Source organism: uncultured Parabacteroides sp. (assembly GCF_905196875.1).
In the GTDB taxonomy this organism is placed as follows: domain Bacteria; phylum Bacteroidota; class Bacteroidia; order Bacteroidales; family Tannerellaceae; genus Parabacteroides.
Map to the genome: position 1 here is coordinate 1 of NZ_CAJJWO010000037.1, position 48,177 is coordinate 48,177.

Here is a 48,177-nt window from a genome sequence, read left to right on the forward strand (position 1 = left end):
AAGCGGCCTGTGAGAAAATTTGGAAAGAGAGTTTAGAATGGCTTTAATATAAAAATAAATGAGCTTTATGGAATTAAACGATAAAGTGCAAGTCATATTGACAGAAGAAGGTGCAAAAGTACTGAATGAAAATAATACGTTTCTGAAAATGAAATTCAAAAGTATCTATTTCAAAACAGATTATAAGTCAGGTGATACATATACCTGTCTCTTATGGCAATTATTTGAGCATTTCGGATGCTGCAATAATGCTGGCAGTGAACATGCATTCACGGGGCTTATTCCCTTTGTTGAAGATGAAAAATTAGAGTTTGATATTTCCAAGCCGGAGGGATGCCCTTATGAAACATCAACAGCATGTATACTTGCTGTTGGAGGCAGTTGTAGATATTGCAGTTACAATTTATAATTTAAAAATATAAGAAATGGACGACAAGAAAATCTATGAAGTAACCGTACATCGATGTATAGGTGTATTTGTTAAAGCAAACAGCAAGGAAGAAGCAAAAGCATTGGCCATCGAAGCGGGCGATAGTGATATCTACGAAGAGGACTGGGAGAATACCAATACGGAGGTGTATTATCAGCCAGAAGAGAAAGATATTGAGGAGATGGACGATGAAGATGTAGATAAAATTTTCGAAGAATAGATTAATCGGAAATCCCGATCAATCTTGATAGTAGTTGTTCGGAAATTCCGAACAACTGGAAATAGCTCAAATCACGAAAGATATGAACCATTCCGTTGACGCTAACGAAATGGTATAAAAGCAGCAAAGCCGAACGGCGGCTACCGAACGGCTCTGTAAACTCTCTCCTGCTTACGCAGATAGGCTATTAACACTACAAATGTAGTGCTTATTTTCTGATAAATAAAACAAAATATCATGGGTGCACTTCAGTTAGAATTTTCAAGTTATAATGTATCACAATTACAAAGCGAATATTTCCGCAATCTTCCGTCCTGCAATTTCATCCAGTTCGGTGTACTTTTTATCAACTTAAAAAAGAAAGGTAAACACTTTTCTCTCTATAGGAATTTGTTGGAGCATTTCTTGAACTATCAAGATACCATAGGTCATGCTTATAAAACGAATCAAATAGGACGGGAGGAAATAGACGGCTTTGTAGACTACCTGCATGTAGATAAAGGGCTGAAAATATCTACAATCAAAAGCATGATAACGAAACTTAAATATCTCTTGGGGAAAGCCTACTTGAACGGATGGGCTGTGGATGACTCTTATTCCGATGCCAAAGTACGCGAAAATGACTCCACTTTCATTTACTTGTCCGAAAAAGAGATAGCCCGTATCTATTATTATGATAATCTGACACCCAAGCAGGAGGAGATACGAGATATGTTTATAGTTGGATGTATGACTGGGCAACGATATTCTGATTATTCACGACTTTCTGCTGATAACATTAAAGGAGAAAATATCCATATCCTTCAGCAAAAGACCAAAAATAAAGCGGTCGTTCCCATGACCGAATATGTGCGTGAAATATTTGTCAAATATGGTGGACAAATGCCTAAAACCCGCTGTATCCAATATTTCAACAAAGCTATTAAGTATATATGCAAAAAAGTAGGACTCACAGAACAGATTGTATACGAGGAAGAGCAAGCGGATCAGATTGTAATGGTCCGTAAGCCTAAATACGAAATGATCAGTTCGCACACTGCTCGTAGAACTTTTGCGACAAATATGATCAAAAACAATATACCAAGCAATAAAATAATGAAATGCACAGGTCATAAAACATCAGCTTGTTTTGATCGATACGATCGTATGACACTGGAAGACAATGCGAGGGCACTGGCTGGTAATGGATATTTATCATAAAAAACAATTATAATATGTACGTAGAAAAAGACAAAAACGGTCAAATCATCATCCAGGACATATCGCCTGAAGATGCCAGTTATCTGGATGATTGCATCTGTTCCTATCTATCCGGTAAACCTTTAAATAGTCGTACGGATGCCGAACGGAGATTAGTATTCCTAAAGGTTGAACTTGAAAAGCTGTATTGATTATGGACTTAAAACAATATCGGCTAAATAGCTGGGAATGGTACAATCAATATAAAGAAAAATATGGCTCTGAGGCTTTCCATCAATATAAGGATAAAATATTCAAAATGTTGACAGATTTAAAACCTGGACGCTTATATGATCTTGACAACGTGGAATCCAAAGGTTCAAAAATATTTGTCATAACATATAACGTTGATGGCATTGAAAAGCAAGAGTCTAATCCGGATCTGTTCGTTAAGTTTTGCTGCATGTTTATCCTGTCATTCAAAGATTATGAATTTAGTGAGAACTTTGATAAAATAATGAGAAAATGAGTTGGAGAAAAGAAGAAATTCAATATTTGAAAGATAATGCCGGGAAGCAGTCTTTCAAAAATATCGCGACCCATTTAGGGAAAAGCGAAATGGCTGTCCAGTTATATGTCCATCGATATCGTATACCGGTTGCTGAACAGAAGGGACGAAACCTGGTACAGGAAATACTGACAATCAAGTTCGTTAATCCCGAATATTTCACCCCTACGAAAGCCTTCTATAAGGCAATTGGAATGAATCAAAAGCGCTGGTGGAATTTATATTTTGGAAAGGAACGAATGACTGAAGATGAATATTTCCGATTGATAGAACATTTCCAGGTAACTCTTAGAGAAGCATTCGACGCAAGGCAATTAAAACTATTTGAAGATAATGATTGAACAAAAGATAATAGATCAAATACTCGATGCCGTCAATATAGTTGATGTGATCAGCGAGTATGTGACGTTGAGCAAAAGAGGTGTCAATTATTGGGGCATCTGTCCGTTCCACACGGATCGTAGCCCCAGCATGTGTGTTAGTCCTGCCAAACAGATTTATAAATGTTTTGCCTGTGGAGAAGCAGGGAATGTCATTACTTTTCTGCAAAAGCATGAAAACATGTCTTACCCGGAAGCTATCAGGAGTCTGGGAAAGCGTTGTCACATAGAGGTCCCTGATCGGGAGCTTACTCCGGAAGAACAACAGAAAGTATCAGTAAAAGAATCGCTACTGATCGCACTGTCGGCTGCATCGGAAAAATTCACCGGTTATCTGACCGCCAACGACGAAGCAAAATCTTATCTCCTTTCCCGCGGATGGAATGCCGGAGAAGATCAAACACTCGAACTCTTCCATGTAGGCTTTGCTCCAGACACTTGGCGTACACTGATCGACGACATGAAACGCTCCGCTTTCAGCTCCGACACCCTGGTACAAGCCGGCTTGGCCACAAAAGGAGAAAAGAGCGTCTACGACTCTTTCCGCGGACGGATTCTGTTCCCCTATTACGACCTAAAAGGTAATGTGATAGGTTTCACCGGACGCTCCATCAAGCCTTCAGACAACGTAAAGTATTATAACACCGGAGAGACTCCCGTATTTCATAAAGGCAATGCCCTGTTCGGACTATTCCAAGCGAGACAAGCCATTGGACAACAAGATCGAGTGTATTTTGTGGAAGGGCAATTCGATGTGCTATCATTCGTTCGTGCCGGTGTACGCAATACGGTCTGCGGATCCGGAACCGCCCTTACACCTGAACAGATAAAAACAATCATAAGGTTCACCCGAAATATTACACTCATTTACGATTGTGACGAAGCAGGAATAAATGCTTCCGTTAAAAACATCAAAGCACTACTGGAAGCAGGCGCCAACGTCCGAGCTGTATCACTTCCGGACGGCGATGATCCGGACAGTTTTGCCCGGAAGATGCCGGAAAAAGAGTTGGCCATCTATCTGCATAACCACGAAACAGACTGGGTAACCTACTTGGCCGGCATTTACGAAAAGGATTTTGAAGATCCTATCCTGAAAAACGAGCACCTGACTTTCATAGCTGAATGTATTGCACTTGTTAAAGACAAGTCATTAAGCATATCTTATACTACGAAATTATCGGAAAAACTTAAAATACAATCCGATACGATAAAAAACAAGATAAAGGAGTTCACGGTTTCGCTCCCGAAAGACGAAGACATAAAGAAACCGGGATTTTATGGTATCGAGGAACTGGTGAGTACTCTTCCCGATATCAGCGAAAACTGTATCCTTACGGACAGTTTTACCGAATTCAAAGAAAATTACGGCGAAGAGCCGATCATATACGTTTGTGGACTCCCTTCGGCCGACCAGATACAGGAGTTCCGCCGACATGCAGCCTACTTGCATTTTACATATAGTTCAAACATAACCTTCGACGAACGACGGGAGTCCGACCTGCTTGTTACACTCTGCAATCTGTTCAAAGCAGGCTTCACCCTATATATAGAAAAAGACGATATCGATTTTGAATTCGTAGACTTCTACACTCGGCTATATGCTGCGGCAATGGAAGAGAAGACAGGTGATGTGCGGACGATCTATTATGGCCGGTGTGCCGACATTATGGCTTCTGCTTCTGAAGCCGCCCAGTCCGTCATGGAAAAGGAATGGTGTTCTGTCCTTAAGTTGACCAGTAAGTCATTCAAGGAACTGATGAAGCCCTACCGGGATAAGAAAAAGTCGAAAAACGCCATGCTACATCAGCAAAGTTTCGATGACTCCCTAATCTGGGAAGATCCGGACATCGTACCTGACTACGTAGAAGAAAATGAGGAATACAAAACAAACTACCGTAGACACGGATTCTACCCGCTACTTAACAAAGAAAAAGAACCGGTAAGCTATATGTTTAAGAATCCTTCCGGAGGTGGTCACTTACAGGTGGCTGACTTTTACATGATCCCCCTGCTACATATTTACAGCAGTGATTCCGAAGGTAACAAAAAGATTATTAAGATAAACCGACGGTACTATAAGAAACCGCTCTACATGGAACTCCGAAGCAAGATATTCGCCTCACTCAATTCATTCGAGGAAGCTTTGGTTAATGAGGAAGGTCTGAATTTTGAAAACGGGACAGTTGCCCAATTCAAAAAAATAAGACAATCCATGAGCTACGAATATACCCTGTGTGACGAATTGAAAACGTATGGCCAACAACCGGAAAACTTCTATGCTTTCAGTAACGCCATATTTCACGAGGTAGACGGAATATACCGGATCGACATGGCCTCAGACATTGGTGTGGTAACACATAACGGTAAGAACTATTATGCTCCGGCATTCAGCAACATACATGCCGGACTCCGGAAAGATGATGACATGTACGAGAACCTGAGAGCGTTCGTATATAAAAACATTCCGTTGGAACAGCAATGTTCGTTCGAACGTTGGACATCACTGATGAACCAGGTGTACAAGATAAACGACAACGGGAAGTGGGCTATTATATATGCTGTCATGTGTGCTTTCCGATCAGACATCCATCCGATCGACCGCTTATTTACGGCGCTGTTTTTTATGGGACCTACAATGTCAGGAAAAACACAGGTTGCCGTGTCTATCAGATCGTTGTTTATTGATCCGGATTTACCATGCTTCAATCTTAATACTGGTACTCCTGCTGCATTCTTTACGCTTATGGAAGGTTTCAGGGACGTACCGCAAGTATTGGAAGAATATAATAACAAAGACATAGACGACAGGGTATTCCAAGGATTGAAATCAGTCTGTTACGATGGTGATGGAAAACAAAAACGAAAAGGGACCGGAAGCAAAGATTTGGAAACAAGTAAAGTCTACTCCCCCGTTATCCTGGCAGGTCAGGAAACTCCCCAACGGGATGACAACGCCCTGATGAACCGTGTCGTAATATGCGAAGTTCCAAAACGAACAACCCCCTACGAAGAGAATGAAAAAAACGTCTTTCAGGAACTAAAAGGCTACGAAAAAACAGGGCTATCGAACATCCTTTTTGAAATACTAAAGCTCAGACCTCTTGTTCGCAAACATTTCAAGTCGTATATGCGTACTATCAATAAAGACCTGACCAAGTCCGTACTGGCCGGTTCCGGAGGATCTGGTGATATGACTCGTATCATTAACACCATATCTTTATTCCTTTCCATGTGCCGGCTGCTTGAAGAGCATGCGCCACACCTGAAGCTCCCTTTCACGTATGAAGAGTTCTACGAGATTGCCCGAAAGAAAGTAATTGCCCAGGTCGAAATGATCTCCCGCACAGACAAGCTGGCCGGATTCTTTAAGGCGATGGAAGTAATGATTAATACCCGGTCCATTATCGAAGGAAGAGATTACGATATTGACCAGCCAGAAAAATTAACGGTTAAACTATCAGGAAATGAGCGTAAAGAAATACCGATACCGGCAGGAACAAAAGTACTATATCTTCGCCTGTCGTCTATCCATACGCTCTATGCCAAATCTTCCTACAATACGGAAGATGCGACACAATCCACCATTGAAGCAAACATTCGCTCCAACCCGGCCTATATTGGAGTTGTAAACGCTCGCAGGTTCAAGTGGAAAGAAGTTAAAGAAGTCCCGAAAGGTGATATCCGTGAAGGTGGTAAAGTCGATAACGAGATGATCCGTATCATGGATCCTAAATCAACAACAACGAGTTGCCTCGCTCTCAATTATGATGTATTCCGGCAATACTTCGACATTGACCTGGAACGTAGCGAATGGGATGAGCCGGAGGTTGAAGAAAAGAAACAACAGGATCTTCCGTTTTAGTGTCGGGAGTATTCTTGAAAAGTGCGACAAAGAGTATTCTTTTTTTGTTTGTTCAATTCGTGTGGTGGGAGTTCCGGTATCCGGTTCTCCCATCTTCATTTTCCCCCCGTACCCCCCCAGATTAAAAAGAAAAAGATGATAGTGTGTTTTTCTGAAAAAAATATTCGCAAAACAGCGACCTACAGACCTACAGACCTACAAGCCTCATAATTTTTCAAAACAAGTAATAAGTAATAGTATGTATATTAAGTATTTAAGTATATATGTATATATAGATGTAGGTTGTAGGTCGCTTGTAGGTCTGTAGGTTGTTGTAGGTCGTGTAGGTCAGAGGGTATTTTTCTTGTTTTGGGCACCGACCTACAAAAAATAGGCAAAAAAGGGCAAAAAGTACCCTTGTAGGTCGTGTAGGTCGGTCACCTACACGTTCTTTTAAGACTTTAAATTTTTCTAATTGGCTAAAAATCATTACATTTGAGTATTGCAAATCTCGTTTGTAGGTCTGTAGGTCGGTAGGTCGCAGAATATAAGGAAAAACTTTTTTAAAAATACATTTTCATCATGGTTACAACAAAAATAGAGGTGAAACAACATTTGGCAGAATATATTCAGGGCAAGTTCAACAACTGCATGCCCGGACCAGTATTTCTTCCGGACAGAGAGGATTTATATCATGTGATATACGATTTACTCGAAAAACGCCCGGTTTGTTGCCAGCCGGATAACGGCAACCTTGAATTAGGTATCCCGGACAGGCGTATAGGTAAATCCCCTGATACATATAATTATCTGGGAACGCGTTCTTCCCGGATCATCTCACTAAAGATCGAAGTTCTGTTTTGGGCAGAACTGCATAGCCTGATAGACGAAAACAAACATCTATACGGCATCCAGTATATCGAAACAGTCGCCTATTTCATGCGCAAATATGGCATCCAGGCAATTACTGAAGATGCTCTCCTAAAGAACTATTACCGGTGGCGGGATAAGGTACGCAAGAAATCGAAGCGCCGTGGATACGCTAAACAGCAAAATGATGTTAAATATAGCTGATTATTTCACCGACCAAGTGTATCGATTTGTCCGATTTTTGGGGTGAAAACGTCTGAAAATGGCGAAGTGTTTGAATAACAAATAAATACAAATAGAACATGAAAGAATTTTGTAACAAAGTCCAACTATTCCTCCTACAGGACATCCAATCTTTCCGGGAAAATGTGATCACCCTGAAACCGGGACGCTCTGCCGTAACTCTGTCGACCGATGATTTCACCATGACACCAAAAGAAGAAACAGACAACGCCGGTACATTATATAATGTAGAAGAGGACATCACAACAGAGAAAGTAACAACGTCCACTGCCTCCGCCTATAAGATACGCCGGTCTGCTATCTTAAAACTCGAAACACTCCCTGAGCACTCACCTATATTTATAGGTTCACTTGAATGGCCGGCACAAGTATCGATAACTACACATTTAAATAAAGATACGCTGCACATTCACAGTAAAATGAGACAAAGCCCGCTTTAAAAGTCCTTTCCCATACCTGTTTATAGTTCTTACTTCGTAGGAAAATAAGCAGGTATGAACAAAAAAACATATGTAATACAACTTCTAACTTCCCCACAAGCCCGACTACTCATTACACATGATGAGTATATCGCCGCCTTACTTGCCTATTTCCCTCTAGGGAATCAATCGGTATCATCCTCATTTGACGATGCAAAAACATATAAAGAATATATCACGGACGAACTTATTCCGGTACAGGCTAAAACTACCGTTCCGCTTACCATTGATTTTTCTTCCAATGATATAGAACCCGGAACACTGGCCTATCATCGCATCAAAGGATTGATAACAGCCGATAGTTGCTGGTATTTCTCCAGCAAACAATTCGAACAGGATTTATTACAAGCCGAAGATAACCCGAACATCACATGCCATTTTCTTCATATAAGTTCTGGAGGGGGCGAAGCCTGGTATCTCGACCGTTTGTCGGAGACCATGCGTGCCCTCTCCAAACCTATCTACTGCTTCGTCGAAAAATTATGCGGATCAGCAGCTTATTATATAGGTAGTCACGGAGCAATACTAAAAGCACTCACTCAAAACGATATTATAGGTTGTATCGGTTCTATGATCGGCTTTTGGGATATTGATCCTTATTTCGAATCGCTCGGTTTCAAGAAGATAGAGGAATATGCCCGTATCTCCGACCTAAAGAATAAGAAGTACAACAACCTGAAGGCCGGGAAACCACAGCAATACATAGACGAAGAGTTGGAACCTTTGGCAGAACAATTCCGCACAGAAGTTCGAGCTTCCCGTCCGACACTTGCAAGTTTGGAACTGGATCATCCTGCCTTGCGTGGAGAAACATTTGATGCAACACATGCCATAGATGCCGGACTTATCGACGGCATAGTTACATTCAATGAAGCCCTGACCGAAGCCCACGAACTTGGCCAGAAATGGAGCGAATCCCGCAAACAACAACGAAACAGAGTTCTTTCATTAATTTAATAAATACAAGTATGAATTTCAAAGACAAACTTTTAGCAGTCCTTACCGGCCTTGGATTAATCGACAAAGCGAAATCCAACACGTTGGTAGATGATGACTGGAAAAATATCGAGGCTTCTTTCAAAGAGAAGTACGGTATGTCCATCACCGATGCCATGCAGGAAGCTCAGGCTGCGGATACATTGAATGCAGAACGCAATGCCGCTCTGGCAATTATCAATACATCCGAAGTCCGCCAGTCGGAGGCAGAAAATAGTACAGCAACTACAACGGACGGAACCGCAACGGTAGATATCCAACCCGGTAATGACAACCAGCCACAGTCGCTTGTGACCAGCGTACAGTCGTTAGTGACCGCTTTGAATACCTCCAACAAAGAAAACGCCGAACTCCGCCGTTCATTAACAACGATGGCTGCCAAGGCGGTAGATGACAATCCGCAAACAGTAATCAAAAAACAACTCACCGTGTTTGGACCAGGTACAACGGCAACCCATCTGTTCGGTATCGAACATCCATTGTTCGATATGCAAAAACGTTGGAACATCATTGCCAACAATACGGCTTATGCCACACTGCATACAGCCGATGAAGATACGGACGGTATATCTTTCCGTACCGAAGTACGCAACTATGGTAAATCACTGGCTGCTCGCTACGCTTTCTTGAAAAACAACAACCTGTTGATTCCGGAAAAACTGAATTCCGGTTTCACCAACGATTTTTCAGAATTGAAAGATGCCGGATTAGGTGACCAATATGTGATTATGCGCCAGGATGCCTTGATCGCCCGGATCATCGTCTTACAGAACGTGTACGACCTCTATCCCCGCCGCTATGGTGTTCAGGACCGAGAGTTAATGACCAATGCCTTCTTTACCGAAATTTCTCAGGCTTACCAAGTTGGTGAAGTTTGGAAAGGCAGTATGGATCTGCAACCTGAAATGGGCTATGTGGATGATGCAATGGCAAAAGTCAAATTCGGTCCGCTCAAAGAGATAGAACGTAAATATATCGGTTATTTGAATACCGATGGTTCCGATCCAATCAAATGGGGCATGATTGAGTGGCAATTATTGCAAATCTACACCCAGATGGTAAGCGAACAGAACCGCCGCCGTATCCGCGGTTGTTATGTAAAACCGGAAGCCGGCAAACCAGGCAGCTACCTGAACTCATCCACTGGTCTGATCTACACCTTAGTTCGCTACATGCACGAAAACACCCTGCTGCCCCACTCCGACGAAACGTATAACGACTACTCGGAAACAACCTTCCTGGAAGCCGTTATCGAATTTGTGAAAGATGTGAAAGCTACCCTGGACGAAGATATTGACCTCGAAGGTTTTGCCATCTACTTGAATAAGAATCACCGCGACTGGTGGATCGCCAACTGCCGCACCAAATACGGTAAGGACCTCGACTTCACCGGCCCGATGAGCTACGTTAATGTGGTTCCGGATATGGGTATCCCCATCAAATGGGTTCCAAACATGGGACAAAGCAAGCTGATCCACCTCCAGGAACCGGGCAACCTCCAATGTCTGGAATTCGTTCCGGGCGAAATGCTGGCATTCAAATTGCAGGAATTTATGGAAATGGTCATGGCATGGTCTACCTGGAAGGAAGGCTTCACCGCCAGCTTCATCGGTCGCCATTTCTCTACTCCGGCAGAATTGACAGCCAACAATTACAGCCTGCAACGCCTGTTCTGTAACAAACCGTCTACAACAGTAGATGCCGACGCTACAACGATTGCTTGCGGCAATCAGTTCTGGTTTGTGACTTCTGCCAACACAGCAGCCAAGGCATTGACCGACATTACAGGAGCTAAGAAAGGAGTTGTCTACCTGATCGAGTGTGGATCTGTAACAAACTCAACCAGCATTACCAAGAGCGGAAAGTTTGCCGGCATCACAGCCGCCTATACCCCTACAAAGGTAGGCGATTACATCATGGTAACACTCAACAGCGAGGGCAACTTTATCGAACTGGAGCGCCGAGTAAACGGTGTTCGGTCTATCAATAAAGACTTACAACCGAACATTCCGGGTGCACGCTGATCTTTTTGTTCATAGTTTCTTTATAAGGAGTCCGGGAGCAATCCCGGCTCCCTATTTTCCAAATCATTAAAAAATTACAGTTATGCAAAAAAAGAAAGTTCTTTCCTATATAGCAGACCAAAAACGAGCATTCAAGGCACGTCGTGCTTTGCAACTCAAATTTTTCCTGTGTCTGATGCTATTGTTCGCATCCGTATCAACGATATCCGCTATCACCTCTCCGGACGATGCCAAAGTATCAACCGAAATCGTAGTAGGCACAACAATGGCCAGTATGATGGCAATCGGCAGTATTGACGATGTAGCCGATAAAGAAGTAGCCGGTGAATCCATCGCCTACAAAGTATGGTTGATAGAAACCAAACAGTTAGACGGTTCACGTTCATTCCCTATCCCAAACGCGTCCAGGGAGGTTTCGTCGCTCCCTATGCTCGACGGCGAGTATATGCATTACTTCGAGGCCCACGATATCCCGACATACACCAGTTCAGGGGAAAAAGGCGACCTTACTATTTCGAGCACGAACACCTTGACTATTATCATGGGCGGTGTACGAGATCAGCTTCTAAAATTCATTGAAGAAAAGGCCGGTTGTAAATTTCTCATTATTTTTCAGGAATGCGAGTCTAACAATCGGTTTATTCTGGGTAATCCCTGCAAACCGATGGTACTTAAATCCTTCAACCTAAAGAATGACAAAGAAAACCGTTCCGTTACCTTTACCTTCGAGAACAAATCTATCAAGCAATATCATAAGTATGTAGGCGATATCATTGTGAAAGATGCCGTCACCATCACCGCCGGAGCAACAGCCTTGGCTACCCAACCGGGAGTCAACACGTATAAAATACCGAACGGATCATCAGCTACCTACGCTCTCGCTACCGTATCAGGTCTGACCGCTTCCGACAAAGGCCGTACCATCACTTTGGTAGGAACCGGATCTGATAAAGCCGCCACAGTAGCCGACAATACATCTTTCGTCCTGGAAGACGGAGCCACCTGGACGGCAAAAGCCGGATCGCAAATATCCTTCCGGGTGTTGGACTCTACGACATTAGTAGAAATTCAAGGTTCACGCGTACAAACAGCATAGCCCATGTATAGCATAAAACAAAAAATGAAGCTCCTTCGGGAGCTTCTTAATTCGGAACATGCCGAGGCCGACCTTCGTCTGCTTCGTGAGGTATCACCCCAGAACGATCTGCTCCGTTCTCCCATCGTCAATGCCGCCCGCTCTGCAGAAAAGATCCTGTACACCCTCTTAGACCAGACAACAGCCGAAAAGATCCGTCTGAACCGTCGTGCCGCAGAAAATAAACAGCAACCGGAAAACGAACAGCAAAATGAAAACGATAAAGAAAAACAACCGGCCGACACCGATACCGGACAACCGGCAGTTTCGGAGCAACCCCAAGGAGATACTCCGGATCATTCCGGAGAAGATAATCCGGACGGAGATGCCGACAAAGCTGATGTAACCCAGCAATTAGAGGATACTAAGGAAGAATTGGAGAATACCCAGTCTGAACTGGAAGAGACTCAGGAAACGTTAGAAGATACCCAAGCCGAACTGGAAGCTGCAAAAGAAGCATTGGACGCTGAAAAAAAAAGCGAACCCGCCACGGCATCAGCTCCATCAAACACCAGAAAGAAGACGAGTACCCGCAAATCGACTGGAAAAACATCTTCGACAAAAACGTCCAAATCGCGACGCTGATCTATAACGACCGCGTCAATACATGGCGTGAAATGAAGGTTTTGGATATCGAACTCGACGATAAACCTACCGAAGTCAAGGTAGCAAAGATGGCCGAGACGCGTATCCGGAACCTTCAATGTTTCGAAGAACTTCAATCGTTCAACGATACCGGTAAATGGGTTAATAAACACCCATTACTCATCCATTATTCCGAACGTTTCCAATTAGAAGAACTCCGACGAAAAGATCCGGAAACCTTCCTTCAAAAATACGCAGCCTGCAACCAGAATGTCAAACGATATAAGTCGTATCTGAATAATCCTAACCGTTCGGGCAATCACGAAAACGACAAAAAAAACCTGGCAAAACACCAGGAACGCAGAGTAATTTTTGAAAGTATACTACAACAAACATAAAGTCATGACAACATTAGACATTATAGACAAACTGCATCCCGATATCATCCACACTTTCCTTTCCACCGGAAAGTGTAGCGGTATCCCTGAGGACGTACAGCTCTTCCTGCATCAAATGCAATGGGCCGCCGAAGTATACGAACAGGAACGAAATATATCCAAAGCCGCCAAAACGCTGCAAACCCGTATCTTTTCCACGCAAGGCATTCGGCTGGATGTCCGTACCTGCCAGGCACGTATCTATTCCGCTATCTCCTATTTCTCAATGGACTGCAACGTAGCCACCAAAGTATGGGAAACCGACTTCGCCAACAAATACGAAGACCTGGCCTTGGAAGCAACGAAATACGAAGACTTCCGTACCGCCAAAGCCTGTTACGATGCCGCTCGCGAATGTCGCCTGCGTGCCTCTGAAGCAGCCGACAAAGAAAGCGCCTGGGCACCGGTCTTCCTGATCTCCAACGAGGTCACGGCCGAACTGCTGGGCTTTAGCAAACGCAACCTGAAAGAAATAGCCCAAAAGAACAATAACGGTTTCTACATCAACCTGATAGACAACCTTCCTGTAGAAAAAGAAGAAAAACAACGGCTCTTGCGCGATGCTAATATCATGGATGCCGAAATCATAGAGGAGATACCAGAAGATGGAGAATAACACATTTCAAACCGACCGCTTCGAAGACTATTATATGAACCTGATGCAAATCCGGGCCAATGTAGTAGACGCCAATACACAGATAACCGAGGTAGCCCGTGCCGGTGGAAAGACGGAAGGCGTATTCGGCCCGCGTATTATTAAGGTAGCCAACGAGATGCCCGGAGAACTGGCCTTCCTGGTTCACAAAACCTATACCGCCTTGTTTACCAACATCTGGCCGAATATACAAGCCTACTTCAGCCGCCCAATCATGGGAGGCCGGCGCACCATGCTGGAATACGGTATAGATTACATTGTCGGCGAAAGTAAAATCCCTACCCATTTTTGCCGTCCACGTTACCCGATCGCTTTCCCGAAGCACAGCATCCTGTTCCGTAACGGCTTCCACCTGCAACTCGTATCGAGCGACCAGCCAGAATCCGTGGCCGGACGTTCCGGTGTGCATGCCTTCATCGAAGAGATGAAACACCAGAAAGGCGAAAAACTGAAAAGCCGCCTGTTTCCGTCCCTACGTGGATCGAGCGCCGAAATACGTGCCAGCCAATACTATCAGGGAATTACCGGCGTATCCGATACCGCCCGTGTGGACCTGGGTGAAGACAACTGGTTTGAAGAATATGAACACAATGTCAATACAGACCTGATAGAAGAGATTGTCACCGTCTCCCTGCACATCAACCAAGCACTGGCGACCATGTATCGTGCCGATGCGCTTGCACGTGAAGAAAAGAACCCAATACTGCTGGAAAAGTTACGCCTGGATATCGAAAAACAAAAGCGAATTATCGCCCTTTGGAAACCTCGTCTGGCCGACATGCGCCGGTACGCTACCTACTACATCCGCGCCAGCTCTTTTGTGAACAAAGACATATTAGGTCCGAAGTTTTTCAAAACCCAGTTGGAAAGTCTCGACATCGACGAATTCTTGACCGCCATATGCGCCATCCGCAAAAAAGAGGTAATGGACCGTTTCTTTGCCAACTACTCACCCAAACAACATCAATTTACCGATAGTTACAAATATGCCAGCATCATGCGCCTGGATCTGAAAGAGCATTTCCGCCTGACCGCCTTTTACCTGAAGTATTACGATCCGCGCGAAGAAATCCTCCTAGGCTACGACCCTGGTCATTTCTCCAGTGTGGTAGCTGCTCAGGAACGTAAGCAAGGTACAGAACTCCGCGTCTTAAAAGAGTTCACTTGCTACTACCCACAGCAACAGCCGGAACTGGCCACCGCCATTCATGAGTTCTTCGGCTCCGATGCCAAGAACAAACACATCCGCCTGTACTACGACCGTGCCGGTAACAAAAAGAAAGAAGACTTCGAGCAAATAACCACAGATGCCAAGATATTAAAAAGGGAATTAGAGAGTTACGGTTTTTCAGTTGAACTGATGAATGAAGGACAAAGCACGATCTACTACTGGATGCAGTTCAAACTGTTGCTGCTTATTTTCGGAGAACAATCCAATTCATTCCCACGCGTATTAGTAGATGAAAACGAATGCCCGAACTTATGCAGTTCCATCATGTTGTCTCCCCGAAAGAAAACCGACGGCCGTATCGAGTTAGACAAGACAAGTGAAAAGAAAGTCCCCATCAAGTATCAGGCCGGGTTGACAACACAGCTTCCGTCCGCGCTCATTTACCTGCTACATGGCCTATACTACGAACGTATGCCTAGCGAATATAGCGCAATACCGGATGATTTACCCGACAATATGATGCTATAAACCTTCTCCCGGGATATAATAATAGTTGTTTCACCCTATAATAATAGCCTGTTTTGGAAATGAAAATGCACCTATATAACTGAAAGACAGTGATGGTATTCCCCTAAAATTAAAAAAGACTTTTCGCAAAAAGCTTCTGTTTTACGCCACCGCTGAGTTTTCGACTTGTGTTGCACTCTCCCGGTCGGTCCGGAAAATATGACAGAGGGACCCGTGTCCTTTCCCTCTCCCGCTCGCCCGCGTACATTTGGGCATGGAAACGATTACAGGCCTGCACGCATTGCAATGGGCACGGGAGCTATCGAAGCTACCCGATGGATGCTTCACTATTGCCTTCTATCCTTACTCTAAGGCAAGGGGAAAGGCATCAGCCAAGCTGGTAACCAAGGCAGGATGCAAGTATAGGGCACAGCTACCACAGGAGCGCTTTCGGGTGGATAGCGACAACCTGTTCCTGTTCTCCGATGCAGATGGCAACCCAAAGTCATGCTACCGCATACTGATCCGGTACATGGGGTTTCCGCAAGATGGATTTAAACTACATAAGATAGATTGGCTATGAGTCAGATAGACATGTGGGGTAACCTTGGCTGTTACCTGGATGACAACAATGTAATAACCTTTCAGGTGGGTACGAATCCCGGTACCAGCCTGATGCGGGAAATGGATCAGGACGAAAGACCTGTATCCGGATATAATCGGAATATATCATTCCGTTGGTTGAATGTGGATGGCTATAACGTGTATTCCCGTGGAGCGGATAACCGCAAATGCGAACATATAGAGGCCGATATCAAGAACAACCGGTTATTACCCCGCTTAATCAGTAAACAGATCAATATGCTATACGGTAAAGGCCCCCGTATATACAAAGAGAAACTGCAAGACAACAAGGTGATCCGGGAGTGGACCGATGTGCCAACTATACAAGAATGGCTGGACAGCTGGCCTAAAAATGGTATGGAAATGTCCTACAAGGATTTCGGACTTGCCATCATCAAACGATATTACTTCTTCCGGGACTTTTTCGTAAAGTGGCGCATGTCGCAAGGAAAAGCCATTGGCCGCATGCCCGTGGCCGGGTTGGATTTAGTAGAAAACAAATATTGCCGCTTGGCAACGCTCAAACAAGATGTCGCCGAGGATATCGTATTATATAACGATCTGCGTTTCGTCGTTACCGGAAACTGGAACTATGGAGCGGCCAAATACAAGGTGTACCCGCTATTTCGCATCAACGAAGTTGACAACTATCGTTTTGCCGCCATATCCCATCACCGGGAAAGCTCCGTGGGCAATCATTACGGAGAGAACGAAACCCACGAAGGTGTTAAGACTCATATCAAAACATCAAACGAATTACCCGAATTTATCGATAGCTTTTTAAATAATAGCTTGGCAGCCAAAATACATGTTATCATACCGAATGCCTGGGTAGAAGCCAAGCGTAAACAAATAAAAGCCTTATGCGAAGAAAATAAGCTCCGCAAGAAGGATAACAAACAACTGATAAAATACAATGATATCGAGATCGGCACCGAATACCGGGAGTCATTGATCGTACTTTACACCCAGGAGGAACTACGCCGTCTATCGCTATATTTATCCGGTAAAAAGAACCAGGGGAAGGCCTTTTCTACCTATTCGTTCAAAACCGGCCAGGGAAACGAAGAAGAACGATGGAAGATCGAAACGATCGACCTGAAGTACAAAGAATACATTTCATCCTTGATCGAATACGACAAACGGGTAGACGAAGTGCTACTGGGTGCCGTAGGCCTGGACTCGTCCATCTCCAGCGTTAGCAAGGATGGGGTTATATCCAAGTCAGGCGCCGATGTATATTATAACTACTTGCTTTATCTGCAAACACTCACTCCAGACGATGAGAAGTGCTGCGAACCGTTCAATCTGGTCCTGCAGGTCAACTTTCCGGATCTCTATAAACAAGGCTACCGGATCGGTTTTTACCGGGAGGTACCGGCACGTCAGGAAGAAGTTTCACCTAATGATCGTTTAAACCGTCAACAATCATGAGCTACAACGTATTAATAGAACTATTTGACAATATCGCCGACTTTCGGGATTATGTACCTTATGTCGCTAGCGATATAGAGATCGAAGAACTCAATTCGTCTGCCATAGGCGCACGAAAACAGATCCTGGGCATCATAACCATTCCCCTTTGGAAATCGATCATACAAGACAAAGATTCCGACGCCTGGCATCACTTGAAACTGGCTTTCGGCAATCTGACCATGCACAAGGCTGTTATCTTTGCTACCATCGCCAAACGTATGTCCGGAGGGGCGGATGTGTACAAATACGAACTGGAGAGTATGCGCCGCCAGTATATCGACAATTATTTTAACGCAATGGATTCGCTTATCCACGAACTGGAGACCAATGAATCCTACCAGGAAGTCTGGCGTAAGACAACCGACTTCCAGTATATGGACAGCCTCCGGATCAAAACAACCGCCGAACTCAACAGCCTGTACAGTATAGATATGTCATACCTGTTCTTCTTCCGGACCATCGCTATTCAACGCGAAGTGCTGGACGATACGATCGGAGGATACTTCGTCAGTATAGAAGGCCGCGAAGCCGACTTCGAAACGAAGCTGAAACGGGCACTGGCGATGCTGATTATTTCGGTTGCCTTGACGCGTTTCGATATTATCGAGTTACCAATGACCATCCGTAACCTATTCGACGATTCTAAAGGCTTCCGTCATGGTTCTTCCGAGAAATCCGCTTTAGACGCATTGGCCGCCTCCCTGCAATCCCAGGCAATGGAAACCATCAAAGCCATAGACCTGGCTCTCAGTGAACCTGTGTCCGGGAATATTGATCCTACCACCTCCTATAACCGCGAAAGCGATAAAATCTTCCTGATGTCATGAATGCTCCTGCTATTGTTTTTGAAACTCATTTCGGAGAATATAGTATACCCAATCGATGGGAACAACTTACTCCGGAACTGTATCTGTCTGTCTGCAAGTTGCTCCAGCAATACGCTACCGGTCAAATCTCTTACCGGCAATTACATATCGCTTACATCTGCAAAGCTCTAAAATTGAATCCAAAGAAGATAAAAGGGGATGATGCGAATCAAAATCTGTATCTGCTTTCCGAACAGATAGACTTTATATGTAAAGACATGCAACATATCAATAACTGCTTTCTGGCACAATTGGTGCCGGAAATATCCGTAAACGACCAAATATATAAGGCATACAAAATACAGACCGGATTTGACACGCTAACCTGTTCGCTCTCCGCCATCCAGTTCATAGAGGCTTACGAACTGATTGGTTGCCAAGCGGACAAACTGCCTGTGATGGCAGCTATTCTATACTGTCCAGGCACCTACACGTCCGAAGCTGCCCATCGGTTAGCTGAGAGTTTTGCATCGCTGGATTCGATATTACTCCAGGCCATTTGCCTGAACTTCCAAGCATTTGCCAACTACCTGTTCACCCAGACTCCGTTCAGTATCTTATACATGCGAAAACCTAAAGAACATAAACCGGCTATCTCCATCGGCATGGCCGAAAGCCTGTATAATCTTTCGGCCGACGGATTAGGAAATGTAGACGTTATTGAACAAATGCCGGTCATCAAGTACCTGGCCATCCTCCGGAAAAAGCTCATTGAAAGCGTCACCGCCATGAACGAAGCCGGTATCGACCTGGTAGAAATCTCTGACAAGACAGGATTATCCATAAAAACAATAAAACAAATCATATGAACACATCCCTATTAATTGAACTGTTTCTTTACTTCGCCCGCTTCCCGAATCACGATGCTTTCAGCGCTCTGTTCAACAAAGGGCGAAGCAATATAGATGGGTACGAAGACTTGTCTGCAGCCCTTCTTGCTCTGCCTAACGAACCTTTAGTACCCGAAATAGGCAACTATGTCTTTGGCCCCAACTTCGATGCAGTCAGTAGCCGTGTCAACAATATAAACGGTTACTATTTGTTTGTCGATTATGGAGAAATAGAATGCGGAACCGACAATAGTAACCGGATGACTGATTCCGCCCGACTAGCTATAACCGTAGCCTACCGACTGAAAGAGTTCTCCGGGGACCTGATGGAACAACTGCTCGTATCAGATCAATCCCTTTCATATTTGGTCGCGATCCGTAACCGAATGATTGCTGAACAACGGGAACGATGTTGGCTGAAGGATGTATCCCGAAGTCATACCCTGACTCCGTTTATTGCCCGCGAACTCTCAAGTGTCGGTTGGACCATGCTCTTTAACCGGGATGGTTATGATACGTTTGGAGCAAAGCGCAAATGAATGTCCTTTATGCCTGGATTAGAATTGAACAACTTTATACCCATAAATTAATAACAAAGAATGGATTGGATGACAATAGGTTTAGCTTTTCTGACCTTTATCAGCGGAGGAGGCATTGCTGCCATTGTATTGCTTCCACAGAAACGCCGGTCGGCTGAAATAGAAAACGAGGCTAAGGTCAGTGAACAATGGAAAGAGCTTTACATACAATTCCGTGAAGAGAAATCCCGGCAGAGTGATTTGATTGATAAGCTATACGATGATTTGACGGCGGCCCGGAATCAAAATAATACACTGACTACGAACAATGCCATATTGAAACTATGGAAATGCGAAAAACTGGAATGTGGATATCGTAAGCCACCCATCAGCGCCGACCCATTCAAAAAATTAGAGGAGGAACATCAATGAGTACAGAAAAATTACCCCGCGGTCTCCGGAACAACAATCCCGGAAACATCCGTAACAGCAACAGTGTGAAATGGCAGAGTGAAGTAGATGCCGCCAACAAAAAAGACTTTACATTTGAAGAGTTCAAAGACAGGGCATCCGGCTACCGGGCATTGCTGAAATTACTGCGTAATTACCACAAGTTGCATGGTTGCCGCACCATCGCCGACTATATCCACCGATGGGCTCCGGAGCACGAAAACAACACATCCGGCTACATCATCCGTGTAAGCCGGGAAATGCAAGTCCCTACAACTTTCGTTCCGGATCCGGACGAAAAGTCCATCATGTGTGCGATGGCAGCAGCTATCAGCTTAGTTGAGAATGGAGTCCCCGCAATCATGTCAGAAGTGGAAGCCGGATGGGACGCCTTGTGACTGGAACGATATTATATCTGTGTATTACCTTTTGCATGGTAGCTTGCACAAAGACGGTATATGTACCAGTGAAAAGTATGGAGGTTACGACTGTCCGGCTCCGTGATACTATCATTAAAACCGTACTTGTTCCTTACAGAGATTCCATAAGTACCCCGGATACAACGTCATATTTGCATAACCCCTATGGCGAAAGTTGGGCTGTATGGTCTGGTGGTAAATTAAACCATAGTCTGAATATTTACCCGGACACATTGGGCATCCCTATACAGATCGAAGAGATCGAAATAATACAAACCGTTGAAATCCCTATTGAAGTTGAAAAGAAACTGACACGTTGGCAACAATTCAAAATGGATATGGGCGGTTGGGCCATCGGTGCACTATCAGGCATTATTCTATTAGGTGTTGGATATGGCATTTTTAAGTTCATAAAACGAAAAATTAATATTAAGTAAGTGTTTTTCATGGTATTAGATTTTTAGATTAGTAATTGAGTTAGCCGCTCTGCCTGTGATAGGTAGGGCGGCTTTGTTAAAAAGGAACAAATATGTTCTTTTTATTACTTTTCCTCTTGCAGGATTGGAACATATATGTTACCTTTGTAGTGTTCAATTAAACAAAGTTCTTTTACATCATGAAATTTTCCGAGTTTTACAAATTGATTGAAGCCGCAGGCTGGACAATCAAAAAGGGTAAGAAACATCATAAGTATGTTCACCCGGACTTTGACTATTTCATCCCCGTCGGCCGCCATCCGAGCAAGGAAATACCGAAAGGAACTCTGGAATCGATGATGAAAGATGCCGGGTTGAAAAAGTAAAAGCAACTACCACTCCCTCCGGGGAGTGGTTTTAATTGGACCAAACAATAAAAGAATGTTATGAAAACAGTTACAGCAATTATCGAAAAGTCAGCCGATGGTGGCTACTCCATTTACACAAAAGATGTAAAGGGTGCGGTTGGCTATGGTCTTTCTGAAGCCGAAGCGAAAAACGACTTTACGGAAGTGCTCACAGAGCAGTTTGAATACTTTCAGGAACGAACAGGTATGGTATCAGAATGGGTACAAGAGGGATATACGATTGAATATCGTTACGACTTCTCCGGCTTTTTCCTGGCATTTCCATTTATCAGTGCCACAGAATTTGCCCGTGCAGTCGGTATCAATCCTTCTCTGATGCGTAAGTATAAAAACGGATTAGCCTTTGCATCCGAAAAACAAAGAGCAATCATACAAGCTAAATTTAAAGAAATAGTCAGCAATATGGCCACAGTTCAATTCTGAAAAGAACTTTTTTAATTGAACACTAAAAAACGAACTGTAGCCAATAGATTCAGCCTCTGTCGAAAAATGACAGAGGCTTTTCTTTTCCCTCCAAATTTCAAATCTGGAAAAATGTGAGCTATTTCAATGTTTAATTCATTAGAAAATGTTAAATATGCAAATATAGGAGTTTATTTTTGCATTTTTGTTGCATATGCAAAAATAAGGCCTTATATTTGCATCATAATAATAAAACAAACAAAGTTATGAAAACAAGTGTTGACAGTAGGGAATTTGATATTGCGAAAGTTAGTTTTAATGGAGAACTCCAGCAGGTTAAAGATCTTAATTGGAATGAGCTTACCTCATTCACTAAGGCTAGATTGCTGAAATTTATGTCTGACCTATTGATACTGAAACAAGATTATATACTAACAGAGAATCAAGAAATGACTGTTGCCAGTGCAGAAACAAGACTTATTGAGTATATAAGCAGATCAAATAAATAATGGTTTAATACATTAATATGACAAAAACTTTTGTACTATTATTCAAACAGCCGATAAAGATATATACTTATACAACTCTATCGGCTGTATTTGAGGAGTTCACAAAAGAAGAACTTGGAGTATCATTGTCTACGCTTCAGAAGAGGGACTTTTCAATCGACTTTTACGAAAATGCAAATATCCGTATTGAGTTGTCAAAAACAAAGACTAGAGGAGATATCCTACGGGAAAAAGAGCAATCTGAATAATAATAATTGAACCTATTGGTATAATAATCAACGATACAATCATGAAACATAACATTGAACAATTACTATCAGCTTATATCTGTGATAACAAAGACTTTATAAAAGATAGTGGATATACAACCGTAGCTGAGTATATCCTTGAAGATGCCAAATCCTTAGAAGGGGGATTTTATTGGTTCCTATCTGATGAAGAAGCTAACAGCATAGAAAATGATCCGGAAAGCCAGAAGCAAGTTGTTTCTGAGATCACAGAATACATCAATGATAATTACAACTATTCGGTTGAAGATTTATAACAGGATAGTTCAAATCGTGAAATAAGTGAACTACATGTTTACTAACATACGATCCGACGGATGACGGATTATAATAAATCGTATGTTTACAAATGAAAAACGTAAATTTTTTCATAGTTAAGGTTGGGCGTCTGGGTGAGCGATCATCTGGACGCTCTTTTTTGAGCACTACAATGCACAGTAACCAACAAATTCAAACTATACCGCCAAAAGAAAGAACGTTTCCTTTGGTATTCAAAAAAAAATACCCATATTCACAGCGCCCAAACATTGTTGAACCTTTATATGTACTCTCTCTTATTGTGTAATCCGTGAAATCGGGTTCCGATGTCAACAATCGGTGGGCACACGATATGAGAGAGTTCGCCATTTATAGCTATGGATTTTAAAGACACTATCAAACAAGTGGCAGAACGCGTTGCCAAACTAAAAGACAATCTTCAAACTGAGGAAGCTACAAAAAACGCATTAATCATGCCTTTTATTCAAGCATTAGGCTATGACGTATTTAATCCTTTCGAAGTAATGCCAGAATATACATGTGATATAGGCACTAAAAAAGGCGAAAAAATAGATTATGCTATTCTGAAAGACAATGAACCAGTAATACTCATTGAATGTAAACACTGGGCCGAAAAATTAAATTCACATGATAACCAGTTATTACGTTATTATCACGTATCATGCGCTCGATTTGGAGTATTAACTAATGGTATTGAATATCGCTTCTATACAGACCTGGAAGAACCAAACAAAATGGATGGAAAACCATTTTTGGTATTAAATATGCTTGATTTACGAGATAATCAGATAGAAGAAGTCAAACAATTTCATAAATCATATTTCGATGTTGAAAGCATTGTCAATGCAGCTAGTGAGTTGAAGTTTATGAAAGGCCTGAAAGATATTATTCTTGCAGAGATGGAAGCTCCAAGCGAAACATTGGTTCGATTGTTTACAAAACAAGTATATTCAGGTGTTGTAACAGCTAAAATACTTGAGCAATTTACTGATTTAACCAAAAGATCCTTTAGTCAAGTTATCAGTGATATAATTACGGATCGTTTTAAAAATGCCTTAAACAAAGAAACAGAGAAACAAACAGATGAAATACCTCATGTAGAAATTCAATCTCCAACACTTGCTGAAGAAGAATGTAAAATCATAACAACGGAAGAAGAAAAAGAAGGATATTTCATTGTCCGGGCAATGTTGCGTAAGTACGTTGATATTAATCGCGTAGCACAACGTGACACCCAAAGTTATTTCGGCATCCTTCTCGATGACAATAATCGTAAACCTATTTGTCGTCTTTATTTTAATGGCGGCAAAAAGTACATTGCGACATTTGATGAGAACAAAAAAGAAACGAAAAATTTAATTGAGTCTTTGGATGATCTCTACAAATTTGAGGAGCCGTTAGCTAGTATTATTAAATTCTATGACAATTAATATAATAAATTTATGTGGATTCTTGGATGGATTGTCTTTTCTATCGTCGCTGGTTTCGTCGGTAGTGGACGTAAAATTGGTTTTGGATGGGCCTTCTTCTGGTCTTTATTGTTAAGTCCGCTGATAGGACTAATTATAGCCTTTGCATCAGACAAAAAATCAGATGTGGAGCTTAGAGCAGTACAGGAAAAGCAAGCAGAAGCTATCCAGGTTATCAAAGAGAACAGTAAAAAATCAGTAACGGATCAGATTAAAGAAGCCAAAGATTTATTAGATTCTGGAACTATCACAGAAGAAGAATTTGATAATTTGAAAAAGAAATTACTGAATAGTTAATCTTTTGCATTGCAAATCCAAAAACTTTCACCATATTTGCAGTGCGAAACTACGATGAGAAATCATCAACCGAAGAGTAACGGATAATGCTCACAACATATTTGTAGGGCTTTTTTTATGCCCAAATTGTACGATATAGGCGGCTGCCATTTCCAGTGATTTTTCAGCTCTTCGGAGATGAACTCACGTAGTTTCGCGACGGGAAATGTGTGGCCGTCTTTCTTTTCACACAAAGCGAAACTACGTGAGTTATGAAAACGAATTCATTAACCGTACCTGTTACCGGAAGCCGGAAGCGCGTACAAGTATCCAATCATTTTTCCTGGACTGCGGTTCAGAAATTTTACAACGCCATGCCCGGCGAAGCCACTCCCTGTAAAAACATCTACGAAGCCAAGATGTACACAGCCGCTTTGCTGGCTGTTCTCTCTATTGTATTCCTGCCGCTGGTGATTGCGGCTTGTTTGGTTTATTGTTCAGCGAAGAAAGGAGGCAAGATATGAAACGAAAAGAACCTGTGTGGGGTATCATCACCGATGAATACACCACTGAAAAAGGCGGCACTCGTAAAGTCTATACCGTCACCTACGAACGTGAACGGGTATCCACTCTCCTTTCCCTTCGCCAACTCAAGTTATTGGCTAGTTTCCTATATTGGTTTATTTCTAAAGAAGAAAGGAGAAAGAAATGACACCGATTAACATTGAAGGTATTGTTGTTACTGAGAAACTTATCAGCTTTATAAAACAGTTTCAAAATGATCCCGAATTTATGGATGCTCAGATTGGTGTAATCGACAATGCCATTACCCTAATAGCTTGTGACTGTGTCTGTGAAAAAGGTAGGGAGCAAGAAGCTCTAAACGCTATTGCAGACTTATGTTTTTTAAAACGTGACATCCGCTTATTAGAAGGGAAAGAAGATTAATGACATAACAGATATACCCTATCGATTAATAGGATGCGTCCTTTCTTAAAAGAGGGCGCATCCTTTTTTTTGTAACCAAAACGAACACTATGGTTACAGACGAACTTATCAAAACAGAATTTATTCACTCCATTGTGACACGAGACATAAACCGGATCTATGAAACACAGGAGGAAGTTATACGGGCAAACTTTAAAGGCGGAACCGGCAGGTTAGCCGAGTTTCTTAGCCAACATCCAGTATCCATGTCTGGAGAAGGGCTGAAACAAACCTATCACATGAGAGTATTTTCCTATCTCCGATTCTTAGATATCCGATATCGTAAACAAGAAATGTTCTTCCGCCGCAGATTAGCCTTATATAACCGTGTCATCTGGGGTATATTATACAATGAAACCATGCAGGATTTGCGGTATGGCCTCACAGATAATATACGTGAACTGATGCGCAATGACTTGGAACAATTTGGAGGTGTTTCCTCTCTTGAACTTCGAAACAGTTGGGCAAATCACCTTCTGTAATGTCCTTTATTCCATTTGTTTCATCTTCTACTTTCGCAATAAAAATAGGTTAATATGGCAAAAAAACTTACAGAAGATGAATTAAAATGGATCCTGTCTGTCGATGCAACAAAAGCACAACAGGAAGTCCGGGCTCTATCTAATGACAATAAAAAACTCAACACTACCAATAAAGAGCTAAAAGAGCGGATGATTGATCTGATCGCTACCGGCAAAAAAGAATCCGAAGAATTCAACAGACTTTCAAAAGAAGTCGAACTAAATAACGAAAAGATCGACAAAAACAAAGCTAAGATCAAGGCTTTGGAAGGCACAATGGGTATTAGTGCCCTGACAATGGCCCAACTTCGGAAACAGGCGAAGGATTTACAACGCCAACTGGATAACACATCACAGGCAACACATCCGGAAAACTATAAAAAGCTCGAACAAAATCTAGTGGCAGTAAAAAACAGAATATCTGAATTAAAGGCAGGCGGTGAAAAAACAGGAGATGCATTATCATCCTCTTTTGGCAAAGTAACCACCGTTGTAAAAGGCTTTCTGGCTTTGAAAGTTGTTGGATATTTGAAAGACATCATATCGAATGCCATCGAAACCCGTAAAGAGTTTGCCAAATATGAAGCTGTCCTACGAAATACCTTTCAAAGCCAGGAAAAAGCAGCCAAGTCCATGTCCATGCTAAAAAAACTGGCACAAGAAACACCTTATTCTCTGCAAGAGATAACTGAAGCCTACATTAAGATGGTCAATCGTGGAATTGTACCAACAGAACAGGAAATTATAAAGCTTGGAGACCTTGCCAGTTCTCAGGGGAAATCATTAGATCAACTTATTGAAGCTCTTTTAGATGCTCAAACAGGAGAGTTCGAACGCCTTAAAGAATTTGGCATTAAAGCCAATAAAGAAAATGATAAAGTGAAATTTTCTTTTAAAGGAGTTGCAACAGAAGTCAATTTTACAGAAAAGGCCATATCTGATTACCTCTATTCGTTAGGTAACATTGAAGGTGTACAAGGAGGCATGGCTGTACAAATGGAGGAATTAGAAGGTAAATATTCCAACTTTGGGGATACATTAGACGCCTTATTCAATACGATCGGTAAACGAATAGAACCTATTGCAAAAAAAACATTAACCTGGTTAAGTAAAATGGTTGACGGTCTTAGGGTTGCACTCAGTAGTCTTGATGATTTAAAACAAGATGTTTACAACGATGCTGCCCAGAATACCTATAATGATACCCAGGAGCAAGTCGATGTAATGGTTGATAAATTGGTAAAAAATGGTATGGATAAAAAAAAGGCCATTGAACGAACTATTGATATTTTACGAAAGCAATCATCTGAAGAATTAGTCAAAGCAGAAAAAGAACAAGCTGCATTAGAAGCTAGATTAATGAATAATTTATGGCCCTCTGCAAGAAAAAATATTGAACAAGCATTAGCCCAAAAGAAAGCAGAAGTACAACGTTATAAATCAGAACTGACAGCCCTTGACGATAAAGTCAAGTCGTTAACCCCTGAAAAGAAAGTTGTTTCCGATTCTGAAATAAAGAAACAAAATGCAGCATTTAAATCAGCAATGGATTTAAAGCTACAGCAGATGGATAATGCTCATGCTGAAGAATTGGCAAAACTTAAGAAAAACAAAAACGAAACTCAACAAACGGAGCAGTTTTACAACCTGGAAGTTCTCCATGCTGACGCTAAGTATTATTCGGATCGCCTTCAAGCATTAGAGAGCTATCAGAAAAAAACAAATGATCCAAAAATATTATCAATAATTGCGAAACAGCAAATAGAAGCCCAAACAGCACTTCTTGATGTTCAGCAAAAGCGGGAACAGGAAATGATCAATGTCCTCAAAGACAACCGGGACAAACAATTGAAAATAGAGTCGCAATCATATAAAAATCAGCAGATCACCTTTGAAAAAGCATTAGCAGAAAAACAAATCTCACAACAACAATATGATGCTTTGATGTTAAGTGCGGAAACAGCGACAGCCGAAACCCGTCTTAAAATAAATCAGGATTACCAGTCCGACGTATCCTCTTTAGAACTATCATCCGGAACGATCAAAGCTCAGGCCATATCGGAAGCAAACGAAGCTGTTATAACTGCGGATCTTGATGCCGCCAAAAGTCGTGCTGCCCAACAAAAGGCTCTCCAAAATTTAGTAAAGGATTTTAAATCCGAATTTAAGCTAACAACAGTTGACGAAGATACCGAAGCTCAAATGAAAGTACTGGAAGCATCTTATCTGGCTCGAAAAGAAATGGCTGAAAAAGAAAACATGGATACCGCCGAACTAGATGCAGCTTATGAACGTGCTAAAACTCAATTGTTGCAACAGGAGGAAGATAAGCGAAATCAAATACGTTCCCAGTATGGTCTGCTTTCCATGCAGGAGCAATATGAAGTTGAGCAAGAACAATTAAAACAGCAATATGACCAGGGCCTATTGGATGAAGAAGAGTATCAGAAAGCTAAGAATCAAATAAAAGTCAACTATTTGAAAAAAAGTTATGATGCTTATTCAGAGATGTTTTCCGGAGCTATCAATGCTCTCCAAGAAGCTGAACTGGCCAATATAGATGCTAAATACGATGCTGAGATCCAGCGTGCCGGTGACAACTCGGAAGAGGTTGCCCGGTTGGAAAAAGAGAAAGAAAACAAAAAGCTTGCTGTACAAAAAAAGTACGCTAATGTCAATTTCGCCATTAAGGTATCCGAAATAATAGCAAATACAGCCGTTGCAATCATGCAGGCTTTTGGCCAGTTAGGCCCTATAGGAGGTGGAATTGCTGCAGCTATGTTAACCGCTACCGGTGCAGCCCAGATAGCAACGGCGAATGCCGAACGAAAAAAAGTCATGGCAATGACTGTTGATGGAGCGGGTAGCTCCGGATCCGGGACAGGTACTCGTGTAGCAACCGGTAAAGAATCCGGTGGATACATTGATGTCACACGCGAACAAGATGGGAAAACTTTTAATGCAGAAGTTGATCCTGAAAAACGAGGTTTTGTCGATCGCCCCACTGTAATAGTTGGTGAAGGTCCAACTGGACAAAGTATGGAATGGGTAGCCAGTAATGATGCTTTGCAAAACCCGACTGTTGCCCCTATCATAAACCTATTAAACGAATCTCAGGAAAAAGGCGAAATCCGAACTGTAGACATGAACCAGCTTATGCGTAAACGCCTGGCCGGATTTGAATCAGGAGGTTATCCTTCTATTCCTGCAACAGCAGATACTAAAGTTTCAACAAATATCACACCGGCAAGCAGTATTGCCGGGACAGAAGTTATCACTAAACTGTATGAGCTGCTTCAAAAAATAGATAAAGAAGGTGGTTTAAAAGCATTCATTATCTATTCAGAATTACAAAAACAACAGGAACTATTAAATGAATCCCGTAAAATAGGTAGTAAATCATGAAAATAATACATTCTTCAGGCAAGGAGCTGAAACTAAAACCGGGAACGGTTTTGGAAATGGAGCGTACAAATCCATTTTTTAATGATTATGGAGAACAATCCCTTCCGGTCAAATTGCCGCCAGATGAGCATAACCGAACAATACTTGGCTTTCCAGACGATATGGCAGGTGTGAATAAGATGCCTAATCGATCCGACGCCACCATTCAGGAAGGTATTTTCTCTATTCGTTGCCGGCAGGCGATTTTATCAGCCAGTCGGAAAGACGGAATTGACACTTCCTTTTATTTGAATATCGGATCGTTTTATGAAAAGATGAAGGATGTTCAACTGGCTACAGTATTCAAGGATAAAGTATTAACGTTTTCGTCTGTAACCAATGCAATCAGTTTTGTTCGTTCGTTGATGGTTAGTCCTGATACTCGTTTTTCCTGTTTCCCGGTATTGGCAGAGAGCCATGAAAGTGGAGAGATTATATGCCTGAACAAAGTTTCCGGGCCGATTAAACCAGATGGGTATTATTCTTTATTTAATGAACAGTATCGGGAGGAAATAATAGATGAGAAAACAGTATCTACTCCAGCCGGATATTTTATCACACCGTTCATAAAAGCGGTACACTTGTTGGAAGAAACATTTAAGTACTTAGGATATACGCTGGAAGACAATTTCTTTTCTAAAACGGAGCCGTTCCGGTCGATGGTTTTTCTTAATAATAATATTGATTCAATTGTTAATGCCGAAATTCGTTATGACCAACTCGTGCCGAATTGTAATATATCCACGATATTAGATATCTTTCGTAACAAATTTTGTTGTGAGTTTATACCTGATGAAGCAAAACGAACTATCAAAATAGTTTTGTTCAACGAAGTGGCTGATAGTAAAGCCGATCAGGATTTGACAAAGTTGCTCACAGAACCAATCAACGTCAATCATGGGGCCAAATATAAACAGGTCAAATTGTCTGCTGACAGAGGGGCTGTGTTGACTTATAATGAAGAATACAAATTGGTTTCTTCATCACCTGATTATTTATCTAAAACATTACCGGAAATAGCAGCTATGTATCCGGAAGCTTTTATTGATCAGACAAGGGGATGGATAATCAGGGAAGGTTTTACTCCTTTAAATTATGTCGTAGAAAAAGTAGGAACATTGAATTGTGATTATTATGCAGGGGGAACCTTAGAGACAGAAAAGAAAGAATCACCAGATACGTTGGTCAGCATAGAATTTGAAACACTATCAAGTGGTGTAGCTCCTTTTATTGGAACAACCAGGGCCATTAATTCAAAAATCATTTGGGACAACAAACCCGCTCAGGGAGGGAGTAAGGAAAATTCGACCCAGAAAAAATCGGAGTTAAACCCAATGTTGTGTTTTACCGCTCACAGAACATCCCGTTTTGATTCCGGTACAATATATGCCTATCTTGATACACGGGAAAGAATATGGGATTATTCTTTGGCATATAACGGACCGGATGGATTATACGAAAAGTTTTGGCGGAAGTATGATGATATGCTTCGCAACTCAATGCGTCCTGTTACTACAAAAATGCTTTTAAAGGATACTGACAAGCTCAATATCTCATCCTATAAAAAAGTAATGATAAATAACCAGGAACTGTTGCCAAATGTCATAAAATACGATGTTGGTAAAAACATAGACACCGAATGTACTTTCTTGACTACGAAATTGTATAATCCTATTTCCTCTGCCAAATCCGAATCAAATCATTTCCCGTCATCAAAGTACCAATGGCAGATGAACTGGGCTAAAAATGTTGGCCCCCAATATAACTGGATGCAACTGAAAGAGCAGCCTATAACCTTATTCCTTCCACCTCCTACAGAGGCTGAATATAGCCGCGGTGGCAGATATCATGAAAAATCATATCCGTGCTGGTTTGCCGTACAAATAGAGTTGATCGGCAAACCAGTATTGGTTGATAAAATTTCAGGGACATTGACAATGTGGCTGGAGCCTATACTTCGTGAGTGGTAGTTGTCCTTTATAAAAGTAGATATCGCTGGTACCTTTGATAAAAATTTGAATAATGGCAGGAGTAATAAAGAAACCTGATGCACTTAATCTGTCCGGAAATCTAAATGAGTTTGTGATGTCATCTTCCGGACTTGTCTCTTTTACTTTAAAGAAGGGAGACAATATACTTTTGCAGCAAAGCTATGAACCAGGTCCGGATAATTTGATAAGAGTAGACATTCAAGATGTAGTCGAAAGTCAGTTGACTTATACCTTGAATGCGGGACAGCCTTTTTATGTACAAAATAAATTGGCAGATACTTTTGTCGCAACAATCGATGGAACAGACTACTCTTTTCGGGTTATCCGTAGTGGGGTTGCTAACCTGGCAGACACGGCTGCAAACTGGTTGAAACTACATTTCCTTACCTGGCAACCGCGCGTTAAGCCTGTTACCTATTACTCTCCTGAATGGTTGACCTATTACGCTGTTGAAGATTGTACCGCGAAGCTTAAAGCTACATATCCGGACAAATCAATCAAGGAAATAACATTAGGAACTTGTGTTGCAGGACATGCTACAACAATGGACTTACAGTATTCAGTTGTTGTCGGCAAGCTAGGGAACACCTATCCGTCTTATTACGAAGTATGGACAGAGAACTCTGGAACGAAATTATCAGAATCACAGGTGTATGCTTTTTCTGATCCTTTGGCAGAAGACGAACAGTGGTATCTTTTTGAAAATAGTTTGGGAGGACTAGATAGCTTTCGGGCAGCCGGGACAAACAACCTGAATGCGGAACATGAACATAATATAGCCGTATTCGGTGACGTCCGGGAAGAGTATCAGGTAGACACCCAGCGAAAGTATACGAAAAACACCGGCTACCTGGATGAATACTCTCGCCGTTGGCTGCTTGACTTTTTCCCCAGCAAGGCTAAGTTTGTTTACGAAGCAACGGCTATCCGGAAAATTATTGTGACAGAAAGCAATGTAACATACATATCGAATGAATTGCCCAGTTCATATACTTTCACTTGGCAACTATCTGAAGTTTCTTCCTTTCTGAACCTTACAAAAAACGAGAGCGATATCCCGGATAATCTGGTCGCTCCGGATCTGTCATCGCCGGATTTTATTTTACCCCCTCGGTTAGCTGAATTTCCGCGGGTACAACTTACCGAGGGGGTACTTATTCCTGCATTCGATCCGTTTAATCCGAAACCGACAGTCACAACTTATGGGGCTATCCATAATACGATCAAGAATGCAGTAATCAAAGAACTGGAGGATGAGATCGGAAATATTGGCAGCGGCGGTTCCGGCGGTAATTGCAATCTTGAAATAATTGAGTCAACCCAGCTAGGTTTTATCTTACCTACCGACAAAAATCTTTACTCTGCTTTAAGTACTGATATTCGGATAAATGAAGAGCTTAATAATTTTCTTGTTGATATCGATGAAATGTATCTGCGTAAAGATATTGACGATCGTGCTCATGGGATAATTACATTCGATAAAAAGATCGGATCATCAATCTTCCTGGACGGCTATGATGGCAAAGGCTGGGAGATTACGGATCCGGGGGCTGCTTTGCTGGACTCTTTGCGGGTAAGAAGTGATGTGTATGTAGGTGGCCGGATGGGATCACCCTCTTTTGCTTCTGGATTCCCCGAAGGGTGGGGATGGGACTTGGCCCCATATAAACGCATTAACTCTGCCGGTGTAGAAGAAACTAAATACCGATTAGAAATTGATGATATCGTAGCAAGAGGTAGCGTTCGCGTTTACGAGATGATTATTTCACAACTCAGGGGCGAAAACGACAATGTTATATTTGCCGGGCAGATGAAGGTAGCCTATTACGATACAGTTACCGGACGTTTATATTTAGATACAGAAGGCGGTATCACTTACAATCCGTTCCGCCCGGGTGACTTGTTGATGGTGCAACGGTATAACGGGATGCCATCTGCCGATAATGATTACTACATAACAAAGCAATATGAACTGCAGGTTAAAGAAGTCGGAATAGGATCGCTTTCGGATGGAGAGGACCGTTTGGACTGGATTACCTTCAAAAACTTCGTAGGCGATCTATCTCAGATTGCACAGAAAGACGTGTTGACACGTGTTGACTCTGCAACAGATTCTACACGCAAAGGAATTGTCAAGATCACAACAATTGACGAACTCGGAACACCTCACATTGATGCGGTGTATGGAATGAAAACTAATCCGGGAGACAGTCTTCTGGCGCGAGTGGGGAATTGCTCATCAATCCGTACAAAAAGCGGAATACAGCTAAATGAGACAGTCGGTTTTTATGCTAGAGGGGCGCACTTAGAATATTCGACAATCGTACTAAATACAGGTGAAACTATAGAGCAAACTTTCACCATCATGGACGGCAAGTTCAACAGTACAATAGAGGGCATCAGGGATGACATGTCGAACCAGTCCGGTAACATTCTGATTAATTCCTCTTTCAGCCGGGATACCAACTACTGGACACCGGCCAACATTGTTCATTTTATTAATGTGTCAAGCGCATATCTATGGATGGACAGTAGTTTTTATGTCGATAAAGAGGCGGTAGCTGATATCTACAGTGACGGAGGCCAGAACAAACTTCGCATAAGAAATACTTACATATTACAGCTGAACTCACTACTCCGTCTCCCGGAACGGACAGATCCATCCGAAGAGGCCTATACTTATTCTTTTGCTTTTAAGTACAAGGTGTTACGTGCCGGTACGTTGTCAGCGGGCTTCCGTGGCACGGAACTATATATCGAACAGCAATTAACCCCCTCTGATAGCTACCAAAAAATAAGCAAGACTGCCAAATGGGACGAGTCTGGTGACTTTGAATTGAGATTTACAGGCGAGATCCTGATAACTGGTGTATCGTTGTTTAATGATGCACTGGCGGACGCTCAGATTAAGCTACAGACGCAGATTGATCAGACAACCGAATACATAAAATTATTGGCAACAAAGAAGTATGTTGATGCTGAAACTGGGGCTATTTATACAAAATATGATGCCTCACTAACAGTGATGGCAGAAGAAATAGCAGCTCGTGTTACCCGTCAGGATTTTAATGCAGAAACCGGAGCTTTACGACAGGAAATAACTTCGGGTTTGAGTATTCAGGCTGGTCGTATTGATGCTGTATCTACGAAAGTTAACGGCTTGCAATCGTCTGTGGCGCAGCTATCCGTCCAGTATGACCAAATATTCTCAGTTGTCGGAAATAACACACAAGGGATAACCGATGCCAAGGATTTAGCAAACAAAGCTTTTGCATGCGGGCTTTACTCGCAAGAACAATATAGCCAGACCGAAAATCCTTGGAACTCTTGGAGAAGTGGAGAAGAATTTAAGCATGTAGGTGCGTTATGGTATAACCCGTCTACAAAGCAAATGAAACGATATACAGGAATGAATGGTAGCGACAGTTGGGAAACTGCGTCTAACAACTCTACAACTGCAGCATCTTTTGTTCTGCAAAACAAGGATAAATGGCAGTTGGTTGTAGCCAACTTCGATGAGAATGGAAAACCCAAAGAAGAATCTGGAATATTAACAACTGCATACGGTAATACTTTATATGCAAAGAAAGACGGCATTATATCCACGATAAATCAATCTTCAGAGAGTATCAGTATCAATGCAAAAAAGATTAATCTTGAAGGAGCTACAAGTATAGGTAATTTTTTAATTGATAAAGGTTGGTTTACTTGTAATTCGACAACCGGAAAAGATGTAGGATACATTGACATGAGAGGCAGTGGGACCCGTATTGCTTTTGGTTCCGATCTGACACCCAGTGTTGCGGGAGGCAGTCTTACATGTACTGCACTTATCACAAATAACAGAACTGCATCGCCTGGAGGTACGGCTTATGCGTTAAGTTTAAAAGCTAGCGGAAATGCAGTAAATGATAGTCATGCAGTTGCTCTTGATTGTGAAGGAGGCGCTCGAATCAGAGGGGAATTTTCTTTGATTGAGAATTTATTTACAGATGTAAATGTCAATATAAGTAACTCTTCATGCTCTAGTGCTTCTAATTTAAGGAGTAGAAGGACGTTTGTGTTCGCTCCATCTTCGTATGAATCTGTTTATTTACCTTCTGATGCCGCAATTAGTAACGAATTTGGATATTTTACTGACGGACGTGCAGTAGTAGATCATTCTGTGATTGTTATCAAAATTCTTATTGCTTCTCATGCCTCGGAAATGATAAATGTTCAAAGCACAATCGGTATAATTGATCATAATGGCAATACGATCAAAGAGAATAATGCTGTAAACAGATCTAATTTTAACATGGCGAGGGGAGATTACGCAGAACTTATGTATATGAATAGAAAATGGTATTTAGTAAATAGAAATTCTTAAAATGTAAATTATGAAACGAGTAAATTTCAAAGAATTAAGTGTAGAAATCGAAATTGATGTTTATGAAACAATGGATTTCAGAAAAGAGATTGGAAACGCAATACATAGACAAGCGGTAACCATCCCTATGGATGAGTTGGCTCGTAAAATTTACCATAGCAATGAACCGGTGGATATTGAAGATGAAGAATATGGACTGATGATATCGGTTTTGTCAAAATCATTTTCGTTAATGCTCTACCAAGCAGTAGAGAGATGCACGATAGAAGTTAAGAAAGATAATAAGGAGGGATAATTATGGCACTAGAACAGGTATCATCAGTAGTAAAGAGCACCTACCTAAACACGGTAGCGGGTTACGATATTCAATACAACGTAGCGCAAGATGAAGGTCAAAGCGTACAGTCTGTAATGGGTACAATAAAGAAGGCCGATGTCGTTTTCGGATACATCACGATCAATGCCGATGGCAGGAAAAATATTTCGTTCGACAAGCCTATCTCAAATGCGGATTCAGAATCCATATACGGAGCGGTATTGACCGATACGGCATCTATTATATATCAAAGAAACAAAACTGAATAAGTTATGGCTGCAGGAGAAATCATCATCTCGGATGGACGGATCACTCCCGAAATCTTGGAAAAGATAACAAGCGAGGTGGTCAATAATATACAGACCACCTCTAAAGATCCGGGGCAATACGAGGAAGTAGACAGCTTGCAGGGTATCACTTCTATTCCTGTGTTCCATCAGAGCGGATCAACTTATAAGTTAGTCCGGGTACTGTTGTCAATCCTGAAAGGGGTAGACGGCAAAGAAGTGCACTTGCAATCAACCGAAACGCACCTGCAATGGCGCTGGACGAATGGTATGTGGGAAAATCTTGTTGCTTGGGCTGATCTGAAAGGTGAAGCGGGTGATACTCCTGAATTCCGTACCGGTTTATCCGGCATAGAATGGAAATATGTGTCAGAGGAAGAAGCGGCATGGAAAGTGCTAGTTACATTCGAAGTCCTGAAGTTAAAGTTTACCGATTTGACTGCCGAACAAATAGCCGCTTTTTGGCAGGCAATACCAGAAGATGTTCTGGCTCTTTTCCAAAAACCGGCTACTGACGCGGCCGCGGAAGTACGTAAAGAAATGGCTCAAATCTCCCAAGAAGTGAATCAAGCTATCACGGATACAAACGCAGCTAAGGATGCGGCCAATACAGCGGCCGTCAATGCTAAATCGGTATCGGATCACCCCGGTTACATAGGCAACGACTACCATGTTTATACCTGGGATTACGTAACAGGTGCGTATAATAAGACCGATACGGTACTCCGCCCTGAAGGGTTTAGTATTTATCGCACTTATGCGACCATCGCAGCAATGAATGCCGATCTATCTAACGTTCCGGAAGGAAAATTCGTGTTGATCAATACCGGTAGCGTTGACGATGAAGATACCGCAAAGTTGTATGTAAAAGGTGCGGCAAACTTTGAATACTTAGTTGATATGTCCGGGGCGATCGGTTTCACCGGCAAAACTCCTCAGATAACGATCGGCACCGTTACGGTAGGATCATCTGCATCAGCTTCTTTGCCTCCGGACGGAACCGACGATAACGGCAACCCTAAATTTAAATTGAACCTGGTTATTGTTGCCGGCCCACAAGGGTTGACGCCCATCATCGAAATGGGTACCACAACGACGGGGCAACCCGGAACGGATGCAGTTGCCACTTTAGCCCCGAACGGTCAGACGTCCGACGGTCGGGATAAGTATTTACTTAATCTGACTATTCCGCAGGGATTGCCGGGAACTGGATCTGGAAATGTCTTAGTGCCTGGACCCGGACTCGTGTCGGGTAAGAAGTATTTGTTTGTCCCGTCGGGTAATGATAGTACGGTCGGAACCTTTGTCGAGTATGTGGTGCCGGAAGCCTACGACGATACAGAAGTACGTCGGTTAATCGGCGAAAAGGTTGATAAGGTTGTCGGCAAGCAATTGACGACAGAGGACTTTACAACCCTGCTAAAACAGAAGCTAGAGGGGCTAACGAACTATAACGACGCAACACTTACGGCGGAGTTGAATAACCTGAAGGCACGTCTGGATGCTTTGATAGGGACATCGGCCAGTGCTGCAATTGATACGTTTAATGAGATCACGGCCTTTCTGGCAGGCATCACCGACACGCAGAGCTTAACGACTTTATTGTCAGGCTTACGGACTGACATTGTAGCTTTGATACCTACCAAGACGTCTGACCTTACCAACGACAGCGGTTTTGTTTCGGATGCTAGTTACGTGCATACTGACAACAACTACACAACAACGGATAAAAACAAGTTGTCAGGGATTGCGGCTAGTGCAAACAACTATGTACATCCCACTACGGCCGGTAATAAGCACATTCCGGCCGGTGGAACTTCTGGGCAGATACTTCGATGGTCAGCAGATGGGACGGCGGTTTGGGGAGTAGATAATGATACAACATATTCTCCGGCAACCGAAACGACAAACGGGCTAATGAGCTCGGATGACAAGACAAAACTTGATCGTATAGGGTCATACACTACCGCCACAACAGTAGCAAACCTCAATGCAAATTACGAAAATATTGAAGTTAGTCTTAATGCTAATGCATCGCTATCGGTTAATGCGGCGGGTAGAAATTATGATGGGCTTGAAATGAATGTACTTGTTTATTGCCCATCGACTCGAACAATAACAATCCCAACATCCGGGAATTATGAGAGCATGTGCGGGAGCTCGCATACTTGCCCAGCTGGTAGGCGGGTAGAATTTAACCTTAAATGCTATGTGGGTATCTGGCATATTGCAAAATTAGAACAACAATAAGGAGGATATATGATATACATAGGACATAACAACAACGCTCCCTTCTTCCTCGAGATCGAAGAAGAGCTGAATACTACAGATAACGTGGTAGTATATACCTGGGAGGATTTTATCGATAACAATGTAGCGTGGCTTAAATTAAGCGCAGAACAGGGGCAGTTTCACAACAATCATCCGGGTGCTACACCGGAGGAAGTCTATAACATGCAGATTCCGGAGCCGGTGCCTGACCCCGAACCAGAACCTACTCCTGAACCGGATGTGGAACAGGTAGTTAGACGGGCAAAGCTGGCAGAGATCGAAGAGCAAGACGCTTTTAGCAACAAGTTTTTTGTGTCAGTGATGCAAGGTGGAATGGAAGTCGCAAATCAGGAGTTGTGGATTGATAAAGGCCTGCGCAATTCCCTATACTCGATCACGCTCCCGGCTCTATTGTCAGACGGTGAAACTACGACAAAACTATGGACTACTGGCACACCGCCTGAATCTCTCGACGTACCAATCCCCTGGGCGATGGAAAAACTCCCATTACTCGAAATCTATGCGAAACGCACCTACGACCGTCGAGCTTCGAACGAGGCTGCTGTCTATGCCGCTACAACCGTCGAAGAGATAGCTCAAATCGACGTAAAAGCGAACTATCCGAAGTTTTTGACATTCGAATTAAATCTTGACAACTATGAGCAGGCGTAGATTTATGGGAGAGAAATCTTTTTCTCTAGTTGGATTAATAGATTATTACAAGTTTAACAGCACAACGAGAGACGAAGTGACTGGTACGATTAATAGCGCTTCAGTGTCTTATTCGGCCGGCAAAATAGGAAATGCAGCATATTTCGGTTCGTATTCCCCTTTAAAGTTTGCTCGTAACTCTGGTACATTCAACAACTTTACAGTTTCATTATGGGTTAAACTGGATTCCGGTAGCTTTCCAGGCCAATATAGAGGGATCTTTCTTTCTCGGGCTTCCGACGAAACAAAACTGTATGGTCTGTGTATTGAAGATAAAACGCTTATTGTTAATGACAATGGTATCAGAAGATATACAACAACGCTGCCTACAGGGAATTGGATAATGATTACGTTGGTGATAAAAGGAGGTAATGGAACCATCTATATTAATGGTGTCGAAAAAAGTACATTTTCTTTTTCAACTTTTTATGTGCAATCTGCGACTTATATCGGATGTGACTATTTACCCGTTACAACCTCTCAAAACAATCGTGGTTTACGTGGCTACCTAGATGAAATGTCAGTATGGAGTAGAGCGCTATCAGCATCAGAAATAAGTGAGCTTTACAACAATGGTAATGGGTTGGAATTATAACCCAAGCACAAAATAATAATATGGAAGCAACAATACAGAAACAATCAATTAAGCAGGATTTGATGATCCTGTTTATGGCCGCAGTTATAACTGCAACATTTATCGGTTACAGATCAACGGTAGCCCCGCATTATCTCTCGGCATCGAAGATTGAAGAAGGGACTATTGTGGTTAAGAACGACAGTATTACAACGATCATAATACCTGATAAGCGATGAGTAGAAGAAGGTTCATGGGCGAAAGAAAGCTAAACCTATATACAAAAAGGTTTTATCCTGCAGGAACATATACCTGGAAGGCTCCTGCGGGTTGCACTTCTGTCGATGTATTTTGTGTAGGAGGTGGCGGAGGTGGCGGGAATGGCACCGGTGGTGGTGCTGCCCGTGGTGGATCGTCCAAAGGTGGGAAAGGCGGAGACGGCACTGTATTAATAAGATATTACGCATACGAGCAATAGCTCAAAACGCATAAAAGGTGAGCCGATCAGAAAAACAGATTGGCTCACTTAACTTTTTTCTTTTTAAAAATCCGTATCAAATTTCTCTATAATAGGATTTGCTTCTTGGATATCATGCGGTGTATAAATGTCAGTCATCAGTATAGAGCTGTGTCGAGCCTGATCACGAACACTGATATTATCAAGTTTGCATCGAAGCATAGTAGTTACACCTGTATCTTTCAATGAGTAAAATTTATATTCCTTTGGAAACTTCAATCCTTTACGCACATATCGATTCCAGTAATCTCTAAATTGTTTTTCCGAACGTTGCTCTTTGCTCGGCATAAAACCGGATCCAAACAAATAATAATCGTTTGGGGCAGATAAGACGCCTAAGTCAAGCATCAGCTCTATAATCTTTTTGTTAATCGTTACCACTGCGCTTTTCCTATTTTTCGAATTTTCCTCCGATATAAATATGGTCCTATTCTTAATCGATATATCTCCGATCTTTATCAATGACATTTCTTTCGGTCGTATAAAACAATAGAACAATATATATGTAGCCAACAAATAATGACGGTTATGACCGACAACGAATGATTTTAATTTTGCCAAGCTATCAGCAGGAATCACTGTCCTACTCTTTTTTCTACTCCTTTTACCTATCACTTCAATACTCTCCGTTGCTATAGTTTTATGATATCCCTGTCTCACCAGGTACTTTGCAAATACGCGAAGCCACATAAGATAATTATCCCGTGTCTGTGGAGAATTATCCCGATCTATATAAATATGCTCAAGGAATTCATTTAGGTACTCCCTGTTCAATTGATATATATATGTAATTGGATTTTTTAAACTTTTATTGTATTTCCGTAGATTTCTAAGATAGGACATGTAACTGGTGTAAGAATCTTCACGTAAAATATCATCTTGAAAATATCGTGTAGCCAACTTTATATAAGCTTCACAAGCTTCATCAAACAAGACATAGGCTTTACTGTTCTCTGATTCGATCCAAGGATTCCACCCGCGCCGTAACTTTTCATTCAAACGCGTCATTAAGTCAGCTGCATATTTCCTGCGTTCAGTAACTTTTGTGATATAATTCAGTTTGATCCGCTTTATTTTCATTTTACCCTCCACCGGATTGAAAGCATAAAAACCAATATACCACTCTTTACCTGTGTACAATTTGGGAAGCGTATAGGATATAATATCCTGTAATTCTGTATTTTTCTGAGATTTGGGCATTTTTTTTTTGGACGAATTCATATCCGCACAAAATCGTTTTCAAATGTCTCCCGGAACTCTCCCGGCTGTATCTAAAAAGGTATAGGCAAATATCTAATAATTAGATATTTGCCTATCAAGTAGTCGGGATGAGAAGACTCGAACTTCCGACCTCCACGTCCCGAACGTGGCGCGCTACCAACTGTGCTACATCCCGTTTTTGATTACGGCTGCAAAGGTACAACTAATTTTGAACCTGCAAACATTTCCGGCATTTTTTTTACAGAAAACAGTAAAAAAAACAACAGACTACTTACTCTTTAAAATTTCTTGATATTTTTCTCTCAAAAGATTTGGAGTATTCAAAACTTTCCCTACCTTTGCACCCGTTAAACAAAACAATGGTGCCATAGCTCAGTTGGTAGAGCAAAGGACTGAAAATCCTTGTGTCCCCGGTTCGATTCCTGGTGGCACCACTGAAAATCAAGCAGTTACATTCTATTGTAACTGCTTTTTTCGTATACAACTCTCTTCTTTTTATAAAAAGCCACCTGTCTTCTGAATTTTTTGTGTCAGTTTATACAATACTTTATGACTGGAATTTAGTGTTTTCAGTAACATACGATTTCAAATACTTTCTTAAATGATAATACCTATAAACTCCTACAATAAACAAGATTACACCTGATACTAAACAGATCCATGCCACCATTCTCAGATGCTGGATAATTTCGATCTCAAATATCCCCATTCCCACCGTCAAAAGGTATAAAGAAGTACGTATATAAGAAAAGAGCGTCTGCTCATTAGCCAACCTGGTTCTTTCGAGTGCAAGAAGATCTCTTAAGATAATTTCCTCATGATTTTTTAACTTCTCCATGTTATCTGCCATTTTCTCTTTTAATTTTTACTGTAAGCTATATATTCAAAACAGACAAATAAGAGATGTTGTTGAGGAAATTTTCATCACATCCCCACAATTATCCACACCTTACCCCAGTTTCGGCATAAGGGCATAAAACAACAATATCACTGATGTACAACAACATACCCCTTCATACATTTTTCTGGCACACATATTGGATTATACTAAGTGTATTAGTAATAAAGATTGTTTAATTTAAAAATTAAAATCATGAAAAAGGTATTAGTTGCAATAGCAATGATGATGGGAGTTGGTAGTTTCAGTGCATTCGCAGCAGAAACAAGTGTTGATTCAGTAGCATGCTGTCAGTCTACACAAGATGAATATACTAAGATTGAAGTATCAGAAGTCCCCGATGCGGTAAAGGCTGCTGTAGAAAAAGCCTATGAAGGACAAACAATTAAAGAAGCTTCTGTTGCAGAAAAGGATGGGGCAAAAACGTACAAACTGGTTATCACCTCAGCAGAAGGAACAGAAAGCACCGTTATCTTTAACGACAAAGGAGAAGAGGTAAAATAAATAAAAACAACAAAGGTTTTTAGCGGTTAAAATAATGTCCGGATTTCTGAGAGGAGTCCGGACATTTATTTATCTCAGCTTTCATACCGTTCTGCCCAGCTATGTATCACCGGACTTTCTATATCCACACCAAACTCCCGTGCCTTTTCCAGGATACGGTAAGCCAGCAATGGCTTTTTATCTTCTGGGGCATATCTGAAATAAGCCTCGGCCGCCCGTACATGAACACCATCAGGCATAGGAAACTCACGGGTTTCAGGAAGCCCGAAATCAGACGAAGGAAGTTCCTCACGCTCTTCTGTTGTTAATCTGTCGCTGGATTCTTTTATCATAATCATTCATTTAGGAGATTTATTCCCTAATAACAGCTTCACGGTTATAAAGATTATGTACAGACTACTATTTAACCTACTAAAACAGTTGCTAATCTTCTTTTCGCAACAAGATACTATCGAGTATGGAGTTGACAGTACCGGCTTTCTTTACTACCATCAAATGATCTCCTCCCTCAACAGGAAATACATTTTCCAACCGGTCATAAGGAAATATCTGATCAGCCGTACCATGAATATGATACAGGTGCTCACTCTTATTGTCTGGTATCCAATCAGTAATCTGTTCAAGAGCCCATTTTATATAGACAGGATCTGTTACAGTCATATATTCTGCCAGATCTGAATTGGAGGCATTATAAACCAGCCGGTTGAAAGCATTTGTTATAAAATCGGTGGAAGAAAAGAGTCGCTTAGGCATAAATTCCATCAGGTTCACTTTCCTGACTGCCTGAAATAGGACAGGGATTTCCTTTTTACTTTTGAAAGAAGAAATAATAACACATTTCGAAGGTCTCAGGAAAAGAGTCATCTCTTGCATAATCACTGCTCCGAAGGAATAACCTATCAGGATAAAAGGAGAAGTCGCATCTATAGCTTTCGCCATTGTACGGGCGTATTCTGATAGTGTCTCATCAGGTCTGGGGATATACCACTCGATATATACTTTCTTAAATCCTTTAGGAAGACGCAATTTATCGAAGACTTTGCAATTATAGCACATCCCGGAAATAAAATAGACATTGATATCCTTTATCTCCTTTTTCGAAAACCAATTTATCAATGATGATAAACGCTTCCATATCCCAGGTGATGACGCTTTATTTTCTTCCATATAGTTCTTACTCTTTATATAAGCATAAAGATAACTATTTTGTTCAAAAGCCCCATATTTCCAGCCAATAAGATTATTATTCCGATTTTAACTGACGTAGGAGCTCGGAGGGAGTACAACCAAACTGCTGCTTACAAAAACGAGTAAAATGGGTAGCCGAATTGAACTTGTAGAGCCTCATTATATCACTCAAAGTATTCCCCGGCTCAGCTAGTTTAAAACGGACATGTTTAGCTTTCTGTTTCAGAATCCACTGATGGGGAGACAAACCAAACTCTTCCCGGAACTTATTATTGAAATTCGTACGTCCCATCCCTGCTATCTTTGCCAGATCATCCACATGATCTACCTTCAGATAATTTTCCAGTATCAGCGAACGGAAATCCAGTGACTTCCCGACAATCGGATGGAACAAATAAGCCAACTCTTCTTTCTTATAAAATCCACGAAGCAGCAAAAACAGTTCCAACGACTTTATCTCATGTAGATGTTTGCAATTCATTTTACACTCCATGTATTCGATCAGCGTATTCAGAAAAGACTTCAAGGGAGGATAGATCACAATAGGTTCAAAATCATACTGTATCTTATTACACAGGGGGGCCAGGGATTGAAGTTCCATTTTATTACAAGCCCCTGGGAAACGGTCAAATGTAAATATAACAACATTCGATGCAGACAATATCCTGCATGAAAAATCAGCGGATTTAGGTATCAGAATAAACTCTCCCGATCTGATTATCTTATTTCTCTGTTCATTACAACAAATGACAGCTTCTCCTTCCAGAAAAAAAATCAAATGATGATAATCCCTATCTTGTTCTCTCAGATCGTTTTCCTCATTCAATATCCGATGCTTAAACCCGACTAAAATATTCGGAGAATATTCCCTGCAAGATACATGCTCTTCCAAATAAAGTAATTTTTTCATTACACACCCTATTTTAAAAATTCTAACATTAGTGTTTTTTCTCATGCATATCCATTGAGGATAGCATTAACGGCCGGGTCTTCCATTTACAGTATAAAAGGCATTATATTCATTACATGAAACAAAAGTATAATCTTTTACACTATAAACTACACACATTTTCGCCGTTAATGTTTACATATTCACCAGTCTAATACAGCCTAATAAATTATTGACTTGCATTAAACTTAATTAGTAATTTCAGAGGTATGTATCCAAATGATTTTCAACAAAACAAAGATGCAGCTTTTACGTATTCTGAAAAAGTAGCATCCCGTGAACTATTTGTCTGAATTTTATCTTTATTCGAGTTAAATCTTACCGACCATTTTTGACGGATCGACCCAGGCATCAAACTCTTCTGCAGTTATATGACCTGATTCGACAGCAGCCTGCTTCAACGTCTTATTTTCCCTGAATGCTTTCTGTGCAATAGCAGCAGCCTTATAATAACCTATCTTCGGATTAAGAGCCGTAACCAACATAAGCGAATCATCCAAATGTTTCTTTATATTCTCTTTTACAGGCTCGATACCGATAACGCAATTATCATTAAAACTTCTGCAACCATCACCGATCAGGCGGGCACTATGAAGGAAGTTATAAATAATCATCGGCTTGAAGACGTTCAGTTCGAACTGCCCGTTTGCCCCGCCTACCGATATAGCCACATCATTACCCATCACCTGTGCCGCGATCATTGTCAATGCTTCGCTCTGGGTCGGGTTCACTTTACCCGGCATAATGGAAGAACCGGGCTCATTCTCCGGAAGATGAATTTCACCTATCCCGGCACGAGGACCGGAACCAAGCATACGGATATCGTTTGCAATCTTCATCAAACTGACGGCAATGCCTTTCAATGCACCATGGGTAGAGACGATAGCATCGTGAGTAGCTAATGCCTCGAATTTATTCGGTGCGGAACCAAACGGTAATCCGGTCAGTTGTGCTATTTTTCGGGCTACATTTTCTCCAAAATTATCCGGCGTATTGATCCCCGTACCGACTGCTGTGCCACCTAAAGCCAGTTCAGCCAAATGCGGCAAAGTACTTTTCAAAGCATGAATACCATATTCCAGTTGAGCAGCATAGCCACTAAACTCCTGGCCAAGCGTCAGCGGCGTAGCATCCATAAAATGGGTACGTCCTATTTTTACGATCGGCATAAACTCACGGCTTTTCATGACTAAAGTCTTGTGCAGCATCTCAAGAGCCGGGATCGTATTTTCCCTAACCATTTTATATGCCGCGATATGCATAGCCGAAGGAAAAGTATCGTTGGACGACTGCGATTTATTCACATCATCGTTAGGTGATAAGATCTTTACCTCATCCGTCAGTTTTCCACCGTTCAACACATGCCCGCGATAGGCTATCACTTCATTTACATTCATATTTGTTTGTGTTCCGCTACCGGTCTGCCAAACAACCAGAGGGAAAGAATCCTCCAGTTTTCCATCCAGTATCTCATCACAGACACGTACAATCAGGTCACATTTTTCCGGAGATAACACACCGGCGTCTTTATTTGCCAGGGCCGCTCCCATTTTCAAATAAGCAAATGCCCGGATAATTTCTTTCGGCATCCGGTTTATATCCTGTGCAATCCTGAAGTTTTCAACACTACGCTGGGTCTGTGCGCCATAATAGGCATCGATGGGAACTTTTATGTTTCCCATCGTATCTTTTTCTATCCGACATTCCATAAGTCTTTCTTTTTAATATCTATCATTTATAGAACCATACAAAGAATGAATTGTTTACGTTCCCAGAGCGTATCTTTTAGGATGCCAAAAGCTCTCACACGACTTTTGACACCCTCTTTCAACATCAGAAACCGTTTTTACTTATCGGAATACAATCCCAGCGTATTTCCTTCGCTGTCGGTAAACATCGCGAAGTAGCCGCGGCCTTCAGATTCGATCTTTGTCTTTTCACGAACAATGCCGCCGCCGTTGGCTTTGATCAGGGAAAGCGTTGTTTCCATATCGTCTACATTCAGGTGGACAAGCACGCCATCCTTTGCCGGAAGGAAATCAGCGGCCCAGGAGATAGCGCCCAGAGCCAGTCCGTCCTCATCGGGGAAGAAAGCCATCTTTTCTGTTTCACATTCCATCACGCTCAATTCCAGGTTCAATACTGCTTCGTAAAACTTCACGGCTCTTCCGAAGTCTGCCGTCGGGATCTCAAAGAAAGAAACTAACTTTTTCATATTCACTTTTTTTTGTTGTTAAACTATTTCTGCCAATTGACAAGGCAAAGGTAGGGCACGCTAAACGCCCAAACTTGGAAAAAAAGGACATTACTCGTTGTCGGTAGAAAAATAATCGGAGTAGGGAGCACACAGTGACAAATACTCTCCCGGAGTATAGCCGGAGAATATTTTGAACTCGTTGATCAGGTGCGGCTGGTCGTAGAAACCACATTCGCAGGCCAGTCGCGAAAAAGTCATGG

The 48,177-nt window shown here is 41.9% G+C and carries 52 protein-coding genes, 2 tRNA genes and 1 pseudogene; 46 read left to right on the forward strand and 9 right to left on the reverse strand.

Annotated features, from left to right (window positions below; genetic code table 11):
- Positions 1-67: 67 nt before the first annotated feature.
- The 44 genes from QZ076_RS13075 (at position 68) to QZ076_RS13290 (ending at position 40,921) form a co-directional block, all read left to right on the forward strand.
- Positions 68-409 (forward strand): hypothetical protein, encoded by a 342-nt coding sequence (locus QZ076_RS13075; protein ID WP_293713750.1) that lies wholly within the window; start codon positions 68-70, stop codon positions 407-409.
- Between the two features lie 16 nt (positions 410-425).
- Positions 426-650, forward strand: a complete 225-nt coding sequence (locus tag QZ076_RS13080) for a hypothetical protein (protein WP_293713751.1) — start codon at positions 426-428, stop codon at positions 648-650.
- A 237-nt stretch (positions 651-887) separates the two neighbouring features.
- A complete protein-coding gene (locus tag QZ076_RS13085) occupies positions 888-1,850 on the forward strand; it encodes a site-specific integrase (protein WP_052725109.1) in 963 nt (320 codons plus the stop codon).
- Positions 1,851-1,864: 14 nt separating this feature from the next.
- Positions 1,865-2,041 (forward strand): hypothetical protein, encoded by a 177-nt coding sequence (locus QZ076_RS13090; protein WP_198293305.1) that lies wholly within the window; start codon positions 1,865-1,867, stop codon positions 2,039-2,041.
- Between the two features lie 2 nt (positions 2,042-2,043).
- Positions 2,044-2,358, forward strand: a complete 315-nt coding sequence (locus tag QZ076_RS13095) for a hypothetical protein (RefSeq protein ID WP_046151448.1) — start codon at positions 2,044-2,046, stop codon at positions 2,356-2,358.
- A complete protein-coding gene (locus QZ076_RS13100) occupies positions 2,355-2,738 on the forward strand; it encodes a hypothetical protein (RefSeq protein WP_046151449.1) in 384 nt (127 codons plus the stop codon). Before QZ076_RS13095 ends, QZ076_RS13100 begins: the two co-directional genes overlap by 4 nt.
- Positions 2,731-6,642 (forward strand): DNA primase, encoded by a 3,912-nt coding sequence (gene dnaG / locus QZ076_RS13105; RefSeq protein WP_046151450.1) that lies wholly within the window; start codon positions 2,731-2,733, stop codon positions 6,640-6,642. The genes QZ076_RS13100 and dnaG overlap by 8 nt, the downstream gene beginning before the upstream one ends.
- 561 nt (positions 6,643-7,203) lie before the next feature.
- On the forward strand, positions 7,204-7,695 hold the full coding sequence (locus tag QZ076_RS13110; RefSeq protein ID WP_046151680.1) for a hypothetical protein: 492 nt from the start codon (positions 7,204-7,206) through the stop codon (positions 7,693-7,695).
- 98 nt (positions 7,696-7,793) lie between these two features.
- On the forward strand, positions 7,794-8,174 hold the full coding sequence (locus QZ076_RS13115; protein ID WP_046151681.1) for a hypothetical protein: 381 nt from the start codon (positions 7,794-7,796) through the stop codon (positions 8,172-8,174).
- Between the two features lie 54 nt (positions 8,175-8,228).
- A complete protein-coding gene (locus QZ076_RS13120; RefSeq protein ID WP_046151682.1) occupies positions 8,229-9,170 on the forward strand; it encodes a S49 family peptidase in 942 nt (313 codons plus the stop codon).
- A gap of 11 nt (positions 9,171-9,181) precedes the next feature.
- Positions 9,182-11,233 carry a hypothetical protein gene (locus tag QZ076_RS13125; protein WP_046151683.1) on the forward strand — a complete coding sequence of 684 codons (2,052 nt, stop codon included), beginning with the start codon at positions 9,182-9,184 and terminating at the stop codon, positions 11,231-11,233.
- An 82-nt stretch (positions 11,234-11,315) separates the two neighbouring features.
- Positions 11,316-12,329, forward strand: coding sequence for a hypothetical protein (locus tag QZ076_RS13130; RefSeq protein ID WP_046151684.1), 1,014 nt, complete (start codon positions 11,316-11,318; stop codon positions 12,327-12,329).
- Between the two features lie 3 nt (positions 12,330-12,332).
- Positions 12,333-12,953, forward strand: coding sequence for a hypothetical protein (locus QZ076_RS13135; protein WP_157317158.1), 621 nt, complete (start codon positions 12,333-12,335; stop codon positions 12,951-12,953).
- A gap of 32 nt (positions 12,954-12,985) precedes the next feature.
- The gene (locus tag QZ076_RS13140; protein WP_046151685.1) at positions 12,986-13,351 is read left to right on the forward strand and encodes a hypothetical protein; all 366 of its coding nucleotides are present in this window, start codon (positions 12,986-12,988) and stop codon (positions 13,349-13,351) included.
- Positions 13,352-13,355: 4 nt separating this feature from the next.
- Positions 13,356-14,006 (forward strand): hypothetical protein, encoded by a 651-nt coding sequence (locus QZ076_RS13145; RefSeq protein WP_046151717.1) that lies wholly within the window; start codon positions 13,356-13,358, stop codon positions 14,004-14,006.
- Positions 13,996-15,744, forward strand: coding sequence for a hypothetical protein (locus tag QZ076_RS13150; protein WP_046151686.1), 1,749 nt, complete (start codon positions 13,996-13,998; stop codon positions 15,742-15,744). The genes QZ076_RS13145 and QZ076_RS13150 overlap by 11 nt, the downstream gene beginning before the upstream one ends.
- Before the next feature lie 253 nt (positions 15,745-15,997).
- Complete coding sequence (locus QZ076_RS13155; protein WP_046151687.1) at positions 15,998-16,306, forward strand: hypothetical protein; 309 nt, start codon at positions 15,998-16,000, stop codon at positions 16,304-16,306.
- Positions 16,303-17,781 carry a hypothetical protein gene (locus QZ076_RS13160; protein WP_046151688.1) on the forward strand — a complete coding sequence of 493 codons (1,479 nt, stop codon included), beginning with the start codon at positions 16,303-16,305 and terminating at the stop codon, positions 17,779-17,781. Before QZ076_RS13155 ends, QZ076_RS13160 begins: the two co-directional genes overlap by 4 nt.
- Entirely contained in the window at positions 17,778-18,650 is an 873-nt protein-coding gene (locus QZ076_RS13165) for a hypothetical protein (protein ID WP_046151689.1), read from the forward strand. The genes QZ076_RS13160 and QZ076_RS13165 overlap by 4 nt, the downstream gene beginning before the upstream one ends.
- Positions 18,647-19,498 carry a hypothetical protein gene (locus QZ076_RS13170; RefSeq protein WP_046151690.1) on the forward strand — a complete coding sequence of 284 codons (852 nt, stop codon included), beginning with the start codon at positions 18,647-18,649 and terminating at the stop codon, positions 19,496-19,498. The genes QZ076_RS13165 and QZ076_RS13170 overlap by 4 nt, the downstream gene beginning before the upstream one ends.
- Positions 19,495-20,058: a hypothetical protein gene (locus tag QZ076_RS13175; protein WP_046151691.1), complete on the forward strand. Its 564-nt coding sequence runs from the start codon at positions 19,495-19,497 to the stop codon at positions 20,056-20,058. Before QZ076_RS13170 ends, QZ076_RS13175 begins: the two co-directional genes overlap by 4 nt.
- 60 nt (positions 20,059-20,118) lie before the next feature.
- Positions 20,119-20,469, forward strand: coding sequence for a hypothetical protein (locus QZ076_RS13180; protein ID WP_046151692.1), 351 nt, complete (start codon positions 20,119-20,121; stop codon positions 20,467-20,469).
- Entirely contained in the window at positions 20,466-20,885 is a 420-nt protein-coding gene (locus tag QZ076_RS13185) for a structural protein P5 (RefSeq protein ID WP_046151693.1), read from the forward strand. Before QZ076_RS13180 ends, QZ076_RS13185 begins: the two co-directional genes overlap by 4 nt.
- Before the next feature lie 35 nt (positions 20,886-20,920).
- Positions 20,921-21,343: a hypothetical protein gene (locus QZ076_RS13190; protein WP_157317160.1), complete on the forward strand. Its 423-nt coding sequence runs from the start codon at positions 20,921-20,923 to the stop codon at positions 21,341-21,343.
- Positions 21,344-21,522: 179 nt separating this feature from the next.
- The gene (locus QZ076_RS13195; protein WP_046151694.1) at positions 21,523-21,708 is read left to right on the forward strand and encodes a type II toxin-antitoxin system HicA family toxin; all 186 of its coding nucleotides are present in this window, start codon (positions 21,523-21,525) and stop codon (positions 21,706-21,708) included.
- A 60-nt stretch (positions 21,709-21,768) separates the two neighbouring features.
- A complete protein-coding gene (locus QZ076_RS13200; protein WP_046151695.1) occupies positions 21,769-22,173 on the forward strand; it encodes a hypothetical protein in 405 nt (134 codons plus the stop codon).
- 245 nt (positions 22,174-22,418) lie between these two features.
- Positions 22,419-22,661 carry a hypothetical protein gene (locus tag QZ076_RS13205; protein ID WP_293713752.1) on the forward strand — a complete coding sequence of 81 codons (243 nt, stop codon included), beginning with the start codon at positions 22,419-22,421 and terminating at the stop codon, positions 22,659-22,661.
- 289 nt (positions 22,662-22,950) lie between these two features.
- Positions 22,951-23,205, forward strand: a complete 255-nt coding sequence (locus QZ076_RS13210) for a hypothetical protein (protein WP_293713753.1) — start codon at positions 22,951-22,953, stop codon at positions 23,203-23,205.
- Between the two features lie 378 nt (positions 23,206-23,583).
- Positions 23,584-24,657: a type I restriction endonuclease gene (locus tag QZ076_RS13215; protein ID WP_293713754.1), complete on the forward strand. Its 1,074-nt coding sequence runs from the start codon at positions 23,584-23,586 to the stop codon at positions 24,655-24,657.
- A 12-nt stretch (positions 24,658-24,669) separates the two neighbouring features.
- Entirely contained in the window at positions 24,670-24,993 is a 324-nt protein-coding gene (locus QZ076_RS13220) for an SHOCT domain-containing protein (RefSeq protein WP_046151700.1), read from the forward strand.
- 251 nt (positions 24,994-25,244) lie between these two features.
- Positions 25,245-25,496, forward strand: coding sequence for a hypothetical protein (locus tag QZ076_RS13225; RefSeq protein WP_046151701.1), 252 nt, complete (start codon positions 25,245-25,247; stop codon positions 25,494-25,496).
- Complete coding sequence (locus QZ076_RS13230) at positions 25,493-25,684, forward strand: hypothetical protein (protein WP_046151702.1); 192 nt, start codon at positions 25,493-25,495, stop codon at positions 25,682-25,684. The genes QZ076_RS13225 and QZ076_RS13230 overlap by 4 nt, the downstream gene beginning before the upstream one ends.
- A complete protein-coding gene (locus QZ076_RS13235; RefSeq protein WP_046151703.1) occupies positions 25,681-25,920 on the forward strand; it encodes a hypothetical protein in 240 nt (79 codons plus the stop codon). Before QZ076_RS13230 ends, QZ076_RS13235 begins: the two co-directional genes overlap by 4 nt.
- An 89-nt stretch (positions 25,921-26,009) precedes the next feature.
- Entirely contained in the window at positions 26,010-26,441 is a 432-nt protein-coding gene (locus tag QZ076_RS13240; protein WP_046151704.1) for a hypothetical protein, read from the forward strand.
- 54 nt (positions 26,442-26,495) lie between these two features.
- Positions 26,496-29,885, forward strand: coding sequence for a hypothetical protein (locus QZ076_RS13245; RefSeq protein WP_046151705.1), 3,390 nt, complete (start codon positions 26,496-26,498; stop codon positions 29,883-29,885).
- Positions 29,882-31,894 carry a hypothetical protein gene (locus QZ076_RS13250; RefSeq protein WP_046151706.1) on the forward strand — a complete coding sequence of 671 codons (2,013 nt, stop codon included), beginning with the start codon at positions 29,882-29,884 and terminating at the stop codon, positions 31,892-31,894. Before QZ076_RS13245 ends, QZ076_RS13250 begins: the two co-directional genes overlap by 4 nt.
- A gap of 52 nt (positions 31,895-31,946) precedes the next feature.
- A complete protein-coding gene (locus tag QZ076_RS13255; RefSeq protein WP_052725129.1) occupies positions 31,947-36,284 on the forward strand; it encodes a hypothetical protein in 4,338 nt (1,445 codons plus the stop codon).
- A 10-nt stretch (positions 36,285-36,294) separates the two neighbouring features.
- Positions 36,295-36,579 carry a hypothetical protein gene (locus tag QZ076_RS13260; protein ID WP_046151707.1) on the forward strand — a complete coding sequence of 95 codons (285 nt, stop codon included), beginning with the start codon at positions 36,295-36,297 and terminating at the stop codon, positions 36,577-36,579.
- A 2-nt stretch (positions 36,580-36,581) separates the two neighbouring features.
- The gene (locus QZ076_RS13265; RefSeq protein ID WP_046151708.1) at positions 36,582-36,869 is read left to right on the forward strand and encodes a hypothetical protein; all 288 of its coding nucleotides are present in this window, start codon (positions 36,582-36,584) and stop codon (positions 36,867-36,869) included.
- 3 nt (positions 36,870-36,872) lie between these two features.
- Complete coding sequence (locus tag QZ076_RS13270; RefSeq protein ID WP_052725130.1) at positions 36,873-39,137, forward strand: hypothetical protein; 2,265 nt, start codon at positions 36,873-36,875, stop codon at positions 39,135-39,137.
- Positions 39,138-39,146: 9 nt separating this feature from the next.
- Positions 39,147-39,830 (forward strand): hypothetical protein, encoded by a 684-nt coding sequence (locus tag QZ076_RS13275; RefSeq protein WP_293713755.1) that lies wholly within the window; start codon positions 39,147-39,149, stop codon positions 39,828-39,830.
- Complete coding sequence (locus QZ076_RS13280) at positions 39,817-40,464, forward strand: LamG domain-containing protein (protein ID WP_293713756.1); 648 nt, start codon at positions 39,817-39,819, stop codon at positions 40,462-40,464. The genes QZ076_RS13275 and QZ076_RS13280 overlap by 14 nt, the downstream gene beginning before the upstream one ends.
- Positions 40,465-40,484: 20 nt before the next feature.
- A complete protein-coding gene (locus tag QZ076_RS13285; protein ID WP_293713757.1) occupies positions 40,485-40,682 on the forward strand; it encodes a hypothetical protein in 198 nt (65 codons plus the stop codon).
- The gene (locus QZ076_RS13290) at positions 40,679-40,921 is read left to right on the forward strand and encodes a hypothetical protein (RefSeq protein WP_293713758.1); all 243 of its coding nucleotides are present in this window, start codon (positions 40,679-40,681) and stop codon (positions 40,919-40,921) included. The genes QZ076_RS13285 and QZ076_RS13290 overlap by 4 nt, the downstream gene beginning before the upstream one ends.
- Positions 40,922-40,984: 63 nt before the next feature.
- Here the strand turns inward: QZ076_RS13290 and QZ076_RS13295 are convergent, their stop codons facing one another.
- On the reverse strand, positions 40,985-42,160 hold the full coding sequence (locus QZ076_RS13295; RefSeq protein ID WP_046151713.1) for a site-specific integrase: 1,176 nt from the start codon (positions 42,158-42,160) through the stop codon (positions 40,985-40,987).
- Between the two features lie 123 nt (positions 42,161-42,283).
- Positions 42,284-42,356 (reverse strand) — tRNA-Pro (locus QZ076_RS13300).
- Between the two features lie 186 nt (positions 42,357-42,542).
- On the opposite strand from QZ076_RS13300, the gene QZ076_RS13305 reads away from it, so the two are divergent.
- A tRNA-Phe gene (locus QZ076_RS13305) sits at positions 42,543-42,615 on the forward strand.
- Positions 42,616-42,728: 113 nt separating this feature from the next.
- Here QZ076_RS13305 and QZ076_RS13310 read toward each other — a convergent pair.
- Positions 42,729-43,031, reverse strand: a complete 303-nt coding sequence (locus tag QZ076_RS13310) for a DUF202 domain-containing protein (RefSeq protein WP_365325666.1) — start codon at positions 43,029-43,031, stop codon at positions 42,729-42,731.
- A 243-nt stretch (positions 43,032-43,274) separates the two neighbouring features.
- Between QZ076_RS13310 and QZ076_RS13315 the strand changes: the two genes are divergently transcribed.
- Complete coding sequence (locus QZ076_RS13315; protein ID WP_293713759.1) at positions 43,275-43,583, forward strand: hypothetical protein; 309 nt, start codon at positions 43,275-43,277, stop codon at positions 43,581-43,583.
- Between the two features lie 74 nt (positions 43,584-43,657).
- Here the strand turns inward: QZ076_RS13315 and QZ076_RS13320 are convergent, their stop codons facing one another.
- From QZ076_RS13320 to QZ076_RS13345, 6 genes and pseudogenes are all read right to left on the reverse strand, one after another.
- On the reverse strand, positions 43,658-43,915 hold the full coding sequence (locus QZ076_RS13320) for a hypothetical protein (RefSeq protein ID WP_293713765.1): 258 nt from the start codon (positions 43,913-43,915) through the stop codon (positions 43,658-43,660).
- Between the two features lie 91 nt (positions 43,916-44,006).
- Entirely contained in the window at positions 44,007-44,750 is a 744-nt protein-coding gene (locus tag QZ076_RS13325) for an alpha/beta hydrolase (protein WP_293713760.1), read from the reverse strand.
- A gap of 76 nt (positions 44,751-44,826) precedes the next feature.
- Entirely contained in the window at positions 44,827-45,681 is an 855-nt protein-coding gene (locus QZ076_RS13330) for a helix-turn-helix transcriptional regulator (protein WP_293713761.1), read from the reverse strand.
- A gap of 350 nt (positions 45,682-46,031) precedes the next feature.
- On the reverse strand, positions 46,032-47,429 hold the full coding sequence (gene fumC, locus QZ076_RS13335; RefSeq protein ID WP_293713762.1) for a class II fumarate hydratase: 1,398 nt from the start codon (positions 47,427-47,429) through the stop codon (positions 46,032-46,034).
- Positions 47,430-47,566: 137 nt separating this feature from the next.
- Entirely contained in the window at positions 47,567-47,935 is a 369-nt protein-coding gene (locus tag QZ076_RS13340) for a VOC family protein (protein WP_293713763.1), read from the reverse strand.
- A 90-nt stretch (positions 47,936-48,025) separates the two neighbouring features.
- Positions 48,026-48,177 (reverse strand): annotated as a pseudogene (locus tag QZ076_RS13345) (AraC family transcriptional regulator); the annotation flags it as partial.

Excerpts from the sequence above, each read along its gene's own strand:
- QZ076_RS13075 (WP_293713750.1), top strand. The coding sequence starts at position 68 with ATGGAATTAAACGATAAAGTGCAAGTCATATTGACAGAAGAAGGTGCA.
- QZ076_RS13080 (WP_293713751.1), top strand. The coding sequence starts at position 426 with ATGGACGACAAGAAAATCTATGAAGTAACCGTACATCGATGTATAGGT.
- QZ076_RS13085 (WP_052725109.1), top strand. The coding sequence starts at position 888 with ATGGGTGCACTTCAGTTAGAATTTTCAAGTTATAATGTATCACAATTA.
- QZ076_RS13090 (WP_198293305.1), top strand. The coding sequence starts at position 1,865 with ATGTACGTAGAAAAAGACAAAAACGGTCAAATCATCATCCAGGACATA.
- QZ076_RS13095 (WP_046151448.1), top strand. The coding sequence starts at position 2,044 with ATGGACTTAAAACAATATCGGCTAAATAGCTGGGAATGGTACAATCAA.
- QZ076_RS13100 (WP_046151449.1), top strand. The coding sequence starts at position 2,355 with ATGAGTTGGAGAAAAGAAGAAATTCAATATTTGAAAGATAATGCCGGG.
- dnaG (WP_046151450.1), top strand. The coding sequence starts at position 2,731 with ATGATTGAACAAAAGATAATAGATCAAATACTCGATGCCGTCAATATA.
- QZ076_RS13110 (WP_046151680.1), top strand. The coding sequence starts at position 7,204 with ATGGTTACAACAAAAATAGAGGTGAAACAACATTTGGCAGAATATATT.
- QZ076_RS13115 (WP_046151681.1), top strand. The coding sequence starts at position 7,794 with ATGAAAGAATTTTGTAACAAAGTCCAACTATTCCTCCTACAGGACATC.
- QZ076_RS13120 (WP_046151682.1), top strand. The coding sequence starts at position 8,229 with ATGAACAAAAAAACATATGTAATACAACTTCTAACTTCCCCACAAGCC.
- QZ076_RS13125 (WP_046151683.1), top strand. The coding sequence starts at position 9,182 with ATGAATTTCAAAGACAAACTTTTAGCAGTCCTTACCGGCCTTGGATTA.
- QZ076_RS13130 (WP_046151684.1), top strand. The coding sequence starts at position 11,316 with ATGCAAAAAAAGAAAGTTCTTTCCTATATAGCAGACCAAAAACGAGCA.
- QZ076_RS13135 (WP_157317158.1), top strand. The coding sequence starts at position 12,333 with ATGTATAGCATAAAACAAAAAATGAAGCTCCTTCGGGAGCTTCTTAAT.
- QZ076_RS13140 (WP_046151685.1), top strand. The coding sequence starts at position 12,986 with ATGAAGGTTTTGGATATCGAACTCGACGATAAACCTACCGAAGTCAAG.
- QZ076_RS13145 (WP_046151717.1), top strand. The coding sequence starts at position 13,356 with ATGACAACATTAGACATTATAGACAAACTGCATCCCGATATCATCCAC.
- QZ076_RS13150 (WP_046151686.1), top strand. The coding sequence starts at position 13,996 with ATGGAGAATAACACATTTCAAACCGACCGCTTCGAAGACTATTATATG.
- QZ076_RS13155 (WP_046151687.1), top strand. The coding sequence starts at position 15,998 with ATGGAAACGATTACAGGCCTGCACGCATTGCAATGGGCACGGGAGCTA.
- QZ076_RS13160 (WP_046151688.1), top strand. The coding sequence starts at position 16,303 with ATGAGTCAGATAGACATGTGGGGTAACCTTGGCTGTTACCTGGATGAC.
- QZ076_RS13165 (WP_046151689.1), top strand. The coding sequence starts at position 17,778 with ATGAGCTACAACGTATTAATAGAACTATTTGACAATATCGCCGACTTT.
- QZ076_RS13170 (WP_046151690.1), top strand. The coding sequence starts at position 18,647 with ATGAATGCTCCTGCTATTGTTTTTGAAACTCATTTCGGAGAATATAGT.
- QZ076_RS13175 (WP_046151691.1), top strand. The coding sequence starts at position 19,495 with ATGAACACATCCCTATTAATTGAACTGTTTCTTTACTTCGCCCGCTTC.
- QZ076_RS13180 (WP_046151692.1), top strand. The coding sequence starts at position 20,119 with ATGGATTGGATGACAATAGGTTTAGCTTTTCTGACCTTTATCAGCGGA.
- QZ076_RS13185 (WP_046151693.1), top strand. The coding sequence starts at position 20,466 with ATGAGTACAGAAAAATTACCCCGCGGTCTCCGGAACAACAATCCCGGA.
- QZ076_RS13190 (WP_157317160.1), top strand. The coding sequence starts at position 20,921 with ATGGTAGCTTGCACAAAGACGGTATATGTACCAGTGAAAAGTATGGAG.
- QZ076_RS13195 (WP_046151694.1), top strand. The coding sequence starts at position 21,523 with ATGAAATTTTCCGAGTTTTACAAATTGATTGAAGCCGCAGGCTGGACA.
- QZ076_RS13200 (WP_046151695.1), top strand. The coding sequence starts at position 21,769 with ATGAAAACAGTTACAGCAATTATCGAAAAGTCAGCCGATGGTGGCTAC.
- QZ076_RS13205 (WP_293713752.1), top strand. The coding sequence starts at position 22,419 with ATGAAAACAAGTGTTGACAGTAGGGAATTTGATATTGCGAAAGTTAGT.
- QZ076_RS13210 (WP_293713753.1), top strand. The coding sequence starts at position 22,951 with ATGAAACATAACATTGAACAATTACTATCAGCTTATATCTGTGATAAC.
- QZ076_RS13215 (WP_293713754.1), top strand. The coding sequence starts at position 23,584 with ATGGATTTTAAAGACACTATCAAACAAGTGGCAGAACGCGTTGCCAAA.
- QZ076_RS13220 (WP_046151700.1), top strand. The coding sequence starts at position 24,670 with ATGTGGATTCTTGGATGGATTGTCTTTTCTATCGTCGCTGGTTTCGTC.
- QZ076_RS13225 (WP_046151701.1), top strand. The coding sequence starts at position 25,245 with ATGAAAACGAATTCATTAACCGTACCTGTTACCGGAAGCCGGAAGCGC.
- QZ076_RS13230 (WP_046151702.1), top strand. The coding sequence starts at position 25,493 with ATGAAACGAAAAGAACCTGTGTGGGGTATCATCACCGATGAATACACC.
- QZ076_RS13235 (WP_046151703.1), top strand. The coding sequence starts at position 25,681 with ATGACACCGATTAACATTGAAGGTATTGTTGTTACTGAGAAACTTATC.
- QZ076_RS13240 (WP_046151704.1), top strand. The coding sequence starts at position 26,010 with ATGGTTACAGACGAACTTATCAAAACAGAATTTATTCACTCCATTGTG.
- QZ076_RS13245 (WP_046151705.1), top strand. The coding sequence starts at position 26,496 with ATGGCAAAAAAACTTACAGAAGATGAATTAAAATGGATCCTGTCTGTC.
- QZ076_RS13250 (WP_046151706.1), top strand. The coding sequence starts at position 29,882 with ATGAAAATAATACATTCTTCAGGCAAGGAGCTGAAACTAAAACCGGGA.
- QZ076_RS13255 (WP_052725129.1), top strand. The coding sequence starts at position 31,947 with ATGGCAGGAGTAATAAAGAAACCTGATGCACTTAATCTGTCCGGAAAT.
- QZ076_RS13260 (WP_046151707.1), top strand. The coding sequence starts at position 36,295 with ATGAAACGAGTAAATTTCAAAGAATTAAGTGTAGAAATCGAAATTGAT.
- QZ076_RS13265 (WP_046151708.1), top strand. The coding sequence starts at position 36,582 with ATGGCACTAGAACAGGTATCATCAGTAGTAAAGAGCACCTACCTAAAC.
- QZ076_RS13270 (WP_052725130.1), top strand. The coding sequence starts at position 36,873 with ATGGCTGCAGGAGAAATCATCATCTCGGATGGACGGATCACTCCCGAA.
- QZ076_RS13275 (WP_293713755.1), top strand. The coding sequence starts at position 39,147 with ATGATATACATAGGACATAACAACAACGCTCCCTTCTTCCTCGAGATC.
- QZ076_RS13280 (WP_293713756.1), top strand. The coding sequence starts at position 39,817 with ATGAGCAGGCGTAGATTTATGGGAGAGAAATCTTTTTCTCTAGTTGGA.
- QZ076_RS13285 (WP_293713757.1), top strand. The coding sequence starts at position 40,485 with ATGGAAGCAACAATACAGAAACAATCAATTAAGCAGGATTTGATGATC.
- QZ076_RS13290 (WP_293713758.1), top strand. The coding sequence starts at position 40,679 with ATGAGTAGAAGAAGGTTCATGGGCGAAAGAAAGCTAAACCTATATACA.
- QZ076_RS13295 (WP_046151713.1), bottom strand. The coding sequence starts at position 42,160 with ATGCCCAAATCTCAGAAAAATACAGAATTACAGGATATTATATCCTAT.
- QZ076_RS13310 (WP_365325666.1), bottom strand. The coding sequence starts at position 43,031 with ATGGCAGATAACATGGAGAAGTTAAAAAATCATGAGGAAATTATCTTA.
- QZ076_RS13315 (WP_293713759.1), top strand. The coding sequence starts at position 43,275 with ATGAAAAAGGTATTAGTTGCAATAGCAATGATGATGGGAGTTGGTAGT.
- QZ076_RS13320 (WP_293713765.1), bottom strand. The coding sequence starts at position 43,915 with ATGATAAAAGAATCCAGCGACAGATTAACAACAGAAGAGCGTGAGGAA.
- QZ076_RS13325 (WP_293713760.1), bottom strand. The coding sequence starts at position 44,750 with ATGGAAGAAAATAAAGCGTCATCACCTGGGATATGGAAGCGTTTATCA.
- QZ076_RS13330 (WP_293713761.1), bottom strand. The coding sequence starts at position 45,681 with ATGAAAAAATTACTTTATTTGGAAGAGCATGTATCTTGCAGGGAATAT.
- fumC (WP_293713762.1), bottom strand. The coding sequence starts at position 47,429 with ATGGAATGTCGGATAGAAAAAGATACGATGGGAAACATAAAAGTTCCC.
- QZ076_RS13340 (WP_293713763.1), bottom strand. The coding sequence starts at position 47,935 with ATGAAAAAGTTAGTTTCTTTCTTTGAGATCCCGACGGCAGACTTCGGA.